A 56,753-nucleotide genomic window follows, 5' to 3' on the forward strand; every position below is an offset into this window, starting at 1 on the left:
GGTGCTGATCGATCTTCCCAACAGCCGCTTTTATTTCTTCTTCATCGAGCTGTGGCCGCAGGAGGTCTACTACTTCACCGGCCTGCTGATCGTCGCCGCGGTGGCGCTATTCCTGATGAACTCGATCGGCGGCCGCATCTGGTGCGGTTATCTCTGTCCGCAGACAGTCTGGACGGATCTGTTCTATGCGGTCGAGCGTCTGATCGAGGGCGACCGGCGCGAGCGGATGAAGAAGGACAAATCGTCCGACCCGATGAAGCTGGAGCGCATCTCCGAGATCGTGCTCAAGCATTCGATCTGGCTTTTGATCGGGTGGTGGACCGGTGGCGCCTGGGTGCTCTATTTCAACGATGCACCGACGCTGGTCAGGGAACTCGTCACCTTCCAGGCGCCGATGATCGCCTATATCTGGATCGGCATTCTCACCGCGACGACTTACGTGCTCGCCGGCTTCATGCGCGAGCAGGTCTGCACCTATATGTGTCCGTGGCCGCGGATCCAGGCCGCGCTCACCGACGAATGGGCGCTCAACGTGACCTATCGTTACGATCGCGGCGAGAAGCGTACCTCGGTGAAGAAGGCAGCCGAGCTGCGCGCGCTCGGCGAGCATGTCGGCGACTGCGTCGACTGCTATCAATGCGTCGCCGTGTGCCCGACCGGCATCGACATCCGCAATGGGCCGCAGCTCGAATGCATCCAGTGCGGGCTCTGCATCGACGCTTGCGACAACGTGATGACGAAAATCGGCCGGCCGAAGCGGCTGATCGGCTATGACAACGACGTCAACATCCAGCGCCGCCAGGAAGGCAAGGCGCCGGTCTACCGGATTGTCCGGGCTCGCACCGTCGCCTACAGCGCGATCATCGCGGCGGTCGGCGGCATCATGATCTATACGCTGGCGACCCGCAGCCTGCTCGACATCAACGTGCTGCACGACCGCAACCCGGTCGCTGTCAGGCTCAGCGACGGATCGATCCGCAACGCCTACACGGTGCGGCTGCTCAACAAGAGCGGCTACGACCGGGTCATCGCGATCGACGCGAACGGTCCCGTCAATGCGACGATCCATGTCATCGGGATCGATTCAGTGACGCAGGACCGGCCGATGATCGTGGTTCCGCGCGACTCCACCAGCGAGCTGCGGGTGCTCGTGACCGCGCCGGTGGAGGGCAATCCGGAAAAGTCGATCCCGGTTCGCTTTCACGTCACCGATATCGGCCTCGGCGAAGTCGCCAGCGCCACCGACAATTTCGTCGCGCCCTAGGATCAGGAGTTCGCCATGGCAACCAAGCCGCTGACCGGAACCAAGGTGTTTCTGATGCTGGTCGCCTTCTTCGGCGTCGTGATCGGCGTTAACGCGACCATGATGAAGCTCGCGATCGCGACGCTGCCAGGGACGGACGTCGACAGCCCCTATGCCGCGGGCCTTACCTATGACCGCGAAATTTCGGCGGCGCAGGGCCAGGCTGCGCGAAAATGGAAGGTCAACGCGCATGTCGAGCGCCGCGCCGATGGCGGCGCCGTGCTTCAGGTCGAGGCGCGCGATGCGAGCGGACAGCCGATCGCCGGACTGAAATTCGGCGGCCGCCTGGAGCGGCCGACCGACAAGCGCGCCGATCTCGCCATCGAGCTCTCGGAGGCCGGCATCGGCCTCTATCGCGGCAATGCCGCATCGGTCGCGCCGGGCCAGTGGGATCTGGTGATCGAGGGCGAGGCGCGGGGAACGCGCGTGTTCATGTCGCGCAACCGCGTGATCCTGAACTGAAGGATTTTGCCATGCACGTCTCGCGGGATTTTTCGCACTACGTCCGGACTGCGGGCGAGGGCGTCCAGCACATCGATCTCGCGGTCGAGGGTGTCCACTGTGCCGGCTGCATGGCCAAGATCGAGCGCGGGCTATCCGCGATTCCCGACGTCACGCTGGCGCGCGTGAACCTCACCGACCGGCGCGTTGCACTGGAATGGAAGGCGGGCACGCTCGATCCGGGCCGCTTCATCGATCGCCTCGAGGAGCTCGGTTATAAGGCCTATCCTTACGAAACCGAGAGCGCGGAGGCGAGCGAGGTCGCCGAATCGCGCTTCCTGCTGCGCTGCCTCGGCGTCGCCGCGTTCGCCACCATGAACGTGATGATGCTGTCGATCCCGGTGTGGTCCGGCAATGTCTCGGACATGCTGCCGGAGCAGCGCGATTTCTTCCACTGGCTGTCGGCGCTGATCGCACTGCCGGCGGCGGCCTATGCCGGCCAGCCGTTCTTCCGCTCGGCCTGGCGCGCGCTGTCGGCCAGGACCACGAACATGGACGTTCCGATCTCGATCGGCGTGACGCTGGCGCTCGGCATGTCCGTGGTCGAGACTATCAACCGCTCCGAGCACGCCTATTTCGACGCGGCGATCATGCTGCTCACTTTCCTCCTGGTCGGTCGCTTCCTCGACCAGAACATGCGCCGGCGGACCCGCGCGGTCGCGGGCAATCTCGCCGCGCTCAAGGCGGAGACCGCGGCCAAGTTCGTCGGGCCTGACGAGATATCTCAAGTGCCGGTGGCCGCGATCTATCCCGGCGACATCGTGCTGCTGCGCCCCGGCGAGCGCTGCGCGGTCGACGGCACCGTGATCGAGGGCCGTTCCGAGATCGACCAGAGCCTGATCACCGGCGAGACGCTCTATGTCACCGCCGAACAGGGCACGCCGGTCTATGCGGGATCGATGAACATCTCAGGGACCTTGCGGGTGCGGGTCTCCGCGGCCTCGGAGGCGACGCTGCTTGCCGAGATCACGCGGCTCCTCGACAATGCGCTGCAGGCGCGCTCGCGCTACATGCGGCTCGCCGACCGCGCCTCGCGTCTCTACGCGCCGGTGGTGCATGCCACCGCGCTCGTCACCATCCTCGGCTGGGTCATCGCGGGCGCCGGCTGGCATGATGCGATCGTGACCGGCGTCGCGGTGCTGATCATTACCTGTCCCTGCGCGCTCGGGCTCGCCATTCCAACGGTGCAGACGGTGGCTTCGGGCGCGATGTTCAAGGCGGGTGTGCTGCTGAATTCCGGCGATGCCATCGAGCGTCTCGCGGAAGCCGATCACGTCATTTTCGACAAGACCGGCACGCTGACGCTGCCCGATCTCGAAGTGATGAATGCGGCCGATATCCCCGCTGATATCCTCGAGCTTGCCGGGCGGCTCGCGCTGTCGAGCCATCATCCGGTCGCGGCCGCGGTCGCGCAGGCCTCCGACGCCAGATCGCCGATCGTCGGCGCGGTCGAGGAGGCCGGCCAGGGCGTGCGCGCTGTGGTCGATGGCATCGAGATTCGCCTCGGCCGTCCGTCCTTCTGCGGCGCCGAGACGCTGGTCTCCGACGTGACAAATCTCGATCCCGAAGCCTCCGTCGTGGCGTTCAGCAAGGGCAGCGAAAAATTCATCCTCTCCGTGCGCCAGGGCCTCCGTCCCGATGCGCAGGCTGTGATCGCGGCGCTGAAGGCGCGCAATATCGGCATCGAGATTCTCTCCGGCGACCGTGAACCGGCGGTGATCGCGGCGGCCCATGCGCTGGGCATCTCGGAATGGCGGGCCGGTGTGACCCCGGCCGACAAGATCGCGCGGATCGAGGTCTTGAAGCAGCGGGGCATGAAGGTCCTGATGGTCGGCGACGGCATGAACGATGCGCCGTCGCTGGCGGCAGCGCACGTCTCGATGTCGCCGATCTCGGCCGCGCATTTGAGCCAGGCGACCGCCGATCTCGTCTTCCTCGGCCGACCGCTGGCCCCGGTCGTCGCCGCCATCGACGCGTCGCGCAAGGCGCTGCACCTGATGCGGCAGAATCTCTGGCTTGCGATCGGCTACAATGTCCTCGCGGTGCCGGTCGCGATCAGCGGCGTCGTGACACCCCTGATTGCGGCTGCCGCGATGAGCGGATCGTCGATCCTGGTAATGCTGAATTCGCTGCGCGCCCGCAGCGCCTCGCGGGAGATCACGTGATGGAAATCCTGGTCATCCTGGTGCCGCTGGCGCTGATGCTCGGTCTCGCCGGTCTGGTCGCCTTCCTCTGGTCGCTCCGGAGCGGCCAGTACGACGATCTCGACGGCGCCGCATGGCGCGCCATCGCCGACGACGAGCCGCCGCAGGAGGTGCCGGTCAAGCGCTAGCGCTTCAAGGCGAGCGTCAGCAGGGCAGCCACAGCAAGGGCAGCGCCGACACCCGCGACGCACGCCTGCCAGCCGAACCCGTCGAACAGCCGGCCGAGCACGGCCGTCCCGACTAGGCCGCCGCAGAAGTAGCAGGCAAGATAGGTCCCGCTGGCGATGCCGCGGCTGTCGGTCGCCGCCTGTCCTACGAATCCTGTCGCAGCCGCTTGCGCGAAGAAGGTGCCGACGCCAACCAGAACCATGCCGGTGACGACTTCGCCCAGATGCGGCGCCAGCAGCAGCGGCAGGCCCAGCCCGGCGACGGCCAGCGAACCCCAGATCGTCGGCCGCGCTCCCAGCCGCGTGGCCACCTTGCCGGCCAGCAAGGTCGTGACGACCGACGGCAGGAAGACGAAATAGACAAGGCCCAGGTCCATCATGCCGAGCGAGAGCGGCGGCTGGACCAGCACAAAATTCACGAAGGTGAAGGTGCCGATGAAGGCGAACAGGATGCAAAATCCGATGCCGAAGGCCGCGCGCAACTGCGGATTGCGCCAGTGCGCGATCGTGGCGGAGAGGGGCGATCCCGCAGGCATCATCGCATGCATCGGCCGCACGCGCCCGATGGTGAAACAGACCAGCACTGCGCCGGCCAGATTGAGGGCTGCGAAGAAATAAAAATTCCAGGCGAGGCCCAAGCCGTCGGCGACCGCCGCCGAGATCAGCCGGCCGACCAGGTTGCTGGCGACATTGCCGGTGATGTAGGCGGCAAAGGCGCCGCCGGCATCCGTCGAGCTGCATTGCTCGCCGAGATAGGCGAGGGTGAGCGCGAAGGCCGACGCCATGCACAGGCCCTGCGCGATCCGCAAAGCGGTGAAAACCGCGAGATTTGGCGCGGTCGCCAGCAGGCTGGTGGGGACTGCCAGCAGCGCGAGGCTGAGCAGGATGCCGGTCTGCCGGTTGATGCGCGGGCTGAAGAAGCCGACGACGAGGCTGGCTATCGCCATGCCGAAGGTGCTGGCATTGACGGCAAAGCCCATCGCCGCAGGTGTGACGCCGTAATGGCGCGTCAGCGAAGGCAGGATCGCCTGCGTCGCGAACAGATCGACGACGGTGAGGAAGGCGGTGAGGCCGATGACTAGGGAGCGAAGCGCGAGACCTGGCGAATGCGCGTCCATCGTCATCGCGGTCGGTTTGATCGGCGCGGAAAGATCGGTCATGGCAGGCCTCCCTTGTGATGAATGTGGCGCCCGCATGCGGGGCAGCATGGGGATCACGGGCGCCACATTCCGTCACGCGTGCGCTGGGGTCGCGCACCCGTTACATGTTGTGGTCATGCGGGTCCTTGCGGACGTCGCCGACATAGAGGATGACCGTTTCCTTGCCGAGGTTCTTCCACCAGTGCGAGGTGCCGGACACCTCGGGGCGGATGTCGCCGGCCTTGTGCACGATCGGATCGACGCAGTTGGAGGCGTGTTCGACGATCTCGCCTTGCTGCACGAAGATCAGGGCAGGGCGATCGTCATGGCTGTGCCAGGGAACGATGCCGCCGGGCTCGATGGTCAGCTTGCGGAAGCGCAGCTCGCGGCCCTCGATGTGTGCCGGCTGCTTGCCGAGGTCGATGGCGCCGAGCGTGACGTCCGTGACGCCGACCGGCTTGTAGTCGACCATCTGCTGCGCGTTCGGCTTGATCTTGTCGGCCGGGCATTCACCGGCGGAGACCGGCTGCGCCGAGAGTGTCAATACGCCGAGGATGGCAAGGCCGGGCCAGACCGCGCGCGACAATGTATGATGCTTGAACATCGGGACGTCTCCTGTGTTGGCCGCAACCGCGATGGTCGCCGGCTATGTCGGGACTTTCGTCGAGAGAGTGCTCGTTCTGAAATGCTCTTTCGCTCTCGCTGCGATAGACCGGCGCTATCGGGCCCGATACGCGCTCGCTATCGAACCGATTGGGGATCGGCATTTCCGCTTCCCGAGCGCTTGGCGTTCGATGGCGGGGCGCCCGATTGGCGGGCGTTCACGTCAATCCGGAGGAGCATCTCATGACGAAATTATCCAAGACCTTGATTGCCACGGCTGCGTTCGCGGTCATCGCCACATCGGCCTTCTCGGAGGCCGCATGGGATTTCAAAGCCGGCATGGCCTACATGTATGGCGGACCCGGCAAGATGTCGGCGATGGCTATGGCCCCGGCGGAGAAGAACCACGAGGCCATGATGAAGAGCGCCAAGAAGGTCCCCGACAACACCGTCTTCTTCATGAACAACGGATCGCTGTATTCCACCTCGGGGCGGCTGGATCCGACCGGCAATTTCTACGTCAACTGATCGCGCGCGCATGACGGCCGCCTCTTGCGGGCGGCCGGATCGGGCACCTAATATTCGTCCCCTGAACGCTGGAGCGCAAGATGACCTCTCTCTCGCCGGCCGATGCCGAGCTGCTCAAACTCGCCTTCCAGCGCTGCCGTGACATGGATGGCACGCTGAACGAGCAACTCCGCGCCTATGCCGACGCCAGCCGCGACGTGTTCCCGGCCTATGGCGAGGCAGTCGATCGTCTGGTGACCAGATTGAATGGAGGCGGCGGCGGCGAGACCGCGCCGCGTCCGGGCGACGCAATGCCGTCGTTCATGTTGCCTGACGAGAGCGGGCGTCTCGTCGCGCTGTCCTCACTGCTCGAGAGCGGCCCAGTCGCCGTGATGTTTTTCCGCGGCCATTGGTGCCCCTATTGCCGGCTCAATGTCCGCGCGGTGGTCCAGGCGCTTGATAGCATCGAGTCCATGGGTGCGCGGATTGTCGCGATCATGCCGGAGACGCAGGAATACACCCAGCAGCTCAAGGCGGAAGCTGGCGCCCCATTTCCGATCCTGACCGACCTCGACAACGGCTATGCGTTGTCGCTCAATCTCGCGATCTGGCTCGGTGCCGAGATCCAGCACCTGTTGTCCTATCAGGACATGGCGAAATTCCACGGCAATGATGGCTGGATGCTGCCGATCCCGGCCGTGTTTGTCGTTGGTCGCGACGGTCTCGTGAAAGCCCGCTTCGTCGATCCGGATTTCCGCAAGCGCATGGAGATCGATGATCTGCTTGAAGCGTTGGAAGGCGCGAGCAGGGAGGCCTAAAAGAGTGAGGAGCGAGCGTGGCTGCTACCCCGCAATCTCCCGCCAATCCGCACCGCGCAACATGCGCATAACGGCATTGGCCACCGCCGTGCGCTGCCGGCCGGCCACCCCGTAGAGGCTAACGGTGCGACGGGCGTCCAGCCCGGCGACCGCAGCGCGCGTCAGCGTCTCCGGAACGGGCGAGGTGTGCGGCAGCATGGCGACGCCGATGTCGGCCTCGACCAGCTCGATCAAATCGCGCTCGTTCGAGATTTCGTGACCCTGCTCGACCGCGATGCCGTGCTCGCGCAGGCTCGCCGAGATACGGGCGGAATGCTCGCAAAATGTCCGGCTCAGCAGCTGCTCCGCGCGCAGATCGTCCAGTGCGATGCTGCTGCGGCCGGCCAGGCGGTGCCCGTCGCTGACCACGAGCTCGAAGCTCTCGGTGAATAGCGGCCAGACATCGAGCCGCTCCCAGGCCTCGTCGATGTCCGCGGCAATCCCTAACTCGGCCTCGCCCTTCTTCAGGAACTCGGCCACTTCACGACTCGAGCCGCGCAGGAAGCGGAATTCGAGCCGGTTGAACTGCCGCTTGATCTGGTTGAGATGCGGAATGAGGAGCGACAGGTCGATCGAATGCGTCAGCGCGACGCGGAGCGCGCCGATCTCGCCGCTCCGGAACGAGGAGGCCAGCGATCGGGCGCCGGTGGCCGCTTCGAAACACTGCTTCAGCAGAGGATGCATGCGCTGCCCGAGCTCGGTCAATTGCGCTGCGGGCCGTTCGCGGCGAAACAGATCGCCGCCGAGCTCGGCCTCGAGCTGCTTGATCGCGCGTGTCAGCGAAGGCTGCGTCACGTTGCATTCTTCGGCGGCGCGCGTGAAGTTCAAGAGCTGCGCCACCGCGAGGAAATAGCGGACCTGGTGCATTTCCATGGATCGGCTCTCCAGCAAGACCTGGCGGAAGCTAGCCGATCGGGGCGGAGAATGACATCCCGGCCGCAATAGCGCACGGGCATGGTTTCGGAAGCCAACGGGCATTTCCGTCAAACCAGGCGATCCCTCAGAGTCGGCTCAACATCAGTCATCGTGTCGGAGCATTTTGCCAATGAATATGTCCGTGAAGCCGCAGACGTCCGCCGCCCGGGCGCTCGCGGGCAAGGTTGCCCTCGTCACGGGCTCAACCAGTGGCATCGGCCTCGGTATCGCGCGGGCACTTGCCGCGGCCGGCGCCGACATCGTGCTGAACGGCCTTGGTATGGCGGCCGAGCTCGACCGGACGCGCGAGCAGATCGCGGCGGAGTTCGGCGTCAAGGCAAGCTTTTCGCCGGCCGACATGACGAGGCCGAATTCGATCGCCGAGATGATCGCGGCGACGGTCGCGCAGGCCGGCCGGCTGGACATCCTGATCAACAATGCCGGCATCCAGCACGTCGCGCCGCTGGAGCAGTTTCCGGTCGAGAAATGGGACCAGATCCTCGCGATCAATCTGTCGTCGGCCTTCCACACCACGCGGCTCGCGCTGCCCGCAATGCGACAGAACGGGTTCGGCCGGATCATCAACATCGCCTCCGCGCATGGTCTCGTCGGCTCGCCGTTCAAGGCGGCCTACGTCGCGGCCAAGCACGGCATCGTCGGGCTCACCAAGGTGACCGCGCTGGAGACCGCAGAAGAGGGCATTACCTGCAACGCGATCTGTCCCGGCTATGTCTATACGCCGCTGGTCGAGGCGCAGATCGATGGACAGGCCAAGGCGCACGGGATCTCGCGCGACCAGGTGATCCGCGACGTGCTGCTGGCGCAACAGCCCAACAAGCGCTTTGCTACGGTCGAGGAGCTCGGCGCGCTCGCGGTATTCCTCTCGACCGACGCGGCGGCTTCGATCACCGGCGTCGCGCTGCCGGTCGACGGCGGCTGGACCGCGCATTAACATGAGCCGGCGTAACAAGTGGCGGCCGGCAGCGAATCTCGGAGCAGTGCAGGCTGATCAGGAGCGAACCATGAACGGCACGCAGAGTAACATCCAGCGCAAGGACCTGCCCGGGCAGGTCGTCCTCGTGCTTCAAGGCGGCGGTGCGTTAGGCTCCTACCAGGCGGGCGTCTATCAGGCGCTGCACGAGGCCGGTATCGAGCCGGACTGGATCATCGGCACCTCGATCGGTGCCATCAATGCCAGCCTCATTGCGGGTAATGCGCCGGAGCACCGGCTCGCGCAGTTGAGGGAGTTCTGGAAGCGGATGGAGCAGAAGCCGGTCTGGGACTGGCACACCTCATTGCCCGGCTTCAACGAGAAGCTTGCCTATTGGTCGGCCGTGACCCACGGCATTCCAGGGTTCTTCCGGCCCAATCCGCTGGCGCATGCCGGCGATTCCTATCCGCTCGGCGCCGATCACGCCGGATTCTATTCCACTGCGCCGCTGGAGGAGACGCTGCGCGAGCTGGTCGATTTCGATCTGGCCAATCGCTGTGCGCCGCGGCTGACGGTCGGTGCGGCGCATGTCGGCACCAGCCAGATGCGCTATTTCGACAGCCGCGACGGTGAGCTGACGGTGAAGCATGTCATGGCTTCGGGCGCATTGCCGCCGGCATTCCCGGCGGTGCGGATCGATGGCGAACTCTATTGGGACGGAGGCATCCTCTCGAATACGCCGACGGAAGCGGTGTTCGACGACAATCCGCGCAAGAATTCGCTGATCTTCTCCGTGCATCTGTGGAATCCCGTCGGCGCCGAGCCGACCACGATGGCGGAGGTGCTGAACCGGCACAAGGATGTGATGTATTCGAGTCGGATCGCGAGCCAGATCGAACGCCAGCAGCAGGCCCATCGCCTGCGCCATGTCATCAACCAGCTTGCGGAACGCCTGCCTGAGAGCGAGCGCGGCGATGCCGCGGTGAGGGAGCTGATGAGCTACGGCTGTCCGACCCGTATGCATGTCGTGCGGCTGCTGGCGCCGCAACTAGATCGCGAGACCCACACCAAGGATATCGACTTCAGCCCGTCGGGGATCACCCGGCGCTGGCATGCCGGCTATGCCCACACGAGGGCGGTGCTCGCGCGAAAACCGTGGATCGGCGAATTCGATCCACTTGCCGGCGTGGTGCTGCACGAGCATATGGACGAGATGCCGATGGCGGCGGAGTAGAACCGCAAGAGATCGTCCGCCATCATCGAAATGCCACAGGCCTTGCGGATCGTCGCTCTTTGTCCGCAGCTGAAAGGGCATGCAAGTGGTGTCGGGAAGCGATCTGGAACTGGCGCTCGATCACGTCCGCGCGGATATGGCGGGACCGATTGCCGGCGTGTTCGGTCCTGACACGGTGACCTGGCGGATCGACCGGGAAGCCGTGATCTTTCTCGGTGCCGGTCGTGCGTTGTTGCTGCAGCTGGCGCATCCCTGGGTCGCCGCCGCCATCGCCGAGCATTCGAAAACCTTGGCCGATCCGATCGGACGATTTCACCGCACCTTCGACATCGTCTTTGCCATGGTGTTCGGCTCGCTTGACCGCGCGCTGTCATCATCGCGGCAACTGCACCGGCGCCACAGCATGATCGTCGGCGAGATGCCGGAGACCGTCGGTCCGTTCGCGGCAGGCTCGCGCTACTGTGCCAACGACATCCCGTCGCTGCGCTGGGTTCATGCCACGCTGGTCGAGACCGCGCTGATGGCGCATGATCTGGTTTTGCCACCGCTCTCGGTAGATGAGCGCGAGCGCTACTGGGCCGAGAGCCGGTTGTTCGGTGCCTTGTTCGGGTTGACGGCGCACGACCTACCCGCGGACTGGTCGGGCTTTGCGGCCTACACCGTGGCGATGGCGCAGTCGGACACGCTGACCGTCAGCCCGGCCGCGCGCGAAATCGCCACACAAATCTTCAGCGGCTCCCGTCCGTGGTTGCGGCCACCGCGATGGTATCGCTCGCTCACGGCAAGCCTGCTGCCGGAACGCCTGCGTGTGGGATTCGGGTTCGATCTTGATGAGCGCGACACCAGATCCGCCGAGAATGCGCTCCGCTGGACCAGGCGCGTCTATCCGAAATTGCCGGATCGCTTGCGCTATGTCGGTCCCTATCAAGAAGCGCAAGCGCGGCTGCGCGGCGAGCCGCAGCCCGACTGGATGACGCGGTGCCTCAACCGTGCCTGGATCGGCCGCCCGCAGATGGATGTGCGCGGGAGGGGGTGAAGTCCTCCGCCGTTGCCACAAACCACCGTCATTGCGAGGAGCTCTTGCGACGAAGCAATCCAGGCTGCTACCACGGAAACAGTCTGGATTGCTTCGCTACGCTCGCAATGACGAGGAAACGCAGGCCTCACACCGACGCCAGCTTCCGGTACAGCGCGTTGTAGCTGCCGGCCGGGATGCTCCAGGAGAACGAGCGTCCCATCGCACTGCGACGCATGGTGTCGAGCTGGTCTTGCGCCATGAAGGCGGAGAACGCACGGCGGACGCCGCCCAGGAAGGATTCGTGCGAGGGTTTTGAGAACAGGAAGCCGGTTTCGCCGTCCGTAATGGTCTCGGCGAGGCCGCCGGTCTGGTGGCCGATCGGCAGCGAGCCGAAGCGCTGGGCGTACATCTGGCTAAGCCCGCAGGGCTCGAAGCGTGACGGCATCAATGTGAAGTCGCTACCGGCGAAGATGCGGCGCGCCTGGGCCTCGTTGAAGCCGATCACGACCCCGATCGCGTCGGGGCGCCGGCGATGCGCGTCGATCAGCGCCTGCTCGAGCGCCGGCTCGCCGGAGCCGGTGACCACGATCTGCCCGCCGGCATCGACGATCTCATCGGCCGCCGCCAGCACGAGGTCGATGCCCTTCTGGTGCACCAGCCGGGCGACGATGCCGAACATCGGACCGCGCGACACCGCAAGCCCGAACTGCTTGCGCACATAATCCGCATTGGCCTTCTTGCCGACCCAGTCGCCGGCGCCGAACTGCTGGGCAAGCTGGGCGCAGGAACGCGGGTCCCAGCTCTCGTCGATGCCGTTGAGGATGCCGGTGAGCTCGGCCGCGTCGGAACGGACTCGAAGCAGGCCTTCGAGACCGCAGCCGAATTCATCCGTGGTGATCTCTCGCGCATAGGTGCCGCTGACTGTCGTGAGATGCGAGGCGTAGACCAGCCCGGCCTTGAGGAAGGAGAGCTGGTCGTAGAACTCGACGCCGTCGATGTGGAAGGAGCTCTCCGGTACACCAATTCGTCGCAGCGAGTCCTTCGGGAAGAGGCCCTGATAGGCGAGGTTGTGGATGGTCAGGATCGACGGCAGCTTGGAGCCGCGCCACGCGAGGTAGGCCGGCACGAGCGAGGCCTGCCAGTCATTGGCATGGATCAGGTCGGCTGCCCAATCCTTGTCCAGCGTGCCCATCGCGAGCTCAGCGGCGGCCGAGGCAAAGCGCGCGAAACGGATGTCGTTGTCGGGCCAGTCGCGCCCGGACTCGTCGCCATAGGGGTTGCCGGGCCGGTCGTAGAGTTGCGAGCACAACAGCACATAGACCGGCAGGCCGTCCTTGGTCGCGGCCCGGCCGAGCGAGCAGGCCGGCATCTCCGCGAACGCCGGACAGCGGCCAACGATCTGAATATGCGTGAGTTGTTCGATGATATCGCGATAGCCGGGCAGCATGACCCGGATGTCGGCGAAAGGACGGAGGGCTCGGGGGAGTGCAGCGGAAACGGCTCCGAGTCCGCCGACGCGGACAAAGTCGTCCATCTCTGTCGTAACGAACAAGACCCTCAAGAACTGCTGCCCTCTGCCGGAGCCCGATTGCTGCTATGCAAGAACGGGTCCAGTTGCCCCGGAATTCCCAAAGCCGCCCGCCAGACGCGTCCGTTCGGTAAAGACTTTCCTACTCAGCCGCCGCCCTTTAGGGTCGGCGCACGAACAACAGAGAACTTCGATAAGTTCCTAACTGACCCGAGGACGCAAGCAGGCATGCAGCTATCAGATAAGCATGATGGGACGACGACAAAGGCCTTCGCCGGCCTCCGGGTCCTGGATTTTTCGACCACCATTGCCGGTCCCCATTGTGCGCGGATGCTCGCCGACATGGGCGCCGAGGTCATCAAGATCGAGACCGACGGCGGCGAGACGATGCGAACCCGGCCACCGCTGCGCAAGGGCTGCAGCACCGTGTTCGGCCAGCTCAACGTCGGGAAGAAGAGCGTCGTGCTCGACCTCAAGTCCGAAGAGGGCAAGGAGGCGGTCCGCCGGCTGGCCGCGACGGCCGACATCCTGGTCGAGAACTTTCGCCCCGGCGTGATGCACCGGCTGCGGCTCGACTATGACAGAATGCGCGCCGTCAACCCGAAGCTGATCTACTGCTCGATCTCCGGCTACGGCCAGAGCGGCCCGTCGGCCGAGCTGCCGGCCTACGCGCCGGTGATCCATGCGGCATCCGGCTATGATATGGCGCATCTCGCCTACCAGCCCGGCCGCAGCCGCCCGGATTATTGCGGCATCTACCATGCCGACGTCGTCACCGGCACCTACGGCTTCGGCGCGATTGCGTCGGCGCTCTACCAGCGCACCCTGACTGGGCTCGGCCAGCACATCGACGTCTCCATGCTGGAATCGATGCTGACGCTGACATTGATCGAGTTGCAGAACTCGCAGTTCACCGTGAAGCCGCCGCCGCGCCCGATGTTCGGGCCGACCGAGACGGCGAGCGGTTATGTCATGATCACAGTTGCCAGCGAGAAGACGTTTCAGGGACTGATGGGCGTGATCGGCCGCCCCGAATGGATCCTCGATCCGCGCTTCTCCACCTACGCCGCGCGTCGCGACCATTGGGCCGACTTGATGGACGGTGTCGAGGCCTGGTCGCGGCAGCTCTCGACCGATGTCTGTCTTGTCGCGCTAGGTGCGGCCGGCGTGCCGGCCTCGGCCTACCGCACTGTGTCCGAAGCACTGGCCGATCCGCAGCTCGCGCATCGTCAGGCGCTCTCGTCTGTGGAGGACGAAGGCGGTTCGTTCCAGGTCCTCAATCTGCCGTTCCGAATGACCGGTGCCGACACGACACCGGGCAAGACGATGGCCGTGCTTGGCGAGCACACCGACCGACTGCGCGCGGAGATCGGGCTCACCGACGGTGGACCAATTCCGTTAGCCAAAACAGCCGCGCAAACCTGACGGCGAGGTTGACGGACAGCTTCGTGCAGCGAGCAATGCGGCGTTGCGCGTGGCCGGCTTGCCATCATCCGTCGGCCTCAACTAGACAGGTCCGAGTTTGTCTCGTCCTGCCGCCCATGCCATGGTGGCGACGACAAGAAAAGTATCCGGGAGGACGCCAATGAAAAGTTTCAAGGTCGCCGATTTCAAGGCGCCGCTGCAGGAGTTCGACGAGGCGACGCCGCAGCCGTCGGGCACGCAGGTGTTGATCAAGGTGAAGGCCGCCGGCGTCTGCCACAGCGACCTTCACATCTGGGAAGGCGGCTACGATCTCGGCCACGGTCGCAAGCCGCTGTCGCTGAAGGATCGCGGCATCAATTTGCCGCTGACCATGGGACACGAGACAGTCGGCGAGGTCCTCGCCTTCGGCCCGGACGTGAAGTCGTCGGATCAGGGCGACGTGAAGATCGGCGATGTCGGGCTGGTCTATCCCTGGATCGGTTGCGGCAAATGCGCGACCTGTCTCGCCGGCGACGAGAACATGTGCCTGACGCCGCGATCGCTCGGCGTCTATTGCGACGGTGGTTATTCCGACCACATGCTGGTGCCGCATCCGCGCTATTTGCTCAATCTGAGAGGCCTCGATCCCGCGTCGGCCGCACCCTACGCCTGCTCGGGCGTCACGACCTATAGCGCGCTGAAGAAGCTCGAGCAGCACTTCGACACGCCGATCGTGATGTTCGGTGCCGGCGGACTTGGCCTGATGGCGCTGTCGCTGCTGAAGGCAATGGGCGGCAAGGGCGCGATCATGGTCGACATCGACGCGAAGAAACGCGAAGCCGCGGAGCAAGCCGGCGCGCTCGCGACCGTCGATCCCAAGGCGCCCGACGCGCTGGAGCAGCTTGCCAAGAAAGCCGGTGGCCCCATCCGCGCGGTGCTCGATCTGGTCGGCAACGCCGCCACCACGCAACTCGGCTTCGACTGCCTGACCAAGGGCGGCAAGCTCGTCATCGTCGGCCTGTTCGGCGGCGGGGCGACCTGGGCGCTGCCGCTGATCCCGATCAAGGCGGTGACGATCCAGGGCAGCTATGTCGGCAATTTGCGCGAGACGCAGGAGCTGCTCGATCTCGTGCGAGCGAAGAACATAGCGCCGATCCCGGTGACGCGGCAGCCGCTCGCCAAGGCCAACGACGCGCTGGTGCAGTTGCAGCAGGGCGCGGTGGTCGGCCGCACGGTGCTGACGCCGTAACTTCCGCTCCATCCTCCGTCATTGCGAGGAGCGAAGCGACGAAGCAATCCAGAATGTCTCCGCAGATGCAGTTCTGGATTGCTTCGCTTCGCTCGCAATGACGACTTGGCTCGCTCTTTCCCGAGGCTTCCCCCATGTCCGCAAATAACGCCTTCCACATTGCCGTGCTCGCCGGTGACGGCATCGGTCCCGAAGTCATGGCGCCGGCCATCGAAGTCCTGCGCAAGATCGAGACGAAATCCGGCCTGAGCTTCCGCTTCACCGAGGCGCCGGCGGGCGCCAATCATTATCTCGCCACCGGCAAGTCGATGCCCGATACCACCATCAAGCTGTGCGAGGATGCGGACGCGATCCTGCTCGGCGCCTGCGGCCTGCCGTCGGTGCGCTATCCTGACAACACCGAGATCGCGCCGCAGATCGAGCTGCGCTTCATCTTCGATCTCTATGCCGGTGTGCGCCCGGCGCGGCTCATTCCGGGCGTGCCGAGCCCGATCGTCGGCGCCGACCAGCGCGGCATCGATCTCGTCGTGATCAGGGAGTCCACCGAAGGCCTGTTCGCCTCGATGGGCAAGGGCGTCGTCACCCATGAGGAGGCGCGCGAGACCATGGTGATCACGCGCAAGACGTCCGAGCGCCTGTTCGAGTTCTCGTTTCGCCTCGCCGAGCGGCGCAAGGCGCGCGGCAAGCCCGGCGCGCTGGCCTGCGTCGACAAGGCGAACGTGTTCAAGGCCTTTGCGTTCTTCCGCGGCATCTTCGACGAGATCGCCAAGCGTCATCCGGAGGTGAAGACCGACAGGCTCTATGTCGATGCCTGCTCGGCGATGCTGGTGAAGCGTCCCTGGGATTTCGACGTGATGGTGATGGAGAACATGTTCGGCGACATCGTCTCCGACATCACCGCGAGCCTGATCGGCGGCCTCGGCATGGCGCCGTCGGCCGACATCGGCGACAAGTACGCCGTATTCCAGCCGTGCCACGGCACCGCGCCCGACATCATGGGGCAGGGCAAGGCCAATCCCACCGGGATGATCTTGTCGGCTGCAATGATGCTGGACTGGCTCGCCGACAAGCACGGTGTCGAGGGCGCGGCCGAGGCCGGCGAGCAAATCGAGCGCGCTGTGGACAAGGTCTACGCCGGCGGCCTCAAGCCGATGGAGTTCGGCGGCAGCAACGGCACCGCCGACATTACGAAGGCGGTGCTCGCGGCGCTGTAGTCAAGGAAGAGGGGCCTCGCGGCCCCTCGCAATTCACCAGCGACGCCAGTGGCGGTGGCCGCCCCAGCCCCACGGACGCGGACCGTAGAAGCGTCGCGGACCGCCGTAAAAGCCGTAGGCCCCATAATAGTTCGGACGCCAGAAGCAGCGACCCCACGGGTTACACACCCAGCGCACCTGATCGACGGTGGCTGCCGGGCCGCTCGCGATACGGTCGGCCTGCGGAATGCCGTTCGGCATCGCTGCGAGCGCCTGTCCCGATATGAGCGCTGCGCCGCCCAGGGCAGCCAGACCAACAACAGCTAATTTGAGTTTCATCGCAATCTCCCTCGTTTGATGGCGAGAGAACCTCCAGCAAATCAGCTGGTTGCTATGGTGTTGCAGGGGCGTGGGAATTTAATCTTCCTGAATGCATGTTCACGTTGGCTGCCGTCGTTGCTGCGCTTCGTGGCAATAACGGAATCACCGTCCCTGGAACTGCGGCTTGCGCTTCTCCATGAAGGCCTGACGGCCCTCGCGAAAATCCGCGCTGTCCATGCAGGCCGTGCCGGCCGCCCTGATCGCGTCCATGTCGCGCCCGCTTTCGTCCTTCAGCACCTGAGCAATGGTGAGCTTGGCGGCCTTGATCGCGAGCGGCGCATTTTGCGAGATTGTCTCGGCGATGCCCATGGTCTCGCCCCAGAGCTGATCCTCTGGAACCACGCGCTCGACCAACCCGATGCGCAGTGCTTCCGACGCATCGATGCGCATGCCCGTATACATCAGGAGTCGGGCCCAGGACGGTCCGACCAGCGACACCAGGTGCTTCAGGCCGTCGTAGCCATAGGCAATGCCGAGCTTCGCCGCGGGAATGCCGAACTGGCTGTCATGGGAGGCGATGCGGATGTCGGCAAGCATCGCCACCTGCATGCCGCCGCCAAGACAAAAGCCCTGGATGCAGGCAATGGTCGGCTTGGGATAATCGGCAAGCAGCGCGCGCTGGGCGGCGCTGCGCTTGCCATATTCCTCGGAAGCGGCGGCGTTATGGCGCTTCTTCTCGAACTGGCTGATGTCGGCGCCCGATACGAAGGCCTTGCCGCCGCCGCCGCGCAGGATCACGACGCGCACGACAGCGTCGTCGCGCAAGGCTGTCAGTGCCTCGCCAAATCCCTCCCACATCTCCAGCGACATCGCGTTGCGCTTGTCGGGATTGTTGAAGGTGATCACGCCGACGCCACCGGCTGTGTGCTTGAGGATCTTGCCATCGGCGTAGGGAATTTCGGTCGTGCTGGACATGTCGGACATCGCGCTCATTTTCGTTGGCGAGGCGCAATGTTCGTCCGGGGCGAGGCCAGGGTCAACCGCGGCAACGGACGTGGCTTTGCAGCCGCCTGTGCCGCGATTGCATGGCGCGATCTATCTCGTCATGTGCGCGGTCAGCGGGTGGCTGCCGGCGTTGCTGAAGAAGGCCGCCTCTTCGGCGGTCGCCTCCAGCAGCTGCTCGTCCTGGTGATAGACGTCGTTGCGGAACTGGACGGTCTGGTCCTTGGTCATCCACGCCGTGAGATAGATCCAGGCCACCGGTACCTTCTTCACCATGGCGACGTCGAGATGCTGGCCGCTGGCGATTTCCGCGTCGATCGCGGCGCGGCTCCATTTCGGCTGGTCCTTCAAGAGCCAGGCGGCGAGATCGCGCACATTGTCGACGCGCGAGCAGCCATGGGAATCGAAGCGGTAATCATCGCTGAACAGATTGCGCTGGTTGGTGTCGTGCATGTAGACCGAATAGGAATTCGGCATGTCGATCTTGACCGCGCCGAGCGCGTTGAACGTGCCGTTGTGCTGGCGCACGGTGAAGTTCGGCGTATGCGTGCCCGACCAGTCGACCGAATTCGGGTCGATCGGATTGTCGTGCGCGTCGAGCACTTCCATGTGCATGCGCGACAGATAGGTGGGATCCTTGCGCATATGCGCGGAGATCTCGGTCTTGGCGATCGAGGAGGGCACCGTCCAGGTCGGATTGAGGACGACGCTGCTGATCTGGGCCGTCAGCGTCGGCGAGGGCTTTTCGGTCTTGCCGACGATCACGCGATAACGCCTTACCACGACGTCGTTCTCGACCGCTTCGGCGAAGGCGGCGGGGATGTTGACGACGACATAGCGCTGGCCGAAGCCGAAATTCATGTTCTCGAGCCGCTGCAGCGAAGCCTCCAGCTGCCGGATGCGATTCTGCACCGGCACGTTCATCGCCGCAATCGTGCGCGGCGTCATCGTTCCGGTCGGCGCGAGGCCGTGGCGGGCCTGGAAGCGTTTCACGGCGTCGGCGAGATCCTGGTCGAAGGCGCCGCTCGCCTTGTCGGCGGCAAGATCGCCGGAGACGATCAGCCGCTTCCGCAGGATATCGTCGTTGGCGCCTTGGGCGCCGGGCGCGAATTTGGCGTCTGCCGGGATCGCCGGCCAGCCGCCGCGCACGGCAAGATCGGAATAGCTCAGCGCCGCATCCTTGATGCGCTGGGCGGAGCCCTCGTCATAGGTCGGCTCGTGCGTCAGCGCGAGCGCCGCGGCCGAGCGGCTCTCTGCCGTCGAAGCGGACGCTGGCGCGGCAGTTTTCGGTGCGGCTGCGTGGGCCGGATTGGCGGTGGCCGGCACCGTGCCAGCCGCAGTCGCAGGCTTGGGCCCGGCCTGTCCAATCGTCTCGGTCTGAGCAAGCGCAGAGGCGCTCGCAAGCATGCCGACGGCAATGATCATCGCATGGCGTTTCGACATGTGTCCCATCTTCCCATGAGAGCGAGGCCCGGGCGGGCGCTCGCATCGGCAATTCCCCGGTTCGTCGTGCTGATTCGAGAAATCGGCGGGAGGCTAGCGCCTCCCGGTTGCGGCTCCCTTAAGCACGGCGCATCACGAGCCCGGCACGTCGGACGGCGGTCTCTGGATTGGGTCGCGACAGGGCAGGAATGGGTTCGCGAAACCGCGGGCGACGGCGGGAAAAATGGTCAACAAAAAGGGGCGGTCATGCCGCCCCGAGAAGTCCGCGCAAGCGCGGGCCGGATATATCTCGTCCGGGTCTCGTTCAATCCAGCCGCGCCCCGTGACGCGGCGGATTGAACATCGAGCGGAAGGCGCGAACGCCGATCGGCTCAGGCTTCGTTCGCTGCGATCGATTCCATCAGCGAGACGAGCTGACGCTGCACCGTCTGGTCCTTGATCTTGCTGTAGGCGCGCAGCAGGCGGAGGCTGAAGGCCGAGTCCAGGAAGAGCAGGCTCTCGACTTCGCGCGCCTTGTTGTCGCCGTCATAGAAGAAGGTCACGGGCACATCGAGGGCGGTGGCGATCTGCTGAAGCCGGGCCGCGCCGACGCGATTGACGCCCTTCTCGTACTTCTGGACCTGCTGGAAACTGACGCCGAGCTTCTCGCCGAGCTCGGCCTGCGAGACCTTCATCTCGACGCGTCGCAGACGGATTCGCTTGCCCAGCTCAATGTCCGGCTTGCCGGCACTGCGCTGCTTCATTCTCTTCGCCGCTGTCTTCATCTTTTTTCTCATCGGTCTTCGGTTGAAAACCCCCCGAAGAGCTGGGTCAGGGGTTCGCCCATATACTCGTCCTTGAATTCATGCGGGTGCACGAACTCTTCCTTAAACCACGGGAAACGCGCCGGATTGAAGGCTTCGATCAGCCAGTCAATCATGTGCCGCACGCGCGGAATCCGGCCGCTACCAGGATGGTAGGACAACCAGATATCCAGCGATCTGTTCAGCTCGACTTCCAGTGGAATCAACTTCCCGCCAAGCGCCACGGCGTAGCTCGGGAATACGCCGATTCCGGCGCCATTCGCGACCGCCCAGTAATTGGCGCTCGAGACGTTGGTCTTCATGACCAGAAGGTCACGCTCCGGAACGCCGGGGAAGAAGCTCTCGAAAGTTTGCTTGGCATCGAGCTGGTCGGCGAACTGCAGCACCAGGCGGTGCTTGATCAACTCCATCGCCGAACGCGGCGCGCCATGTTTCGAAATGTATTTCTCGGAGGCCCAGAACATCAGATGCATGCGGCCGAGCCGCACCAGCTTGACGTCGAGCGCCGCAGGCCGCGACAAGTGAATGGCGACGTCGGCCTCGTGGCGAGAGACGTCGGCCGAACGCATCGCGCAATGCAGGTCGACCAGGATCTTCGGATACGCCTGCTGGAATTCGACCAGTCGCGGGGCGAGCCAGAATGTGCCAAGTCCCTCGGTAATGGCGACGCGGACCTCGCCGGCCAGGGCGTTCGTCGTCGAATCGCTGGTGCGCAGCACGTCGAACGCGGCCGCCTCCATTTGCTCGACGGCGGAGACCACCAGCGCGCCTTCGTCGGTCAGGCGGGTGCCGTGGACGTCGCGGGTGAACAGGGTGGTGCCGGTCTGGCGTTCGAAATCATCGATCCGACGGCGGACGGCGTTGATCGACAGTGACAGGCGCTCAGCCGCCGAGCGGAAACTTCCGCATCGGACGACTTCCAGGAAAATGCGCGCCGCATCCCAGTCCGACAGGCCGCTGATGTTTGTCTTTGGGCGTTCCTCCAGAGGAACGCCCCTTTCCGCCAAGGAGTGCATACAAGTCCCTTCGGGTCGCTAAACTGGCAGAATCTGGCGCAAACCACAACCACGGCGGGTTGGGGAACGACGAGTTTTGAACGTCATCCTTACTACGCCGCAGGTGGTATTCGGGTGCTGCCAGGGCGGGAACAAGGGCTGGGAATCGGGCAAACCATTCGCCCGTATGAGGGGTGTGGCGTGAGTTCCGTTGTGGGCCGTGACATGGCTGCGGGATCGTCGGCGCTGTCCGCAATGAATGTCCTTGCGCAAGAGCCGGTGCCGCCTTCCGCGATGGATCAATTGCAGCACGCCAGGCGTTTTAAGATCGAGCGTTTTGCGACTGAGCGAGTCGACGCTGGCCGGCGCGAAGCAGTACTCGCCGGAACCGCGGTTTCATGGCAGCAACACACTGAAATCATATTCGGGGGCGCAGCGGCCTCGTGTTATCCTCGACGCTCCATGGGGGCCAAAGAGGTCGTCACAACCACTCACAGGCCGAATTAGCGGGAAGAACGCCGGTGTCGCATTCACACGAACAGTTGCAGTCGGTGCTGGAAACGCTCGAAGAGTGCCGCAGGGTGCTCAACGAGAGCAACAGCCGCGAGTCGGCCGAGCTGCTGTCCATTGTCATCCTGGACGTGCGGATGAAACTCAAAGGAATTGACAGTGCCGACCTCAAGGCACTGTGCGACGAAATGCTGCGGACCGCGACCAACGAACCGCAGCCCCCCTCCAAGCAGACGCAGGACCAGCCCCGGCGTCCGCTGCTCCGCGTGGTGAAGTAGCCGCGCCGCCAAGTCTCGCTTTTTGGCGAGATTTGTGCGTGTCCCGATGCCGCATCTGTGATCACAGACGGCATCGGGAGGAGCCCTGGTTTTGTGCGCCTCTGTTGCGCATTCGCTGGCATCGGCTACACCAGAGCCGGTTCGGCTCCGGGCCGCGCGCACTCCCCGCGCGCCGCGCCGGCGCCTGAGATGGCTTCGACTGCATCATGCAAAATGTTTCGATCCCGGCGGCGCTGATTGCCGGCCTCGTCAGCTTCCTCTCCCCTTGCGTCCTGCCGCTGGTCCCGCCCTACCTGATCTATCTGACGGGCGCGACGATCGAGCATGTCGAAAGCAACGAGCCCGCATCAGTCTCCAAACGCGCGATTATGATGTCGGCGCTCCTGTTCGTGCTCGGCTTCTCCACTGTGTTCGTGGCGCTCGGCGCCAGCGCCTCGCTGATCGGCGGGCTGATCCGCGCTTGGTCGGCCGAACTCTCGATCCTCGCCGGCATCGTCATCATCGTCATGGGCCTGCATTTCCTCGGCCTGACGCGCATCGGCCTCTTGATGCGCGAGGGACGATTGACCGCGCCCAAGCCCGTCGGCCTCTGGGGTGCTTATGTGATGGGGCTCGCCTTTGCCTTTGGCTGGACGCCCTGCATCGGCCCGATCCTCGCGGCGATCCTCTCGGTCGCGGCCGCCGAAGCGACAGTCACGAAGGGCGCCGGCCTGCTCGCGGTCTATTCGGCTGGCCTCGGCATTCCCTTCCTGATCGCCGCCCTGATGATCGAGCAGTTTTCCACCCTGTTCGCGCGCATGAAGGGCCATCTCGTCAATGTCGAGCGCGCCATGGGCGTCCTGATGGTGATCACCGGCGTCGGCTTCCTCACCGGCGCGGTGTCGAATGTGAGCATCTGGCTGCTTGAGACGTTCCCGGCGTTGCAGACGATCGGTTAGGCCTCCGCCGCAAAGCGCCCCAGCGCCTCGCGGTCGATCTCGATGCCGAGGCCCGGCCCCTCGGGCACCCGCACGACGCCCCTCGCATGCTCGATCGGCTCCTTCAAAACCGCCTGCCGGATCGGATGCTCGGTGCGGTCGAACTCGAGCATCGGTTCGAGCGGAGCCAGCGAGGTCGGCGTGTGCGACGGCAGCACGGCGAGGAGCTGAAGCGAGGCGGCGATCGCAATCCCGGTGCCCCAGACGTGCGGATTGTAGCGGATGCCGAACGCCTCGCTCATGTCCGCGATCTTCTTGCATTCGCTCAAGCCACCCGCCGCGCAGGTGTCGGGCTGGGCGATGTCGAGCGCATGCGAGACGAACAGCTCGCGGAAGCCGAAGCGCGTGAATTCGCACTCGCCGCCGGCGACCGGAATCGTGAGCGCGGATTTCACCGCGCGATAGCCCGCGATGTCCTCCGGCGGCACCGGCTCCTCGAACCATCCGATGTCATGGCGCTCGATCAGGCGGCCGAGCCGGATCGCCGCGACCGCGTCATAGGCGTGGTTCGCATCGACCATCAGCGCGACATCGGGGCCGATCGCCTCGCGCACCGCGCGGGTGACCGCGGCATCCTCCGCGATGCCGAAACCGACCTTCAGCTTCACGGCGCGGAATCCTTCGGCGGCATAACCCGCCGCTTCCTCCGCCAGATAGTTCAGCGGATCGCCTGACTTGCGCCGGTAGAGACCGGTCGCGTAGGCCGCAACCTGCTTGCGCGCGCCGCCGCCGAGAAGCTGATGCACGGGTACGCCGAAATGCTTGCCCTTGATGTCCCATAGCGCGATGTCGATGCCGCTCATCCCCTGGATCACGACGCCCTTCTGGCCGTGATCCCGCAGGCGCGCATAGACCATCTGCCACAGCACGTCGGTGCGCAACGGATCCTCGCCGATCAGCCACGGAGCGATACTCTGCACCACCGCCGCCGTGATGCGCGCCGGGCCGTAGCATTCACCCCATCCGACAAGACCATTGTCGGTCTCGATCTCGACCAGCATTGCGGTGCGTGTGTCGTACCAGGCGCGCGAATAGGCAAAGGGCTGCGACAGCTTTGCTTCGAGAATGTGCGTGCGAACCCTAGTGATCTTCATTGCCGGCCTCCGTTCATCGCGCCTCGTCCAGCGCGCAAATCACCGTGCAGACCACGCCCCGGGGCAGGAAGTCGACGGTGGCCTCGCCGCCGAGCTGGTCGCGCGCACTGCGCTCGATCAGGCGCGAGCCGAAGCCGCGCTGCACCGGCGCCGTCACCGGCGGTCCGCCGCTCTCGGTCCAGATCAGGCGCAGCCGCGGCTTCGGCGCCTCGGCAAGGACCTCCCACTCCAGCGCCACCCGTCCGGTCTCGTTGGACAGCGCGCCGTACTTTGCGGCGTTGGTGGCGATCTCGTGCACGACCATCGACAGCACCACGGCGAGCCGCGGCGACAGCGGCACCGCGGGTCCGGCCATGCGGATGCGCTCCGGATTATTCAGCAGGAACGGCTGGAGCGCGCGGGTGATCACGTCCCGCAGCTCGGAGCCCGCCCATTTCTCCTGGCTCAGCAAATTATGCGCCTCGGCCAGCGCGCCGAGCCGGCCCTCGAATTTTGCCCGCTCGTCCCGGCTGGCGCTGCGGAAGGTCTGCACCGCGATCGCCTGCATCAACGCGAGCGTGTTCTTGACGCGATGGTTGAGCTCGTCGATCAGGAGATCGTGCAGCATCTCGCCGCGCGCGATCGTGGTTGCCATCCTGACCGCGAAGGTCAGGCCGGTCAGCAGCAGGATGCCGCCGATAAAACTGGTGATCGCGATGTTGCGCCAGAGCGGAGCGATCAGCGAGCTCTCGGCGACGCCGGCCACGATGGTCCAGCCGGTCAGCCGTGACCTCGTATAGACGGTGGACAACGCAACACCGTCGAGCGAAACCGTCGAGAGTGCGGCTTCCGGCGTGCGCAACATACTTTCGTACACCGTGCCGGTAGCCCGCTTGCCGAAGATCTCCGTAGGGTTCGGCGTGCGCGCGAACACGATGGCCTTGGTGTCGAGCAGGGAGACCGTCCAATCCCGGTCGGGCCGTTGCTTTTCGACCAGGTCCTGAAAGATGCTGACCGGCGGGCTGAAGCAGAGGTCGTAGATCACTTCGCCGTCGCGGAGCACCGGAACCTCGACCGTAAGCACCTGCCGGCCGTTGATCGCGCCGGTGAACAGGTCGGAATATTGCGGCGATCTGGTCGCAAACACCTTTTCGATGATCTCCAGGTGGCCGCGTGGCGGCAGGCTTGCGGTGTCCTCCGTCGCGGAGGAGAACAGCAGTCGGCCCTTGCGATCGGAGATCAGCACCAGGCCGCCCTTGCCATACTGATCGACGAAGCCGAGGGCGATGCGGCGAAAATTCTGGAAGTCGTCGTCGCGCAGCGAATTCGTCAGCGCAAGCACTTGCAGGCCGCCGGTCATCCGCTGCACCTCGGAGTCCAGCACGAGGCGCATGCTGCGCACGTTCTCCAGCACGCGGCGGGTCGCGTCGTTGCGGTCCTGCTTGTAATTGTAGACGGCAATACCGACCGCGAAGACGATCAGCGGCAACATCGTTCCCGTGACCAGAAGAGCGAGCCGGACCGGCAAAGTGAGCTTTGACAAACGCAGGCGTCCCGGTTCCAGCGCAAGGGAGCGCCGGATTTATGATTTTGGGAGACCATAGGGGCGGGATTTGCGGCGCGCCATAATTTTTCGCGTCCGGACGAGCCGCCCAGGGACAAGATTTTTGCAGCGCAGTCCGCGGCAGCGCCTCAGCTCATGCTGATTGCGGTCAGCAGCAGGCACATGGCGTAGACGGCAGCCAGGCTGAGCCCGGCGATCCGGGCCTCTCGATAAGATTTCATAACGTCAACTCCCAGAGAGGGAGGCCGCCTTCGAGGCGGCCCCCCTTACACCTGGATCAATCAATTTCCTGAACGACCGTGCGCGAGCCGGGATCGACGAGCATCACGCGATCGCCGGAGTAGACGTAGCGATACTTGGTCAGCGACGGACCCCAGTCTGCGGGAACGGCCTCGAGCTCGACATCGCTCGGCACGGCCGCGCCGACAACGATCTTTTCCTTCGTCGTCACCGGGCGAATGCGGTGCTCGGTGACGTAGGATTTGATCTTGGTTCGGTACTGCGGCTCGATCTGAACCGCCGCCGCGTGGCCCGTCCCGGTCGTCGTCACGACAGTCGATTGCGCGAAAGCGCCGGTCGACATCAGGACCGCCGCGGCGGAAAGCAGGAACAATCTCTTCATCTCGTTCTCCTCGTTTGAATATGCGCCGCAACAACCCCTCATCACCGACTGCGTTCCCGGCTCAGGGAACAAATTGCCGCTTTTTCCCGTTTATAGATGACCGGGCTGAACGGCTCGGGCTCTGGAGGAGGACGACAAATGAAGTTGAAAATCGTAACTGCAGCACTGATGCTTGCCGCAATATCCCTGCCGGCGTTCGCGGCCGACGAGTTCTACGTCGTGCAGGACGTCAAGACCAAGAAGTGCACGATCGTCGACAAGAAGCCGACCGACACGTCCATGACAGTCGTCAGCCCGTCAGGCACGATCTACAAGTCGCGCACCGAGGCTGAAACCGGCATGAAGACCGTCAAGGTCTGCACGTCGAACTGAGGAGGATGACAAATGCCAGTTCTGATTCTCTGGGCCGTGCCGGCCGTGCTGGTAATCGGCGGCGGCATCTATCTGATTGGCCATTTGCATTAAAGCACCGTGGAGGCGAGCGGATCTGTGCGTGCAGCGCACAGGTCCGCAAGCCGTCTGCGACGAGAGGAAGAGGCCGTCCCCTCGGCCTGCCACGTATCGGCAGGAGCGCAAGTTGCAGTGCAGCAGTTCACGAAAGGGGTGGCCCTGCGACGAAGAGGACCTCCCGCGCACGCGAAATGACTTTCGTCCCGCCGACGTTTTCCATACGCTTCCTCTCGCAAGCCGCATACCGGCTGCGCTCACGGCCCGGCGACAGGGCCGGAGCATCAAAAGGGAGGGGAGACGATGAAGCGAAGGTCATTTCTCGCGGGGCTCGGCGCGACCACTGCGGCGGCTGCGATTGGCATGCCGTCGATCATCCGGGCGCAGTCGCCGATCACGCTGAACGGCGCGGTCCAGTTCAACGACGACCACGCCTTCAACCGGGCCCTGCTCCGGTTCGAAGAGCTGGTGAAAAAGTACTACGGCAAGCCCGTCAACTTCACGCTGCACAGGAATTCCTCGCTCGGCCTCGAAAAGCAGTATTTCGAGTACATGTCGCAGGGCAAAGCCGTCGATTACGGCATCGTCTCGCCGGCTCACATGTCGACCTTCGCCAAGGCGGCCCCGTTCATCGACGCGCCCTTCGTGTTCAAGGGCATCGAGCACATGAACAAGGTCGTCGAAGCCAATATCCTGGCGCCGATCGCCGACGAAGTCGCGGCCAAGGCCGAGGTCGTTCTGATCGGCTATTCCGGCGGTGGCATCCGCAACATTTTCGCCAACAAGCCGCTCAGGACTCTCGCCGACCTCAAGAGCCTCAAGGTGCGCGTACAGGGCGCGCCGATCTGGTCGAAGACCTTCGCGGCCGTGGGCATGAGCCCGGCGGTGATCGCCTATAACGAGATCTACAATGCGATCCAGAACGGCGTGATATCGGCCGGCGAGAACGAGGCGGCCGGCGTCGAGGCGATGAAGTTCTACGAAGTGGCCCCGCATCTCAACCTGACCCAGCACGCCGTGTCGATCCGGCCGATCTGCTTCTCCGTGAAGACGCTGAAGACCCTGCCGAAGGAGTTGCAGGACGCGATCATGAAGGCGGGCAAGGAGGCCGGCGACTATGGCCGACAACTGGAATCGAGCGAGGAGGTCGTCAAGCTCGACACGCTGGAGAAGGCCGGCAAGCTCAAGCGCGTTCCCTTCGAGGAGCGGGACGCCATGAAGAAGCTCGCCGACCCCGTGATGGCCACCTACGCCAAGGAAATCGGCGCGGAAGGCATTTTCGAGAAGATCAACGTCGTCTGAGAACTGTCGCCGCCCACGCGACAGGACGTCGGGGCAAGCCGGACGGCTTGCCCCATTGCGTGATTGTGATCCCCCGGAGTCGTAATGACCGAAATATCGATGCCACCGAAGCCGTCGCTATGGCGCCGAGCAACGGCGGCCTATGCAAAACTGCTGGAAATCCTGCTCGCCGCCTCTGTCGGCCTTCTGGTCATTCCCGTCACGTTGCAGATCATCTCGCGCTACACGCCCTTGATTCCGTCCTACATCTGGACCGAGGAAATGGCACGGTTCATGTTCATCTGGACGATCATGATCGGCGCCATGATCGGCATCAGAGAGTCGCAGCATTTTGAAGTCGACGTCTGGCCTGACCTGTCACGCCGAAGCGAAGCCCTGGTGCGGATTCTCGCGCGGCTCGGCGTACTGGCGTTGGCGGTGGTGTTCGTATCCGCCGGCATCGAGTTCACCCGCTTTGCCTGGAACAGGACGTCGGAGCTGGCCGATCTGCCGCTTTGGCTGATCCACGTCGCCTGGCCGGTTGCCGGCGTGACCTGGATCGTGTTCGCCGGTGAACAGATTGTCGACGAGATGCGGATTCTGGTTGGGGCAAATCAATGAGCGGCAATGTTCTTTCTGCCGGACAGGCCGCGATGGTCCTGTTCGGGACTTTCGTTGGCCTGCTCATCATACGCGTGCCGGTCGCCTTCGCGCTTGGCCTTGCCTGCGTGCCGATCCTGCTGATCGAGCCGCATCTGTCGCTGATGACGCTCGCGCAGGAAACCTTCAACGCCTACAATTCTTTCATCCTGCTGGCGGTGCCGTTCTTCCTGCTCACCGCCAATTTGATGAGCATCGGCGGCATCACCGACCGGCTGGTGGCGCTGTCGCGCTCGATGGTCGGACACTGGCCAGGGTCGCTGGCGCAGATCAACGTCGTGCTGTCGGTGTTCTTTGCCGGCATCTCCGGCTCCTCCACCGCGGACGCGGCGAGCCAGTCCAAGATCTTCATCGATGCCCAGACCAAGGAGGGTTACGACCTCTCGTTCTCCATCGCGATCACCGCGGTCTCGGCCGTGCTCGCGGTCATCATCCCGCCCTCGATCCTGATGATCGTGTGGGGTGGACTGATCTCGACCTCGATCGCCGCGATGTATCTCGCGGGCATCGTGCCGGGATTGCTGATCGCCGGCGCGCAGATGGCGACAGTGCATATCTATGCCGTGCGACGAGGTTACCCGACCTATCCGAAGGACACCTGGAGGGAGATGTGCTGCGCCATCTGGCGCTCGATACCGGCGCTGCTGACGCCGTTCATCATCGTCGGCGGCATCCTGCTGGGGTGGTTCACCGCAACCGAGTCCGCCTGCGTCGCGGTGCTTTATTCCGTGGCGCTATCGACATTCTTTTACCGTGAAACCGGCGCGCGCGAACTCTACAGGGCTTTGCTCGACACCGGCCGTCTCGCGGGCGTCGCGCTGTTCTGCGTGGGCACCGCCAGCGCGTTCGGCTGGCTGCTGGCTTATTACAGGATCCCGCAGGAGCTGCTGGCCAACGTCTCGACCTGGGGCATGGGCGCGATCGGGGCCGGCTTCTTCATCGCGTTCTGCTTTCTGGTGGTGGGCTGCTTCCTCGACGCCATTCCGGCGATCATCATCGTCGGCACCGTTCTCGAACCGCTGGCGAAATCGGTGGATCTTCATCCGGTGCAGTTTGCGATCATCTCGATCGTCTCGCTCGCCTTCGGATTGGTGACGCCGCCTTATGGCTTGTGCTTGATGATCGCCTGTTCGATCGCAGGGGTGCGGCTGCGCTATGCGCTGAAGGACACGGTGATCATGCTGATCCCCATGCTGCTCGTGCTGGCGGCGCTCATCATTTGGCCCAGCGTTTCCTTGTTCCTGCCGCGCTTGATCGTGCCGGAGATGTTGAAATGAGCGAAGCTTGATCCCGCGGATCTGATGCCGCGGGATCGGTGCATTTTTCTCAGAGATTGCTCTCGGTGATCGCAGCGTAGACCATGCTGCGCAGCTCGCGACGGAGCGGGTAGGCGCTCGACGGCAGCACCTGCGTCATGAAGATGGTGATCAGCTCTTCGGCCGGGTCGATCCAGAACGACGTCGTGGCCGCGCCGCCCCAATTGTATTCACCGGGGCTGCCGGCGACCAGCGTCTCGGCCGGGCGCATGGTCACGGCGAAGCCGAAGCCGAAGCCGATGCCGTTGTAGGCGGCTTCTGCAAACAGCGAGCGCGACACTTCCGGCAGGAAACGCCCGCCTGGAATGTGGTTGGTCGTCATCAGCGCCAGCGTCTTCGGCCCGATCAGCCTGACGCCGCCGAGCTCGCCGCCATTGAGCAGCGCACGGCAGAAGGTGAGATAGTCGGCCGTCGTCGAGCACAGCCCGCCGCCACCCGAGATCAAGGACGGCGGCGACAGGAACGAGCTCTTGGTTGGATCATCCTGCAGGGTCAGGCCCTCGCGGCGCTGGCCGGCATGGAAGGTCATGCCGCCACCCGGGTCGGCCGAGTAACAGGCAGCGAACCGGTGGGCCTTGGAAGCCGGCACGTGGAAATCAGTGTCGGTCATGCCGAGTGGATCGAGAATGCGTTGTTTCAGGAACTGCTCGAAGTGTATGCCGGAGATCTTGCCAACGAGGTAGCCGAGCACGTCGGTCGAAACCGAGTAATTCCAGGCCTCGCCCGGTGAGAACTCCAGCGGGATTTTTGCAAGGCTCTCGATCATGGTCTGGAGCGTGCCGGATTTCTCGACCTCGCCGAGCTTTTCAGCGCGGTAGGCGGCATCGACGTTCGAGCGCTGCTGGAAGCCGTAGGTGAGGCCGGAGGTGTGGCGCAGGAGGTCGACGATCAGCATCGGCCGCGACGGCGGACGGGTCAGGAAGGAAGGCGCGGTGCCGGCGACGAACACGCCGAGATCCTTCCATTCCGGAATGTACTTGGCGACCGGCTCATCGATCGCGACGAGGCCTTGCTCTACCAGCATCATGAAGGCGACGCTGGTGAGCGGCTTGGTCATGGAATAGATGCGGTAGATGGTGTCGTCCTTGACGGGCAGCTTGCGTTCGACGTCGGCAAAACCCTGCACCGAGCTGTGGGCGATCTTGCCACGGCGATAGACCAGGAGATGCGTGCCCGGGAAGCGACCGGCATCGATGTACCTGCTCTTCAGATGCGCATCGACACGGTCGAGCGCGGCCTTGGACATGCCCACGGATTCGGGCGAGGCGGGGGTGGGGGCGAGCATCAGTTCCTCCGAGCAGTTTTGTCCGGCGTTGATAGCCGAAAAGGCGGTCTCATTCCAAGCCGGTCGCGCTTAACGCCGGCCGGCTGTTTGGTGTAAGCTTCACTTTGGAACGCCTCCAAGCAGCCCAAAAGATCCCCAACGGGCCAATGAGAAAACGCAGGCAAACGCACCATGACCCAGTTCAACGAGACCGAACTCACCGAAGCCGTCGTCCGGAGCTTTGACCAGACGCCTGACCCGCGCGCGAAATTCCTGCTCCAGGAATTGGTGAAGTCGCTGCACGATTACGTGAGCAAGACCGGCCTCACCTTCGCGGAATGGGAATACGCCATCGATTTCCTGACCCGCACCGGCCAGAAATGCACGGACACCCGGCAGGAATTCATCCTCCTGTCCGACGTGCTCGGCGTCTCCATGCTGGTCGACGCGGTCAACCATCGCGAGCGCGAGGGCGCCACCCAGACCACCGTGCTCGGGCCGTTCTATGTCGGCGAGCACAAGGTGACGGCGCACGGCACCGACATCTCTCCGAACAATCAAACCGGCGAACGGATGTTCGTGCAGAGCCGTGTCACCGATCTCAAGGGCAAGCCGCTCGCGAATGTCCCCGTCGACGTCTGGCACGCTGACGATGACGGCTTCTACGACTCGCAGAAGCCAAACTATGACGAGGTCGGCGCCTCGGCGCGGGCGCGCTTCATCACCGATAGCGATGGCCGCTTCTTCTTCCGCACCATCCTGCCGTGCAGCTATCCGATCCCGACCGACGGCCCGGTCGGCGAGATGATCGTGCAGACCAACCGCCACCCGATGCGCCCGGCGCATGTGCACTTCCTGGTCAATGCCAAGGGGTACGAGCCGCTGATCACCCATGTTTTCATGGACGGCGACAAATACCTGGATTCCGACGTGGTGTTCGGCGTGAAGGACGACCTGGTCGCCAAGGTCGAGCCGCGCAACGATGCGGCGATGCCCGACGGCACTAAGGCGAACGGGCAGTGGCACCTGATGAGCTACGAATTCCACCTCAAGCCGGGCGGCGGCATGGCGCCGAAACCGCTGGGGACGAAGGCGGAGGAGCACGCCTGACAGTCAGGCGCGAGCAGCGCGCGCCGCCCTCTCATCTCCCGATAAAGGCCGCCAGTTCGTCGGGCGTCCCCATCGGAAAGGCTTCTTTCATGAAGTCGAGGAAGGCGGAGACGCGCGCGCTCAACAGCCGGCGTGAGAGATAGAGCGTCCACAACGCGATCTCTGGTCCGTCGATGTCGCCCCAATGCACCAGCGTGCCGGCAGCCAGGTCGTGACCGACCAGTGATACCGGAAGGCGTGCGGCGCCGACGCCCGCCCGGACCGCATCGCGGACCATGACGAGCGATGACAGGCGAAGGACCGGATCAATCGCGATGCGCGATTGTCCACTTGGCACCGTGACTTCCCAGCTGGTCAGCTGGTCGCCCGGTCCGCGCATGACAGCCGGCACAGAGACACCGTCCCGCGGTCGTTTCAGGTCCGGGCTCGCCACCACCACCAGCCGATCGCGCAGAAAGATTCGTCCGACAAGGCTGTCATCCGGATCGGGATTGACCCGAATGACGAGGTCATACCCTTCCTCCACCATGTCGACGGAGCGATCTTCCGTCGTGACCTCGAGACGGACCTCCGGGTATCTGAGCGCGAACCCGGCCGCGAGGTTTCCCATCGCAGTCTGCGAGAACAGCATAGGCGCGCTGATCCGCAAGCGCCCCCGCGGCCTGTCCCCACCCGACGCGATCGCTGTCGCCGTCTCGTCGAGCTCGGTGAGCAAGGCTCCCGTCCGCTCGTAAAGGGCGCGTCCTTCCTGCGTGAGTTTCAGGGTGCGCGCTCCCCGTTCGAACAGGCGCAGGTCGAGCGCGGCTTCCAGCTCCGCGACCCGCCGGGACAGGGTGGCTTTCGGGCGGCCGGCGGCCCGTGCGGCCCGTCCGAACCCGCCGTGTCGGGCAACGAGATTGAAATCGGCGAGTGCGAGCAGGTCCATTGTTCCACCAGTGAGACAGTCTGTCCAGATATAGCGGCTATCTGTTCTTTTGTGGATCACTAATTTCCCGGATGTCTTCTGACCCAACCCGGAGTGATCCCCATGACCATCCTCGTTACCGGTGCAACCGGCACCATCGGCCGCCATGTCGTCGAACAGCTCGTCAAGCGCGGTGCCGATGTCCGTGCTCTCGCCCGCGAACCTGCCAAGGCAAACCTCCCGGCAGGCGTCACAGTCGTGCAGGGCGACCTGCTCGACGTCGACTCGATCCGTAGCGCATTCAAGGGCGTCTCGACCCTGTTCCTGCTCAACGCAGTGGTGCCGGATGAATTCACGCAGGCACTGATCGCGCTCAACGTGGCCCGCGAGGCGGGCGTCGAGCGGGTCGTCTACCTCTCGGTGATCCACAGCGATCGCTACGTGAACGTCCCGCACTTTGCCGGCAAGTTCGGCGTTGAGCGGATGATCGAGCAGATGGGCTTCAACGCCACCATCCTGCGCCCGGCGTACTTCATGAACAACGACGTCACGATCAAGGACGTGGTGACCGGATACGGCATCTACCCGATGCCGATCGGGAGCAAGGGGCTCGCCATGATCGATGCACGCGACATCGGGGAGATCGCGGCCATCGAGCTGATCCGTCGTGAGCGCGCCGCAACCCCGCTTCCGCTCACGCGCATCAATCTCGTCGGTCCAGATGCGCTGACCGGCGCGAAAGCCGCCGCCGTCTGGTCGGAGGTGCTGGGCCGCACGATCGCCTATCCCGGTGACGATACCGCCGGCTTCGAGAAGAACCTCAGGCAGTTCATGCCGAGCTGGATGGCTTTCGACATGCGGTTGATGAGCGAGCGTTTCCTCACCGAGGGAATGGTCCCCGAGTCCGGCGACGTCGAGCGGTTGACCGCGCTGTTGGGCCGTCCGCTGCGCTCCTATCGCGACTTCGTCTCCGAGATCACGGCCACTGCCTGACGGCATGGGCACGTCCCCATCACGACAACAAGGACTCCTATCATGACCTCTTCAATCGCCACTGTTCCGGTGAATCCGGAAGGCGCAACGAAGATATTGGTGCTTGGAGCGACCGGTGCCACCGGTCGCCTGATCGTCAACCAGGCGGTGGCGCGAGGCTACGACGTCACCGTGCTGGTGCGGTCCGCCGACAAGGCAAGTGACATCAGAGGGGCGAAGCTCATCGTCGGAGATGCCCGCGATGAAGCAGCCCTGCGCGAAGCCCTCAAAGGCCGTGACGCCGTGGTCAGCGCGCTGGGTACACCGGTAAGCCCGTTCCGCGAGGTGACGCTTCTCTCGACCGCGACGCGCGCGCTCGTGAGCGCGATGAAGGCCGAGCAGGTCTCTCGGCTGGTTTGCATCACGGGGATGGGCGCCGGCGACAGTGCCGGGCACGGCGGCTTTATCGCCGACAATGTGATCTTTCCGCTTCTCCTGAAGAAGGTGTACGCCGACAAGAACCGACAGGAAGCGATCGTCAGCGATAGCGGGCTGGACTGGGTCCTGGTTCGCCCCTCGATCCTGAACAACAAGCCCGGCCGCGGCTCGGTCCGGGCCCTGACGGATCTTTCGGGCTTCCATGGCGGCAGCATTGCGCGCGAAGACGTTGCGACATTCGTGCTGGATCAAGTGCGCGCCGATACCTGGCTGCATCGGTCTCCGCTGATCACGTGGTGATACTTTGCATGGCGACACCCCTGATCAGCGCGCGTGCAACATCGCAAGCAGGACCACGACGACGCAGGCGAGCGCCGCCGTGGTCAATTTCCAGAACATCAGCGGGCTGCGCTCCAAGAGCGGCGTGATCCGCGTGTCGAGATAGGCCGGATTGGGTGTGCGAAGCTCGAAGACGAATTCGGACAGATCCTCGTGCCGCTTGTAGGGGTCCGGATAGAGCGCACGTCTGAGCGCGCCGTCGACCCAGGCAGGCACGTTGCTGTCGTCGTCGGCCGGGCGGTATTTGAGCCTCCGCACGTCCGCCTTGCGCCGGATCCTGGCGATTTGGGTGCCATAGGGAAGCTTTCCCGTCAGCATCTGGTAACAGATCACGGCGAGTGAAAACATATCGGAGCGCGGCGAGCCGCCCTGCCCAAGAAAATATTCCGGCGCCGTGTACTGGACCGTTCCCAGAATTTCGTCTGCCTCGTCCTGTGGCGCGGCCTCCGCGACGCCTGCCACCTTCACCGATCCGAAGTCGATGATCTTCGCGGTGCCGGTCTTGTCGATCAGGATGTTGTCGGGCCTGAGGTCCTGATGCAGCATTTCCATGCGGTGGAAGGCGCGCAATCCTGCGGCGATTTGCTCGACCAGTCCGCGGACGGTTTCGAGATCGGGGCGTGGATTGTCCGTCATCCATTGCCGCAAGGTCTGACCTTCGACGAATTCAGTCGCGACGTAGAGGTAGCTGCGCCGTTTCGACTGCGACAACGGCTTCAGCACGTGCGGGCTATCGATCCGGCGCGCGATCCATTCCTCCATCAGGAAGCGCTTGAGGTATGCGGCATTGTCGCGCAGATCGATCGACGGGAGCTTCAGCGCGACCGGCTCCTCGGTCACCGCGTCGACGGCAAGGTAGATATGGCTGCGGCTGCTGGCGTGGATTTCGCGGACGATCCTGTAGCCGTCGAAGATCGCCCGCGGCTCCGGCAGCGGGGGAAGCGGCAGCTGGGAGGTCTGGTTGAAGATGCCGGCCGGCTCGCGCTGCGGCACCGCATCGACGCGGAGGATCTGGACCGTGATGTTGTCGTCGCTGCCGCGCCGATAGGCTTCCTCGACGATCGCCTTCGCCGCTCCGTCGAGCTCGGCTGCATGGTCGCTGAGCGCGCTGGTGACGAAACGCGCGTCGACGAATTCATAGGCGCCGTCGGTCGCCAGCAGGAACGTGTCGCCAGTCTCGATCTCGAAACTCTGATAGTCGATCTCGAGCTGCGGATTGATGCCGAGCGCACGGCCGAGATAGGTCTGTTCCGAGGACACGATGATCCGGTGATCGTCGGTCAGCTGCTCGAGCGCCTTGCCCGCTACGCGGTAGACGCGACAGTCGCCGACGTGGAAGATGTGCGCGGTGGTCGCCTTGATGACCATGGCGCTCAGCGTGCAGACATAACCCTTGTCGCGGTCATAGGCATATTGGCTCTTGCGCGTCTGCGCGTGGAGCCAGGAATTGGTCGCGTCCAGCACGCGGCGGGCGGAGGTCTTCACCGTCCAGGATTCCGACGTGCAGTAATAGTCCATCAGGAAGCTCTTGACCGCCGACTCGCTGGCGATCTGGCTCACCGTGCTGCTGGAGATGCCGTCGGCGAGGACGGCCGCAATACCCTTCAGGCTGAGCATCGGCTCGTCCGGAACGAGGACGCCGTGAAAATCCTGATTGATGGGCTTGCGACCCTTGTCGGAATGCTGGCCGACCGAGATCTGAAGTCCGCGGGTCATCGTCATCACCGGCAAAGGGGAGCCTCACCCTGATCGGGCGAGGCTCTCCTGTCGAGACGTATCAGGCCGCGACGCGGGGCGAGGTGGCCTTGCCGGCCTGGCGCTTCGGCTTGGTCATGACGTGCGTGGTGTAGAGGGTCATGCCGGTGAAGGCGAGGCCACCGACGAGGTTGCCGAGCACGGTCGGGATCTCGTTCCAGATCAGATAGTCCATGATCGAGAACTTCGCGTGCAGCATCAGGCCGGAGGGGAACAGGAACATGTTCACGACGGAATGCTCGAATACCATGTAGAAGAACACCAGGATCGGCATCCACATCGCGATGACCTTGCCGGGGACGGAGGTCGAGATCATGGCGCCGACCACGCCGGTCGAGACCATCCAGTTGCAGAGCATCCCGCGCAGGAACAGCGTCGCCATGCCGGCCGCGCCATGCGCGGCGTAGCCCAGCGTTCGGCCTTCGCCGATGTTACCGATGGCGGCGCCGACCTTGTCGGGATCCTGCGTGAAGCCGAAGGTCGTGACGAAGGCCATCATGAAGGCCACGGTGAAGGCGCCAGCGAAATTGCCAACGAAGACGAGGCCCCAGTTACGCAGCACGCCGCCGAAGGTGACGCCAGGGCGCTTGTCGATCAGGGCGAGCGGGGAGAGCACGAACACGCCGGTCAGGAGGTCGAAGCCCAGCAGATACAGCATGACGAAGCCGACCGGGAACAGCAGCGCGCCGACCAGCGGCTGCCCCGTGTTCACGTTGATCGTGACGGCGAACCATGCCGCGAGCGCCAGGATGGCGCCGGCCATGTAGGCCCGGATGATAGTATCCCGGGTGGACATGAAGACTTTGGACTCGCCCGCATCCACCATCTTGGTGACGAATTCCGAAGGCGCGAGATACGACATCGATGGTTCCTTTTGCTTCGTAAGAGAGATCGAGACGCCCTGAGTGCGCCGCTGAAAGTTATTGGCCGTGCGGGGTGTCTGCCGCGCGTGGGCCGGGGAGGTTTGGAAGCCTTGGGATTGCGTCACGACGACCGAGTCGAGGAGGGCCGCGAAGCAGTTGAGCTCCCGGGATGCAGCCGCCAGCGCCTGCATCAATGCGGCAAGCCGCAGTCTTCGTTGACGTAAATGGAGAAGCAAGTTGCGTGCCGTGTACAAGGCTCCTAAAAAGAAAGTAATATCAATTAGATAGATCTTGGACTGCATCGGCTTTTGCGCTTGATGCGGCCTTTTGCTTGAGCTGTTGCACAACTGTTGTGCGCCGCACAATTATTGGGCAAGCCGCAAATTTCGCGAGCGGAACGGGCCTGCGACAGACTGGCGCGTCCCCAATAACACACTGATATCGGGTTGCTTTCTGCGTTGTGACGCTTGGCACGAAGCTTGAATAGTTCCAGGCCGACGCCATTGAAGCCGTCCCGCGAGACTTCTCATCCGAATTGCCGACGCCACCAGACGGGGGTCTCCCCGTCGCGCGTTCGCATGCGCTGCTTCAGGCGTCGCCGGACGGACGGGCTGCTCGTGTGCACTGACGCAATCATTCTGCAACGACGCAAAGGACGATACCGCCTATGACCAAGCGCACCCGCCGGCCGTCGGACACTGGCCTCAGCCGCCGTCAATTGTTGAAGGCCGCCGGCTCGACCGCCGCCCTCTTGGCCGCTGTAAAACTGAATTTCCCCGCCGGCGCCTTCGCGCAGGACGCAGGCCCCGAGGTCAAGGGCGCCAAGCTCGGCTTCATCGCGCTGAGCGATGCCGGCCCCTTGTTCGTCGCCAAGGACAAGGGCCTGTTCGCCAAATACGGCATGCCGGACACCGACGTGCAGAAGCAGGCCTCCTGGGGCACCACGCGGGACAATCTCGTGCTCGGCTCAGAAGGCAACGGCATCGACGGTGCGCACATCCTGACCCCGATGCCGTACCTGATCTCGGCGGGCAAGGTGACGCAGAACAACCAGCCGACGCCGATGTACATCCTGGCGCGGCTCAATCTCGATAGCCAGTGCATCTCCGTCGCCAACGAATATGCCGACCTGAAGCTCGGCGTCGACGCCACGCCCTTCAAGGCGGCGCTCGAGAAGAAGAAGGCCTCGGGCAAGGCCGTGAAGGCCGCGATGACCTTCCCCGGCGGCACCCATGACCTCTGGATCCGCTACTGGCTTGCTGCCGGCGGCATCGATCCGGACAAGGACATCGAGACCATCGTGGTGCCGCCGGCGCAGATGGTGGCCAACATGAAGGTCGGCACGATGGACTGCTTCTGCGTCGGCGAGCCCTGGAACCTGCAGCTGATCCACCAGAACATCGGCTACACCGCGATCACGACCGGCGAGCTCTGGAACAAGCACCCGGAAAAATCCTTCGGCATGCGCGCCGCCTTCGTCGACAAATATCCGAAGGCCGCGAAGGCGCTGCTGATGGCGGTGATGGAAGCGCAGCAGTGGTCGGACAAGGCCGAGAACAAGGCCGAGCTCGCCGCCATCATGGGCAAGCGGCAGTGGATGAACTGCCCGGTCGAAGACGTGCTCGACCGCACCGCCGGCAAGTTCGACTACGGCCTTCCCGGCAAGGTGGTCGAGAATTCGCCGCACATCATGAAGTACTGGCGCGACTTCGCCTCTTATCCTTTCCAGAGCCACGACCTCTGGTTCCTCACCGAGGACATTCGCTGGGGCAAGTACGAGGCGAATTTCGACACCAAGGCGCTGATCGCCAAGGTCAACCGCGAAGATATGTGGCGCGACGCGGCCAAGACGCTCGGCATCGCAAGCGCGGAGATCCCGACCTCCACCTCGCGCGGCAAGGAGACCTTCTTCGACGGCAAGGTGTTCGATCCGGAAAATCCGGCTGCCTATCTGAAGTCGCTCGCGATCAAGCGCGTCGAAGTCTGATGGAGCCAGCGGCCGCCTCCGGGCGGCCGCATCGCCTTTTGCAGCCGGAGAGATATTGCCATGAACATGCCCGCCACGAAGATCGAGGTTGAGACCGCGAAGCCCGCGAGCGCTGCCGCGCCGGTCGTCGCGATGACACCGAAGCGGCCACCGCGTTCGGAGACTTACGCGCGGATGGCGCGGGAGACCGCCGTGCGCGTGATCCCGCCGCTGGTCGTGATCGCGCTCTTGCTTCTGGTGTGGGAGTTGGTCTGCCGCCGCGCCGGCTCGGCACTGCCGCCGCCGTCGAAGGTGTTCAAGGACACGAAGGAGCTGATCCTCGATCCGTTCTTCGATCATGGCGGCATCGACAAGGGGCTGTTCTGGCACCTGTCCGCCAGCCTCCAGCGCGTTGCCTTCGGCTATTCGCTCTCGGCGATTGCCGGCATCGCGCTCGGCGTGCTGGTCGGGCAGTCGGTCTGGGCGATGCGTGGGCTCGATCCGCTGTTCCAGGTCTTGCGCACGATTCCGCCGCTCGCCTGGCTGCCGCTGTCGCTCGCCGCGTTCCGCGACGGCCAGCCCTCGGCGATCTTCGTCATCTTCATCACCTCGATCTGGCCGATCATCATCAACACCGCGGTGGGCATCCGCAACATCCCGCAGGATTATCGCAACGTCGCCGCGGTGGTGCAGCTCAACCCGCTCGAATTCTTCGCCAAGATCATGATTCCGGCCGCCGCGCCCTACATCTTCACGGGGCTTCGCATCGGCATCGGTCTGTCCTGGCTCGCCATCGTAGCGGCCGAGATGCTGATCGGCGGCGTCGGCATCGGCTTCTTCATCTGGGACGCCTGGAATTCCTCGCATATCAGCGAGATCATCCTGGCACTGTTCTATGTCGGCATCATCGGCTTCGTGCTCGACCGCCTGATCGCGGGCGCCGGCAAGATCGTCACCCGCGGCACCGCGCTGAACTAAGGGACAAGCACATGACCGCTTATTTGAAGCTCGATCACATCGACAAGATTTTTACCCGCGGCGCAGCCTCCACGGAGGTGCTGAAGGATATCAATCTCACTATCGAGAAGGGCGAATACGTCTCGATCATCGGCCATTCCGGTTGCGGCAAGTCGACCCTGCTCAACATCATCGCAGGCCTGACCAACGCCACCACCGGCGGCGTGCTGCTCGAGAACCGCGAGGTGAACTCGCCGGGACCCGACCGTGCGGTGGTGTTCCAGAACCACAGCCTGTTGCCGTGGCTGACCGTGTATGAGAACGTCAGGCTCGGCGTCGACAAGGTCTTCGCCAAGACCAAGAAGCGCGCCGAACGCGACGCCTGGGTCATGCACAATCTCAACCTCGTGCAGATGGCTCATGCCAAGGACAAGCGTCCCTCGGAGATCTCCGGCGGCATGAAGCAGCGCGTCGGCATTGCCCGCGCGCTTGCCATGGAGCCGAAAGTGTTGCTGCTCGACGAGCCTTTCGGCGCGCTCGACGCACTGACCCGCGCGCATTTGCAGGATTCGGTGATGGCGCTGCATCAGAAGCTCGGCAACACCATCTTGATGATCACCCACGACGTCGACGAGGCGGTGCTGCTGTCCGATCGCATCGTCATGATGACGAACGGGCCGAGCGCGCGCATCGGCGAGGTGCTGGAGGTGCCGCTGGCGCGCCCGCGCAAGCGGCTCGAGCTCGCGACCAACGCCACTTACCTGAAGTGCCGGCAGCGCGTGCTCGAATTCCTCTATGAGCGTCATCGTTTCGTCGAAGCCGCGTAAACGCGCAGGTGCTCACGCAACGCCTATTTTTGAATCATCAAGCTCAATCCTTGTGCGCCGCACAGGGATTGAGCGAATCGCAAAATTTGCGTGCGAAATAGTCTTGCAAAAATTCGGAGCACTTCGAACAAGCTTCTGAATTTCCTGCGTTTCCGGAATGCGCGCAGTTGGCACGGAAATTGAAACACCAACTGCGACGCCAACGACGACGTCCCTCAACATCATCAATCAGCATCGTAACTCGCCACCGGGGTGAAGCCTCGGAGCGCGCCTCCGTGGCCGGAGGCAGAGCCTGCAACGACGCAGCGGTGAGCCTGGAAGGGATTTTGCAATGACCAAGAGTCCGACTGGTAATCAGACTTGGATCTCAGACTGGCGCCCCGAAGATGAGGCGTTCTGGAATGCGACTGGCAAGACCATCGCGCGCCGCAACCTGATCTGGTCGATCGTGGCCGAACATATCGGCTTCTCGGTCTGGCTGATCTGGAGCATCGTCACCACCAAGCTGCCGCAGGCGGGCTTCCACTACACCACCGACCAGCTGTTCCAGCTCGTCGCGGTGCCCGGGCTGATCGGCGCGTTGATGCGCTTTCCCTACACCTTCGCGGTGACCACCTTCGGCGGTCGCAACTGGACCATCTTCAGCGCGGCGATCCTGTTCATTCCGACGCTATCGCTCGCCTATTTCGTCGGCCAGCCCGACACGCCGTTCTGGCTGATGCTGCTGATTGCCTCGACCGCCGGTCTCGGCGGCGGCAATTTTGCCTCCAGCATGACCAACATCTCGTTCTTCTTCCCCGACCGGATGAAGGGGTGGGCGCTCGGACTGAATGCGGCCGGTGGCAATATCGGCGTCTCGAGCGTGCAGCTGTTGACCCCGATCCTGATGACGCTCGCCGTCATCAACCTGTTCCAGGCAACGCCCGTCGACGGCGTCTTCCTTCAAAACGCCGGCCTGATGTGGGTGCTGCCGATCGCGATCGCGGTGTTCGGCGCAGTGTTCTTCATGAACAACCTGACCACGGCCAAGTCGTCGATCAAGAACCAGCTCGCCGTGGTCAAGCGCAAGCACACCTGGATCATGGCGTATCTCTATATCGGCACGTTCGGCTCCTTCATCGGCTACTCGGCTGCATTTCCGCTGCTGATCAAGACCCAGTTCCCGCAAGTCACGATTGCGATCGCATTCCTGGGACCGCTGGTCGGTTCGCTGTCGCGGCCGCTCGGCGGCTGGCTTGCCGACAGGATCGGCGGCTCGGTCATCACGTTCTGGAATTTCATCGTGATGGCAGGCGCGACGATCGGCGTGCTCTACTTCGTCGGGCACAAGGATTTCATCGGCTTCCTGTCGATGTTCCTGGTCCTGTTCGTGACGACGGGCATCGGCAACGGTTCGACCTACCGCATGATCCCCTCGATCTTCCGCGAGCAGAATCTGTTCAGGGTGCGCGGCAAGGGCGATGCGGAGCGCGCGCTCGCCTTGAAGACGGCGAGCATCGAGAGCGGTGCTGCGGTTGGCTTCATCGGCGCGGTCGGCGCCGTCGGGGGCTATCTGATCCCGACCGGCTTCGGCAAGTCGATCGCGCTGACCGGCGGGCCGCAGCTCGCGCTCGCGATCTATCTCGGCTTCTACGCCTCCTGCCTCGCGCTGACCTGGTGGTTCTATCTGCGTCGCAGCCCGCAGGGTGAAGGCGCGTCAAGCCTCGCCGGAGCACGTGTCTAATACTTGGTACGAATCTCGCTTCTCCCCGTACGCGGGGAGAAGCATTGCCCGACAGTTTGACAATGAACCTGGTTCGCAATGGCGCGCACCAAGGCAAACCCAACAGGCAGGAGAACATCATGACGCCAGAACAGATCACCCTCGTGCAACAGAGCTTTGCCAAGGTCGCGCCGATTTCCGCGCAAGCCGCGGTGCTGTTCTACGATCGCCTGTTCGAGGTCGCGCCGTCGGTGCGCGCGATGTTTCCCGAGGACATGACCGAGCAGCGCAAGAAGCTGATGGGCATGCTCGCCGCCGTCGTTGGCGGTCTGTCGAACCTGGACTCGATTCTTCCCGCGGCCTCGGCGCTTGCGAAGCGTCACGTCGGCTATGGCGCCAAGGCCGAGCACTACCCCGTGGTCGGCGCGACCTTGCTGTGGACCCTGGAGAAGGGCCTCGGCGAGGCCTGGACGCCCGAACTCGCTACCGCCTGGACCGACGCCTACGGCGTGTTGTCCGGCTACATGATGTCCGAGGCTTACGGCGCACAGCCGCAGGCCGCCGAATAGGAGATGCGTTGTGAGTGAACCGCTGGTCATCGTCGGTAACGGTATGGCGGCCGCGCGTCTGGTCGACGAGCTCGCCAAGACCTCGCTCGGCCGCTACGCGGTCGCCGTGATCGGCGAAGAGCCGCGGCTCGCTTACAACCGCGTTCTGCTCTCCTCCGTGCTGGCCGGCGAAACCGGCTCGCACGAGATCGAGCTTCGTCCCGCCGACTGGTGGCGCCATCGCGGCGTCACGGTGCGCTACGGCTATCGCGTCAGCGAGATCGACACCGGCCGACGCGAGCTCAAGATCGAAGGCGAAGAGAGCATGGAATATTCCAAGCTCGTGCTCGCCGTCGGCTCGACGCCGCTGCGGCTCAACGTGCCGGGCGCCGACCTTTCCGGCGTGCACACCTTCCGCGACACCCGCGACGTCGATCTGCTGCTGACGCTCGCTGCCGCAAGGAAGCGCGTCGTCGTGGTCGGCGGCGGTCTGCTCGGACTCGAAGCGGCTTACGGCCTCGCCAAGGCCGGTGCGCCCGTGACGCTGCTGCATCTGATGGACCGGCTGATGGAGCGCCAGCTCGATGCGCCCGCTGCCGACCTGCTCAAGACGTTGGTCGAGCGCAAGGGCATTTGCATCCTGCTCAATGCATCCACAGCGCGCATCCACGGCGAGGGCCATGTCGAAGCGGTCGAGCTTGCCGACGGCAGCCGCATCGAGGCCGATGCGGTGATCTTCGCCGCCGGCATCAGGCCCAACATTGCGCTGGCAAAGGACGCCGGCATCGCAGTCAACCGCGGCATCGTCGTCAACGACGAAATGCAGACGGCGTCACCCGATATCTACGCGCTCGGCGAGTGCGCCGAGCATCGCGGCACCTGCTACGGGCTCGTCGAGCCTGCCTACGAGCAGGCGCGCGTGCTGGCGCGGCATCTCTCCGGTCGTCCCGCGGCCTATCAGGGCAGCGTGGTCTCGACCAATCTGAAGGTGTCGGGGGTCAGCGTATTCTCCGCCGGCGACTTCATGGGCGGGGAGGGCAGCGAGAGCCTCGTGCTGTCAGACCGCAGGCGCGGCACTTACAAGAAGCTCGTCATCGCCGAGGGCCGGCTCACCGGCGCCCTGCTGATCGGCGATACCGTCGATGCGCTCTGGTATCTCGAACTGATCCGCAACCGCGAAAAGGTGGCGGCGATCCGCGCCGACATGATGTTCGGCCGCGTGCTCGCGCGTCCCTCCAAAGCGGCTTGATAGAGGCGGCTTGAAATGACGGCGATCGATCCCACGCTCCGTGCCACCAAGACGACCTGTCCGTATTGCGGCGTCGGCTGCGGCGTGCTGGCGACGCCGGACGGCAAGGGCGGCGCGGCGATCGCGGGCGATCCCGATCATCCTGCCAATTTCGGCCGGCTGTGCTCCAAGGGCTCGGCGCTCGGCGAGACGGTCGGGCTGGAAAGCCGGCTGCTCTATCCGATGATCCGCTGCAAGGGCGTGCTCGAACGCGTCGCCTGGAGCGATGCGCTCGATCACGTCGCCCACCGCATGCAGCACATCGTCGCGCGCGATGGCGCCGACGCGGTCGCATTCTATCTCTCTGGCCAACTGCTGACCGAGGACTATTACGTCGCCAACAAGCTGATGAAGGGTTTTGTCGGCACGGCCAACGTCGACACCAATTCGCGGCTGTGCATGTCGTCCTCGGTCGCCGGTCACCGCCGCGCCTTCGGCGCCGACACCGTGCCCGGCTGCTACGAGGATCTCGACCAGGCCGATCTGCTGGTGTTCGTCGGCTCGAATGCCGCCTGGTGCCACCCGGTCCTGTTCCAGCGCATGTTGAAGAACCGTGGGGAGCGCGGCGCCCGCATGATCGTGATCGATCCGCGCCGCACCGACACCGCGACCGATGTCGATCTGTTCCTGGGCCTCAAGCCCGGCACCGACACGGCGCTGTTCTGCGGCCTGTTCGTTCACCTCGCCGACAATGGTGCACTGGATCAGGATTACATCGCGCAAAACACGTCGGGCTTTGACGACGCGCTGGCGCGCGCACGCAGCATTGCCGGCAGCGTCACCGCGACCGCACTGGCCACCGGCCTTTCCGAGCAGGACGTTGCCACCTTTTTCAAGATGTTCCGTGACACGCCCCGCGTCGTCACGCTGTACTCGCAAGGCGTCAATCAGTCGGCGCAGGGCACCGACAAGGTCAACGCGATCCTGAACTGCCATCTTGCGACGGGGCGCATCGGCAAGCCGGGTGCCTCGCCGTTCTCGCTCACCGGCCAGCCCAACGCGATGGGCGGCCGCGAGGTCGGCGGCCTCGCCAACCAGCTCGCCGCACACATGAACTTCACGCCGCCGGACATCGACCGTGTCAGGCGGTTCTGGAAGGCGCCGCGCATCGCCACCCATGAAGGGTTGAAGGCGGTGCAGCTGTTCGAAGCCATCAACCGCGGCGAGGTCAAGGCCCTGTGGGTGATGGGCACCAACCCCGCAGTGTCGCTGCCCGACGCGGACTTCGTGCGCGAGGCGCTGAAGAAGCTCGAGCTGTTCGTGGTCTCCGAGAACGTGCTCTCCAACGACACGGTCGATGCCGGCCCGCACGTGCTGCTGCCCGCGCTCGCCTGGGGCGAGAAGTCGGGCACCGTGACCAATTCCGAGCGCCGCATCTCGCGCCAGCGTTCGTTCCTGCCGGCGCCCGGCGAGGCGCGGCCGGACTGGTGGATCCTGAGCGAAACCGCAAAACGCCTCGGCTTTGGCGACAGTTTCAGTTACAAATCCGCAGCCGACATCTTTCGCGAGCACGCCGCGCTCTCGGCGTTCGAGAACGATGGCAGCCGCGACTTCGATATCGGCGCGCTGACCTCGCTGTCCGACGAGGGCTTCGACGCCTTGAAGCCCGTGCAGTGGCCGGCGCGTGAAGGCGGGGCGCCCGGCGAGCGCTTCTTCGCGGCCGGCGGCTTCTTCACCAACGACGGCAAGGGCCGCTTCGTCGCGCCGGAAGTGCCGGCGCTGCGTGGCGAGACCGGGCCTTCGCGGCCGCTGCGGCTCAATACCGGGCGCATCCGCGACCAGTGGCATACCATGACGCGCACGGGCCTCAGCCAGCGGCTCGGCGCGCATCTGCCCGAGCCGTTCGTCGAGATTCATCCCGATGACGCCGGCAGATACAACATCGTCCATGACGGCTATGCCCGGATCACCACCGACTACGGCCAGTGCACCCTCAAGGTCGTCGTCAGCGACCGCCAGCAGCGCGGCACGCTGTTCGCGCCGATCCACTGGAGTGCGATGAACGCCTCGCACGGTCGCGTCGGGGCGTTGGTCGCACCGTTCACCGATCCGTTCTCGGGGCAGCCGGAGTCCAAGGCGACACCAGCCGCGATCGGGCCTTATGAATACGTCTTCCGGGGCTTTGCGTTGTCGCGCAAGCAGCTGGACCTGCCGCCAAACCTGATGTGGACCCGCGTCACTGTTGCCGGCGGCTTCGGCTATCTCTTCGCCGACAATGCGGACCTGTCGCGCTGGCCGGCCTGGCTCGGTGGCGTTGCCGGCGAGGACGTCGCCGACTATCGCGACTTTGGCGGCGGCGTTTATCGCGCGGCGTCGTTTGCCGGCGACCGCATCGAAACCTGCCTGTTCGTCGGCCCCGCGCATGATGCCGGCGATTGGGAGGTGGTGAAGAGCCTGTTCGTCGCCGACCATGTCACCGACGAGCAGCGGCGCATGCTGTTGTCCGGTAAGTCGAGCGAGGGCGCGGCTTCGACCGGTCCGGTCGTCTGCGCCTGCTTTGGTGTCGGCCGCGGCACCATCTGCGACACCATCGTCGCAGGCGCGCGCACGGCCGCCGAGATCGGCGTAAAGCTCAAGGCCGGCACCAATTGCGGCTCCTGCATTCCCGAGCTGAAGCGCCTGATTGCGACGACCGAAATTGCGCCGGCGAAGCAGACCAAGCGCGCAGGCGCGGCGGGGTAGAGGCGAATTTCTCGGTCGTCGCCGCATACTCCGCCGTCATCGCCCGGCTTGACCGGGCGATCCAGTACGCCGAGACGCCTGTGATCAAGCGGTAAGGCCACGGCGTACTGGATTCCCCGCTTTCGCGGGGAATGACAGCGGGCGGGGCGCTACGCCTCAGCCCAATCGACGCACGCCCCATTGTGCCCTATGGTGCCGCGCTCTCGCCCTCAACGCGCAAAACAACAATGATGTACCTGGAAACGCCGCCGCGCCTGATTGAGACCAGGCTCTTCTCCGCCATGCCCGACAAATTCCGCCGCAAGGGCGAGCGGACGGATTGGGCCGATGCCAATCGGCCGGGCGTGCCGACGGACTCCTTCATCGAGGGCCCGTCGTTCGACAAAGATGGCAATCTCTACATCGTCGACATTCCCTTCGGCCGGATCTTCCGCATCGCGCCCGACGGCGAGTGGTCGCTGGCGATCGAGTATGAGGGCTGGCCGAACGGGCTGAAGATCGCGGCCGACGGTCGCATCCTGGTCGCCGATTACAGACACGGCATCATGGAGTTTGACGCCGAGGCAGGGCGCATTGCGCCGGTGCTGACCTCGCGCAACTCGGAGTCCTTCCGCGGCTGCAACGATTTGCATCTCGCTTCCAACGGCGACATCTATTTCACCGACCAGGGTCAGACCGGCCTGCATGACCCCAGCGGCCGTGTCTTTCGCCTGACGCCAGGCGGCCGGCTGGATTGCCTTGTTAACACCGGTATCAGCCCAAATGGTCTGGTGCTCGACCCAACCGAGACCGTGCTGTTCGTCGCGATGACGCGCGACAACGCGGTGTGGCGGTTGCCGTTCATGAAGGATAGCAGCGTGTCGAAGGTCGGCCGCTTCTGCTCGCTGTTCGGTACCAGTGGCCCCGATGGCTTGACCATGGATGCCAAGGGCCGCCTGTTCGTCGGTCACGCCTCGCTCGGCCATGTCTTCGTGTTCGCGCCCAACGGCGAATTGATTGCGCGGGTCAAGTCGTGCGCGGGGCCGAATTGCACCAATGTCGCGATCGGTGGCGCGAACAAAGATCTGCTCTATATCACGGAGTCCGCCACCGGTAGCGTGTTGGTCGCCGACATCGGCGTATTGAACTCTTGAGCTCGATGGCGGTTGGCTGAGCGAACGAGCGGTATCGGAGCAATTATGAACACGAAACCCTTCGGCAAAACCGGTGCCAGCGTCTCTGTCATCGGGCAGGGCACCTGGTATCTCGACCATGGCGATCGTAAGCGCGCGATCGCGGCGCTACAGCGCGGGCTCGATCTCGGCACGACCCACATCGACACCGCCGAGATGTATGGCGATGCCGAGCTCGTCATTGCGGACGCGATCGCGGGCCGCCGCGACGAGGTGTTCCTGGTGTCGAAGGTGCTGCCGAGTAACGCCTCCCGCCGCGGAACCATCACCGCCTGTGAGCGCTCGCTGAAGCGGCTGAAGACCGATCGGCTCGATTGCTATCTGCTGCATTGGCGCGGTTCGTATCCGCTGGAGGACACCGTGGCCGCATTCGAGGAGCTGGTGAAGGCCGGCAAGATCAAATCCTGGGGCGTTTCCAATTTCGACGCCGATGATCTCGACGAGATGCTCGAAGCCGCCGGCGAAGACCGCATCGCCTGCAATCAGGTGCTCTATCATCTCAAGGAACGCGCGATCGAGCACGCCGTGATCCCGTGGTGCGAACAGCATGGTGTCGCCGTGGTCGCCTATTCGCCGTTCGGCCACGACGATTTCCCTGCAAGCAGCAGCAAGGGCGGCGCGGTGCTGGCGCGCATCGCGGAGGCGCGTCGCGCGACGCCGCGCCAGGTCGCGCTGAGCTTCCTCACCCGTGCGACTACGGTGTTCGCGATTCCGAAGGCGTCGTCCGCGGAACATGCCGGCGAAAATGCCGCGGCTGGCGATCTCGTGCTGACGAAAGAGGAGATTGCGGCGCTCGATGCGGCGTTTCCGCGCGGTCCGAAGCCGCGCGGACTGCCTATGCTGTAGTGCACAAACGCCTATTCTTAATGGAGTCTTGACGCGCGCGGACGTGAGCGCATATCGGCATCCTGTTTTCGGAAGTTGTGAAAGCGGCGCAATTATCGTTTTTTACGATCATTCCCGATTCGCATTTTCTAGGTTCCAGCCGTGACCCCGCCGCCCGCCGCAGCCGCAAGGCTCGACAGTATTCCCATGCCTATGCCGGAAAAGAAGCCGCAGGCGCGCCGCGCGCCCGCGCGCGTCGATCATCCCTTCAAAGGCATCGCGCTGGTGCTGCTGTCGACGATCTTTCTCGGTTGCTCCGATGTCACCGCGAAATATTTGTCGTCGAGCCTGCCGTCGATCGAGATCACCTGGATCCGCTTCGTGACGTTCGCGCTGATGTTCACGCCGGTGATGCTGCCGGGCTCGCCGCTGCATGCCATGCGCACCGAGCGCCTCGGCCTGCAGCTGATGCGCGGCGCGGCATTGCTCGGCTCTTCGCTGTTCTTCATCACCGGCCTGAGCTTCCTGCCGATCGCGGAAGCGTCCGCCACCGGGTTCGTCTCGCCACTGTTCGTCACCGCGCTCTCGATCGTGTTCCTGAGCGAGAAGGTGGGTATGCGCCGCTGGATCGCCACCGCGATCGGCCTGACCGGCGTGATGATCATCCTGCGCCCGGGCTCCAGCGCGTTTCACGCCGCCGCGTTCTTCCCGATCGTCTCGGCGTTCTGCTGGGCTGCGGCGCTGATCCTGACGCGCATGATGAGCGGGCGCGAAGCCGTCCTTACCACGATGGCCTATTCGGCGCTGACGGGCGTTGCGATCCTCTCTCTGATGGTCCCGTTCGTCTGGGTCACGCCGACCTGGACCGCGATCGGACTCGGCATCGTGATCGGCGTCGCCTCCACCGTTGGCCAGTGGATCATCGTGCTGGCTTATCGCTACGGCGATGCCTCGGTGCTGGCGCCGTTCTCGTACACGCAGTTGCTGTGGGTGAGCATTCTGGGCTTCTTCCTGTTCGGCGAAGTGCCTGATGTCTGGACCGTCACCGGTGCAGCCTTCATCGTCGCCAGCGGGCTCTACATCGCCCATCGCGAGCGCATCCGTCGCGCCCAGCTCCTGATCATGGAAGAGCGTTCCCCGAACCCCTGACGCAAGTTCACGCGTCCGCTTCGTGCTATCAACGGCTCCAACAAGACGGGAGGAGCCGGATGCGCGCTGCGATTTTCAGGAACGGTGAGATTGTCGTCGACCGGATGGCCGAGCCAAAGCCGGGCCCCGGTCAGGTGCTGGTCAAGACGCTCGCCTGCGGCATCTGCGGCTCCGACCTGCACGCGCGCCAGCACGCCCATCGCATGGTGGAGATGGCGCGAAAGAGCGGCCGCAAGCCGATGGATCTCGCCCGCGACGTCGTGTTCGGCCATGAGTTCTGCTGCGAGATCGTCGATTACGGCCCGGGCACTGCGCGCAAGCTCAAGCCTGGCACGCGCGTCTGCTCGCTGCCGGCCCTGGTGACGCCGCAGGGCATCGAAGGCATCGGCTATTCCAACGACAATATTGGCGGCTACGCCGAGGCGATGCTGCTGAGCGAAGCGCTGCTGCTCGAGGTGCCCAACGGTCTCGCGCCGGAGCACGCCGCGCTCACCGAGCCGCTCGCGGTCGGCGTTCACGCCGTCGCCAAGGCCAACATCCGTGGCGGCGAGGTTCCGCTCGTGATCGGCTGCGGACCGGTCGGGCTCGCGGTGATTGCGGCGCTGAAGCTCAAGGGCCTGCATCCGATCGTCGCCGCTGACTATTCGCCGGCGCGGCGCGCGCTTGCGGCAAAACTCGGCGCCGATATCGTCGTGGATCCAAGGGTGTCGCAGCCCTATGCGACCTGGGCCGAGCATGCGCAAATGTCGGAGGCGGAGAAGGCGGCGCGGCCGCCTTTGCAGGCGATGCTGCCCGCGCTGAAGCCCGCGATCATCTTCGAATGCGTCGGCGTGCCTGGGCTGTTGCAGCAGGTGTTCGAAGGCGCGCCGCGCGATGCCAGGATCGTCGTGGTCGGTGTGTGCATGGAGACCGACAGGAGCGAGCCCATGCTCGGCATCATGAAGGAACTCAACGTTCAGTATGTGCTCGGCTACACGCCCGACGAATTCGCAGCCTCACTGCGCCTGATCGCCGAAGGGCAGGTGGATGCGGCGGCGATGGTGACGGCGGAAGTCGGCATCGATGGCGTCGCAAAGGCTTTCGCCGACCTCGCCAATCCTGAGGCGCACACCAAGATCATCGTGCAGCCGTGGCGGTGATGCCTTACACCGGCAGCGCGATCGAATATTTCACTTGGCTGAGCGCAAAGCTGGACTCGATCGAGGCGATGCCGTCGAGCCGGGTCAGCTTGGTCTTCAGGAAAGTCTCGTAGGAAGCGAGGTCGGCCGCGACCACGCGCAAGAGATAGTCGCGGTTGCCGGTCATCAGATAGCACTCCAGCACCTCGTCCCATTTCGAGATCGCCCGCGCGAAGCGGTTGAGATCCTCCTCCTTCTGCCGCGCCAGTTTGATCGAGATGAAGACGCTGACATGCAGCCCCAGCGCCTTCTGGTCCACGGTCGCGATGTAGCGCGAGATGACGCCGCGCTCCTCCAGCAGCTTGACGCGGCGATGGCAGGGCGACACCGACAGCCCGACCTTGTCGGCCAGTTCCTGCATGGTCAGCCGGCTGTCGTTCTGGAGGTAGCTGAGGATTTTTCGGTCGATGGCGTCGAGGGCGGGCATTGGGATGAACCTGTCGTTTTTATCGATTGATTGGTAATCTATCCCGATATTAGCCGGTATCGCGCGAAAAATTGAGAAGTTTGGCGCGTCCCGCAGGGGTATCATCGGGCACCTGTTTTCCGGGAGCATTGCCATGCCCGTTGATACCGCCCGCCTCGACACGTTGACCGCGCTCGCCCGCAAGGCGCTGTGGCTGTCGTCATGGACCATCCATCAGGCCAACCACATCCGCCCGAATGCGGACGGCCTGAAGGTCGGGGGACATCAGGCCTCGTCGGCCTCGCTCGCCACCATCATGTCGGCGCTGTATTTCCACGTGCTGAAACCCGAAGATCGCGTCGCGGTGAAGCCGCATGCGAGCCCGGTGTTCCACGCCATCCAGTATCTGTTCGGCCGGCAGAGCCGCGAGAAGCTGGAGAATTTTCGTGGCTTCAAGGGCGCGCAGTCCTATCCCTCGCGCACCAAGGACGTCGACGACGTCGATTTCTCCACCGGATCGGTCGGCCTCGGCGTTGCGCAGACGCTGTTCGCCTCGCTGGTGCAGGACTACGTCAAGGCACATGGCTGGATGAAGGATCGCCGCGAAGGGCGGATGATTGCGCTCGTCGGCGACGCCGAGATGGACGAGGGCAACATTTTCGAGGCGCTCGCGGAGGGCTGGAAGCACGGCCTGCGCAACACCTGGTGGGTGGTCGACTACAACAGGCAGTCGCTCGACGCCGTCGTCCGCGAAGGTCTCTGGGAAAAGTTCGAGACCGTATTCCGCAATTTCGGCTGGGACGTGATGATCGTGAAATACGGCCGGCTGATGCGCGAGGCCTTTGCCGAGCCCGGCGGCGAGGCGCTGAAGCGCTGGATCGACAATTGCCCGAACGCGCTCTACGCCGCGTTGTGTTTCCAGGGCGGCGCGGCGTTCCGCAAACATCTTCACGACGAGATCGGCGATCAGGGCCCGATCACCAAGCTGATCGACAAGCGCAGCGACGACGAATTGCTGGCGCTGATGTCGAACCTCGGCGGCCATGACATGGCGAGCATGCTGGACGCCTTCGAATCCATCGATCACGATCGCCCGGTCTGCTTCATCGCCTACACCATCAAGGGCGTCGGCCTACCGTTCCAGGGCCACAAGGACAATCACGCCGGCCTGATGACGGTCGCGCAGATGGAGAAATATCGCGACAGCCAGAACATCCGGCCCGGACACGAATGGGACAAATACGAGGGTCTCGCGCAAAGTGCCGCCGAGCTCGACGCCTTTCTCGCGCGCGTGCCGTTCAACCAGGACGGCCGCCGGCTCACCGCGCCTGTGATCGAGGTGCCGTCGCAGCTCGCCTTCAAGCCGGCGCCGCAGATGTCGACCCAGCAGGGGTTTGGGCTGGTGTTGAACGAGATCGCGCGCGGCGACAGCGAGCTTGCCAGGCGCATCGTCACGACGTCGCCTGACGTCACCGTCTCGACAAATCTTGGTCCGTGGGTGAACCGACGTGGCCTGTTCGCGCGCGGCGAGAAGGCGGACTTATTCCGCAGCGAGAAAATTCCCTCCACCTTCAACTGGGACTTCTCGCCCAAAGGTCAGCATCTCGAGCTCGGCATCGCCGAGATGAACCTGTTCATCATGCTCTCGGCGCTCGGCCTGTCGCACCAGATCAACGGCGAGCGGCTGCTGCCGGTCGGCACGCTCTATGATCCCTTCATCGAGCGCGGTCTCGATGCGCTGAACTATGCCTGCTACCAGGATGCCCGCTTCATGGTGGCGGCGACGCCGTCGGGCATCACGCTGGCACCCGAAGGCGGCGCGCACCAGTCGATCGCAACGCCTTTGATCGGCATGGCGCAGGACGGGCTTGCCTCGTTCGAGCCGGCCTTCGTCGACGAGCTCGCCGTGATCATGGGTTGGGGTTTCAACCACATGCAGCGCGATCCGGGCGAGGGCGGCTCGGTCTATTTGCGGCTGTCGACGCGCAGCATCGAGCAGGCGCAGCGGATCATGACACCCGAGCTTGCAGAGGGCATCACCGACGGCGCCTATTGGCTGCGCAAGCCGGGCCCCAATGCCGAAGCCGTCATCGCCTATACCGGCGCAGTTGCGCCGGAAGCGATCGAGGCGACCGGCTTCATCGGCGAGAGCCGGCGCGACATCGGCCTGCTCGCGATCACGTCCGCGGATCGTCTGCATGCGGGGTGGACCGCCGCACGGAAATTGCGCCGTGATCGGCGCGGCGTTCAGCATCTCAGCCACATCGAAAAGCTGCTCGGGCCGCTGCCGCGCGACTGCGGCATCGTGACCGTGATCGATGGCCATCCGGCGGCGCTGGGCTGGCTCGGCAGCGTCCGCGGCCATCGCGTCGAGGCGCTCGGCGTCGAGCAGTTCGGCCAGACCGGCACCATCGCCGACCTCTACCGCCACCACGGCATCGGCGCCAATGCCATCATCGATGCGGCCGAAAGCCTCACCACGGGCGCGCCGGTGCTGCATCGGAAGATGGCGGTTTAATTCGTCATCCCGGCCTAGTGCGCAATTGCGCACTAGGTCGGGATGACATCGTGAGTGAGGCGAGACCTTGCCACCCTTCCGCCATCGGCTCATATAACCTCCGTCCGCCGCAATGCTGGCCCCGCATATGGCGGGTTCAATTGCCGGCGCTTTCGTGCAAAGATGCCTGCCGAAACGCCCCCTCCAAGCCCCCAAGAAGAGGTTCACTATGGTCAATCGCATGCAGTTCTACATCGACGGCGCCTGGGTCGATCCCGCCGTCAAGAAGTCCACCGCCGTGGTCAATCCGGCGACGGAAGAGGCGATGTACGAGGTTGCGCTGGGCTCCAAGGCCGACGTTGACAAAGCCGTCGCCGCCGCCAAGCGCGCGTTCGTGACGTTCTCCCAGACCAGCCGTGACGAGCGCGTCGCGCTGCTGACGAAAGTCATCGAGATTTATAAGGGCCGCCTCAAGGAGATCGGTGCCGCCGTCTCCGACGAGATGGGCGCGCCGCTGCCGATGGCCGAAAAGCTCCAGGCCGGCGCCGGCCTCGGCCACCTCATGACCACGCTCGACGTGCTCAAGAACTATCATTTCGAGGAACCGGTCGGCACCGCCATGGTGCTGCGCGAGCCGGTCGGCGTGGTCGGCATGATCACGCCCTGGAACTGGCCGCTCAACCAGATCGCCTGCAAGGTCGCGCCCGCGCTCGCCGCCGGCTGCACCATGATCCTGAAGCCATCGGAGTTCACCCCGACCTCGGCCTTGATCTTTGCGGAAATCCTCCATGAAGCCGGCGTGCCGAAGGGCGTGTTCAACCTCGTCAACGGTCTCGGCCCCGAGGTCGGCGCCGCCATGAGCGAGCACCCCGATATCGACATGATCTCGTTCACCGGCTCGACCCGCGCCGGCATCGACGTGGCCAAGCGTGCGGCACCGACCGTGAAGCGCGTCAGCCAGGAGCTCGGTGGCAAGTCGCCGAACGTCATCCTCGAAGGCGCCGACCTCACCAAGGCGGTGACCGGCGGCGTGATGCACATGTTCAACAACTCCGGCCAGTCCTGCAACGCGCCCTCGCGCATGATCGTGCCGGCCTCGAAGATGAAGGAAGTCGCCGCGATCGCGAAGGCCGTCGCCGACAAGACCAAGGCGGGCGATCCGCGCGCCGAAGGCACCACCATCGGCCCGGTCGTCAACCGCGGCCAGTGGGACAAGATCCAGGGGCTGATCAAGAAGGGTATCGACGAGGGCGCAACGCTCGTGTCCGGCGGCCCGGGCCTGCCCGAGGGCGTCAACAAGGGCTTCTATGTCCGCCCGACCATCTTCGCCGACGTCACCCCTGACATGACGATCGCCCGCGAAGAAATCTTCGGACCGGTGCTCACCATCATCGGCGCCAAGGACGAAGCCGAGGCCGTGCATATCGCCAACGACACGCCGTATGGCCTTGCCGGCTACGTCTCGGGCGCTTCGGTCGAGGACGCCAAGCGCGTCGGCCGACAGATCCGCGCCGGTAACGTCAACCTCCAGGGCGTGCCCAATGACCGCTCCGCGCCGTTCGGCGGCTACAAGCAGTCGGGCAACGGCCGCGAGTGGGGCAAGTACGGCCTCGAGGACTTCCTCGAAGTGAAGGCCGTCGCGGGCTTCAACGCGGCGTAATCTCTAGCGCCTGGGTGAACAAAACGCCGGAGCGGGCAACCGCTCCGGCGTTTTTCGTTCCATCATTGCGAGCGAAGCGAAGCATTCCAGAATCTTTCCGAGGGTGCAGTCTGGATTGCTTCGTCGCAAGAGCTCCTCGCAATGACGAAGAGAGAGTTGGGAAGCCTATCCCCCCACCGCGCCCTGCGTGTTCACATACAACGCGT

General features: G+C 64.3%; 52 protein-coding genes (2 of these 52 cut by a window edge). 34 read left to right on the plus strand and 18 right to left on the minus strand.

All coding sequences use genetic code 11. The features are described 5' to 3' along the window. The 4 genes in view from ccoG to ccoS are tightly spaced (at most 15 nt apart) and all read left to right on the plus strand, a layout consistent with a single transcriptional unit that may run on beyond the window. A protein-coding gene (ccoG, locus tag IVB45_RS10445) for a cytochrome c oxidase accessory protein CcoG (RefSeq protein ID WP_247360058.1) crosses the window boundary here: on the plus strand, positions 1–1,264 show its 3' portion. It extends 203 nt beyond the left edge of the window; only the last 1,264 of its 1,467 coding nucleotides appear in the window; its start codon lies beyond the left edge, outside the window; it ends in the stop codon at positions 1,262–1,264. A gap of 15 nt (positions 1,265–1,279) precedes the next feature. Next, complete coding sequence (locus IVB45_RS10450) at positions 1,280–1,765, plus strand: FixH family protein (RefSeq protein WP_247360057.1); 486 nt, start codon at positions 1,280–1,282, stop codon at positions 1,763–1,765. An 11-nt stretch (positions 1,766–1,776) separates the two neighbouring features. Next, on the plus strand, positions 1,777–3,969 hold the full coding sequence (locus IVB45_RS10455; RefSeq protein ID WP_247360056.1) for a cation-translocating P-type ATPase: 2,193 nt from the start codon (positions 1,777–1,779) through the stop codon (positions 3,967–3,969). Beyond that, positions 3,969–4,136 carry a cbb3-type cytochrome oxidase assembly protein CcoS gene (gene ccoS, locus IVB45_RS10460; protein ID WP_027568806.1) on the plus strand — a complete coding sequence of 56 codons (168 nt, stop codon included), beginning with the start codon at positions 3,969–3,971 and terminating at the stop codon, positions 4,134–4,136. The genes IVB45_RS10455 and ccoS overlap by 1 nt, the downstream gene beginning before the upstream one ends. On the opposite strand, the gene IVB45_RS10465 is transcribed toward ccoS, so the two are convergent. Next, complete coding sequence (locus IVB45_RS10465) at positions 4,133–5,335, minus strand: MFS transporter (protein WP_247360055.1); 1,203 nt, start codon at positions 5,333–5,335, stop codon at positions 4,133–4,135. The two genes, ccoS and IVB45_RS10465, sit on opposite strands and share 4 nt — an antisense overlap. Before the next feature lie 100 nt (positions 5,336–5,435). Then, a complete protein-coding gene (locus tag IVB45_RS10470) occupies positions 5,436–5,918 on the minus strand; it encodes a cupin domain-containing protein (protein ID WP_007594004.1) in 483 nt (160 codons plus the stop codon). Between the two features lie 242 nt (positions 5,919–6,160). Between IVB45_RS10470 and IVB45_RS10475 the strand changes: the two genes are divergently transcribed. Both IVB45_RS10475 and IVB45_RS10480 read left to right on the plus strand, forming a co-directional pair. Next, positions 6,161–6,445, plus strand: a complete 285-nt coding sequence (locus tag IVB45_RS10475; RefSeq protein WP_027568809.1) for a hypothetical protein — start codon at positions 6,161–6,163, stop codon at positions 6,443–6,445. Positions 6,446–6,525: 80 nt separating this feature from the next. Beyond that, complete coding sequence (locus IVB45_RS10480; protein WP_247360054.1) at positions 6,526–7,242, plus strand: peroxiredoxin-like family protein; 717 nt, start codon at positions 6,526–6,528, stop codon at positions 7,240–7,242. 24 nt (positions 7,243–7,266) lie between these two features. On the opposite strand, the gene IVB45_RS10485 is transcribed toward IVB45_RS10480, so the two are convergent. Then, positions 7,267–8,154 carry a LysR family transcriptional regulator gene (locus tag IVB45_RS10485; protein ID WP_247360053.1) on the minus strand — a complete coding sequence of 296 codons (888 nt, stop codon included), beginning with the start codon at positions 8,152–8,154 and terminating at the stop codon, positions 7,267–7,269. Positions 8,155–8,326: 172 nt separating this feature from the next. Here IVB45_RS10485 and IVB45_RS10490 point away from each other — a divergent pair, with 172 nt between their 5' ends. The 3 genes from IVB45_RS10490 (at position 8,327) to IVB45_RS10500 (ending at position 11,397) form a co-directional block, all read left to right on the plus strand. Then, positions 8,327–9,148, plus strand: coding sequence for a 3-hydroxybutyrate dehydrogenase (locus IVB45_RS10490; RefSeq protein ID WP_247360052.1), 822 nt, complete (start codon positions 8,327–8,329; stop codon positions 9,146–9,148). 70 nt (positions 9,149–9,218) lie between these two features. Continuing rightward, positions 9,219–10,361, plus strand: a complete 1,143-nt coding sequence (locus tag IVB45_RS10495; protein ID WP_247360051.1) for a patatin-like phospholipase family protein — start codon at positions 9,219–9,221, stop codon at positions 10,359–10,361. Positions 10,362–10,446: 85 nt separating this feature from the next. Next, the gene (locus IVB45_RS10500) at positions 10,447–11,397 is read left to right on the plus strand and encodes an oxygenase MpaB family protein (protein WP_247360174.1); all 951 of its coding nucleotides are present in this window, start codon (positions 10,447–10,449) and stop codon (positions 11,395–11,397) included. A 127-nt stretch (positions 11,398–11,524) separates the two neighbouring features. Here IVB45_RS10500 and glgA read toward each other — a convergent pair whose 3' ends face one another. After that, positions 11,525–12,940, minus strand: a complete 1,416-nt coding sequence (gene glgA / locus IVB45_RS10505; RefSeq protein WP_247501314.1) for a glycogen synthase GlgA — start codon at positions 12,938–12,940, stop codon at positions 11,525–11,527. A gap of 195 nt (positions 12,941–13,135) precedes the next feature. Between glgA and IVB45_RS10510 the strand changes: the two genes are divergently transcribed. The 3 genes from IVB45_RS10510 to IVB45_RS10520 all read left to right on the plus strand — a co-directional run bounded on the left by IVB45_RS10510 (position 13,136) and on the right by IVB45_RS10520 (position 16,774). Further along, a complete protein-coding gene (locus tag IVB45_RS10510; RefSeq protein WP_247360049.1) occupies positions 13,136–14,332 on the plus strand; it encodes a CoA transferase in 1,197 nt (398 codons plus the stop codon). 160 nt (positions 14,333–14,492) lie between these two features. Beyond that, positions 14,493–15,560 (plus strand): alcohol dehydrogenase, encoded by a 1,068-nt coding sequence (locus IVB45_RS10515; protein ID WP_027568815.1) that lies wholly within the window; start codon positions 14,493–14,495, stop codon positions 15,558–15,560. A gap of 134 nt (positions 15,561–15,694) precedes the next feature. After that, on the plus strand, positions 15,695–16,774 hold the full coding sequence (locus IVB45_RS10520; protein WP_247360048.1) for an isocitrate/isopropylmalate dehydrogenase family protein: 1,080 nt from the start codon (positions 15,695–15,697) through the stop codon (positions 16,772–16,774). A 33-nt stretch (positions 16,775–16,807) separates the two neighbouring features. Here the strand turns inward: IVB45_RS10520 and IVB45_RS10525 are convergent, their stop codons facing one another. The 5 genes from IVB45_RS10525 to IVB45_RS10545 form a co-directional block, all read right to left on the minus strand. After that, positions 16,808–17,092 (minus strand): hypothetical protein, encoded by a 285-nt coding sequence (locus tag IVB45_RS10525; RefSeq protein WP_247360047.1) that lies wholly within the window; start codon positions 17,090–17,092, stop codon positions 16,808–16,810. A 144-nt stretch (positions 17,093–17,236) separates the two neighbouring features. Beyond that, complete coding sequence (locus IVB45_RS10530; RefSeq protein WP_027568818.1) at positions 17,237–18,058, minus strand: enoyl-CoA hydratase; 822 nt, start codon at positions 18,056–18,058, stop codon at positions 17,237–17,239. 111 nt (positions 18,059–18,169) lie between these two features. Then, the gene (locus tag IVB45_RS10535; protein ID WP_027568819.1) at positions 18,170–19,519 is read right to left on the minus strand and encodes a L,D-transpeptidase family protein; all 1,350 of its coding nucleotides are present in this window, start codon (positions 19,517–19,519) and stop codon (positions 18,170–18,172) included. Positions 19,520–19,890: 371 nt separating this feature from the next. Next, entirely contained in the window at positions 19,891–20,262 is a 372-nt protein-coding gene (locus IVB45_RS10540) for a helix-turn-helix transcriptional regulator (RefSeq protein WP_026233304.1), read from the minus strand. Positions 20,263–20,291: 29 nt separating this feature from the next. Beyond that, positions 20,292–21,338, minus strand: coding sequence for a LysR family transcriptional regulator (locus tag IVB45_RS10545; protein ID WP_027568820.1), 1,047 nt, complete (start codon positions 21,336–21,338; stop codon positions 20,292–20,294). Between the two features lie 500 nt (positions 21,339–21,838). Here IVB45_RS10545 and IVB45_RS10550 point away from each other — a divergent pair, with 500 nt between their 5' ends. Both IVB45_RS10550 and IVB45_RS10555 read left to right on the plus strand, forming a co-directional pair. Then, positions 21,839–22,105: a hypothetical protein gene (locus tag IVB45_RS10550; protein WP_027568821.1), complete on the plus strand. Its 267-nt coding sequence runs from the start codon at positions 21,839–21,841 to the stop codon at positions 22,103–22,105. A gap of 206 nt (positions 22,106–22,311) precedes the next feature. Then, positions 22,312–23,043, plus strand: a complete 732-nt coding sequence (locus IVB45_RS10555; protein WP_081747935.1) for a cytochrome c biogenesis protein CcdA — start codon at positions 22,312–22,314, stop codon at positions 23,041–23,043. Here the strand turns inward: IVB45_RS10555 and IVB45_RS10560 are convergent. From IVB45_RS10560 to IVB45_RS10570, 3 genes are all read right to left on the minus strand, one after another. Further along, positions 23,040–24,176, minus strand: coding sequence for a mandelate racemase/muconate lactonizing enzyme family protein (locus IVB45_RS10560; RefSeq protein ID WP_247360046.1), 1,137 nt, complete (start codon positions 24,174–24,176; stop codon positions 23,040–23,042). The two genes, IVB45_RS10555 and IVB45_RS10560, sit on opposite strands and share 4 nt — an antisense overlap. A 13-nt stretch (positions 24,177–24,189) precedes the next feature. Further along, entirely contained in the window at positions 24,190–25,647 is a 1,458-nt protein-coding gene (locus IVB45_RS10565; RefSeq protein ID WP_247360173.1) for a sensor histidine kinase, read from the minus strand. A gap of 349 nt (positions 25,648–25,996) precedes the next feature. Then, a complete protein-coding gene (locus tag IVB45_RS10570; protein ID WP_247360045.1) occupies positions 25,997–26,341 on the minus strand; it encodes a DUF1236 domain-containing protein in 345 nt (114 codons plus the stop codon). Between the two features lie 138 nt (positions 26,342–26,479). On the opposite strand from IVB45_RS10570, the gene IVB45_RS10575 reads away from it, so the two are divergent. From IVB45_RS10575 to IVB45_RS10590, 4 genes are all read left to right on the plus strand, one after another. Beyond that, entirely contained in the window at positions 26,480–26,713 is a 234-nt protein-coding gene (locus tag IVB45_RS10575; RefSeq protein ID WP_247360044.1) for a hypothetical protein, read from the plus strand. 378 nt (positions 26,714–27,091) lie between these two features. After that, positions 27,092–28,090: a TRAP transporter substrate-binding protein gene (locus tag IVB45_RS10580; protein WP_247360043.1), complete on the plus strand. Its 999-nt coding sequence runs from the start codon at positions 27,092–27,094 to the stop codon at positions 28,088–28,090. A gap of 84 nt (positions 28,091–28,174) precedes the next feature. Next, on the plus strand, positions 28,175–28,690 hold the full coding sequence (locus tag IVB45_RS10585; protein ID WP_247360042.1) for a TRAP transporter small permease: 516 nt from the start codon (positions 28,175–28,177) through the stop codon (positions 28,688–28,690). After that, positions 28,687–30,006, plus strand: a complete 1,320-nt coding sequence (locus IVB45_RS10590) for a TRAP transporter large permease (protein ID WP_106942696.1) — start codon at positions 28,687–28,689, stop codon at positions 30,004–30,006. The genes IVB45_RS10585 and IVB45_RS10590 overlap by 4 nt, the downstream gene beginning before the upstream one ends. Positions 30,007–30,055: 49 nt before the next feature. Here the strand turns inward: IVB45_RS10590 and IVB45_RS10595 are convergent, their stop codons facing one another. Beyond that, positions 30,056–31,330 carry a serine hydrolase domain-containing protein gene (locus IVB45_RS10595; RefSeq protein ID WP_247360041.1) on the minus strand — a complete coding sequence of 425 codons (1,275 nt, stop codon included), beginning with the start codon at positions 31,328–31,330 and terminating at the stop codon, positions 30,056–30,058. Positions 31,331–31,501: 171 nt separating this feature from the next. Here IVB45_RS10595 and IVB45_RS10600 point away from each other — a divergent pair, with 171 nt between their 5' ends. Further along, entirely contained in the window at positions 31,502–32,419 is a 918-nt protein-coding gene (locus tag IVB45_RS10600) for an intradiol ring-cleavage dioxygenase (RefSeq protein ID WP_247360040.1), read from the plus strand. 31 nt (positions 32,420–32,450) lie between these two features. Here IVB45_RS10600 and IVB45_RS10605 read toward each other — a convergent pair whose 3' ends face one another. Beyond that, positions 32,451–33,344 (minus strand): LysR family transcriptional regulator, encoded by an 894-nt coding sequence (locus IVB45_RS10605; RefSeq protein WP_247360039.1) that lies wholly within the window; start codon positions 33,342–33,344, stop codon positions 32,451–32,453. A gap of 102 nt (positions 33,345–33,446) precedes the next feature. On the opposite strand from IVB45_RS10605, the gene IVB45_RS10610 reads away from it, so the two are divergent. Together IVB45_RS10610 and IVB45_RS10615 are read left to right on the plus strand one after the other, a co-directional pair. After that, on the plus strand, positions 33,447–34,316 hold the full coding sequence (locus IVB45_RS10610) for an NmrA/HSCARG family protein (protein WP_027568833.1): 870 nt from the start codon (positions 33,447–33,449) through the stop codon (positions 34,314–34,316). 42 nt (positions 34,317–34,358) lie between these two features. Continuing rightward, entirely contained in the window at positions 34,359–35,033 is a 675-nt protein-coding gene (locus tag IVB45_RS10615; RefSeq protein WP_247360038.1) for an SDR family oxidoreductase, read from the plus strand. A gap of 24 nt (positions 35,034–35,057) precedes the next feature. On the opposite strand, the gene IVB45_RS10620 is transcribed toward IVB45_RS10615, so the two are convergent. Beyond that, entirely contained in the window at positions 35,058–36,794 is a 1,737-nt protein-coding gene (locus IVB45_RS10620; protein WP_247360172.1) for a bifunctional protein-serine/threonine kinase/phosphatase, read from the minus strand. 55 nt (positions 36,795–36,849) lie between these two features. Next, positions 36,850–37,689 (minus strand): formate/nitrite transporter family protein, encoded by an 840-nt coding sequence (locus IVB45_RS10625; protein WP_247288508.1) that lies wholly within the window; start codon positions 37,687–37,689, stop codon positions 36,850–36,852. 668 nt (positions 37,690–38,357) lie between these two features. Between IVB45_RS10625 and IVB45_RS10630 the strand changes: the two genes are divergently transcribed. The 11 genes from IVB45_RS10630 to IVB45_RS10680 all read left to right on the plus strand — a co-directional run bounded on the left by IVB45_RS10630 (position 38,358) and on the right by IVB45_RS10680 (position 51,945). Further along, positions 38,358–39,677: a CmpA/NrtA family ABC transporter substrate-binding protein gene (locus IVB45_RS10630; RefSeq protein WP_247360037.1), complete on the plus strand. Its 1,320-nt coding sequence runs from the start codon at positions 38,358–38,360 to the stop codon at positions 39,675–39,677. Positions 39,678–39,737: 60 nt separating this feature from the next. Further along, positions 39,738–40,634 (plus strand): nitrate ABC transporter permease, encoded by an 897-nt coding sequence (gene ntrB, locus IVB45_RS10635; RefSeq protein WP_007593954.1) that lies wholly within the window; start codon positions 39,738–39,740, stop codon positions 40,632–40,634. An 11-nt stretch (positions 40,635–40,645) separates the two neighbouring features. Next, positions 40,646–41,440: an ABC transporter ATP-binding protein gene (locus tag IVB45_RS10640; protein ID WP_027568839.1), complete on the plus strand. Its 795-nt coding sequence runs from the start codon at positions 40,646–40,648 to the stop codon at positions 41,438–41,440. Between the two features lie 331 nt (positions 41,441–41,771). After that, a complete protein-coding gene (locus tag IVB45_RS10645) occupies positions 41,772–43,163 on the plus strand; it encodes an MFS transporter (protein ID WP_247360036.1) in 1,392 nt (463 codons plus the stop codon). A 119-nt stretch (positions 43,164–43,282) separates the two neighbouring features. Then, entirely contained in the window at positions 43,283–43,711 is a 429-nt protein-coding gene (locus IVB45_RS10650; RefSeq protein ID WP_247360035.1) for a globin family protein, read from the plus strand. Positions 43,712–43,721: 10 nt separating this feature from the next. After that, complete coding sequence (locus IVB45_RS10655; protein ID WP_256469509.1) at positions 43,722–44,939, plus strand: FAD-dependent oxidoreductase; 1,218 nt, start codon at positions 43,722–43,724, stop codon at positions 44,937–44,939. A 15-nt stretch (positions 44,940–44,954) separates the two neighbouring features. After that, positions 44,955–47,660: a nitrate reductase gene (locus IVB45_RS10660; RefSeq protein WP_247360034.1), complete on the plus strand. Its 2,706-nt coding sequence runs from the start codon at positions 44,955–44,957 to the stop codon at positions 47,658–47,660. A 230-nt stretch (positions 47,661–47,890) separates the two neighbouring features. Then, positions 47,891–48,793, plus strand: a complete 903-nt coding sequence (locus tag IVB45_RS10665) for an SMP-30/gluconolactonase/LRE family protein (RefSeq protein ID WP_247360170.1) — start codon at positions 47,891–47,893, stop codon at positions 48,791–48,793. A 45-nt stretch (positions 48,794–48,838) separates the two neighbouring features. Continuing rightward, complete coding sequence (locus tag IVB45_RS10670) at positions 48,839–49,678, plus strand: aldo/keto reductase (RefSeq protein ID WP_247360033.1); 840 nt, start codon at positions 48,839–48,841, stop codon at positions 49,676–49,678. Positions 49,679–49,864: 186 nt separating this feature from the next. Continuing rightward, a complete protein-coding gene (locus IVB45_RS10675) occupies positions 49,865–50,806 on the plus strand; it encodes a DMT family transporter (RefSeq protein ID WP_219682786.1) in 942 nt (313 codons plus the stop codon). A 59-nt stretch (positions 50,807–50,865) separates the two neighbouring features. After that, a complete protein-coding gene (locus tag IVB45_RS10680) occupies positions 50,866–51,945 on the plus strand; it encodes a zinc-binding dehydrogenase (protein WP_247360032.1) in 1,080 nt (359 codons plus the stop codon). Positions 51,946–51,949: 4 nt separating this feature from the next. On the opposite strand, the gene IVB45_RS10685 is transcribed toward IVB45_RS10680, so the two are convergent. Continuing rightward, positions 51,950–52,411 (minus strand): Lrp/AsnC family transcriptional regulator, encoded by a 462-nt coding sequence (locus tag IVB45_RS10685; protein WP_007593935.1) that lies wholly within the window; start codon positions 52,409–52,411, stop codon positions 51,950–51,952. 133 nt (positions 52,412–52,544) lie between these two features. Here IVB45_RS10685 and IVB45_RS10690 point away from each other — a divergent pair, with 133 nt between their 5' ends. Both IVB45_RS10690 and IVB45_RS10695 read left to right on the plus strand, forming a co-directional pair. Further along, positions 52,545–54,908, plus strand: coding sequence for a transketolase (locus IVB45_RS10690; protein WP_247360031.1), 2,364 nt, complete (start codon positions 52,545–52,547; stop codon positions 54,906–54,908). 208 nt (positions 54,909–55,116) lie between these two features. Continuing rightward, complete coding sequence (locus IVB45_RS10695; protein WP_247360030.1) at positions 55,117–56,547, plus strand: aldehyde dehydrogenase family protein; 1,431 nt, start codon at positions 55,117–55,119, stop codon at positions 56,545–56,547. 165 nt (positions 56,548–56,712) lie between these two features. Here IVB45_RS10695 and IVB45_RS10700 read toward each other — a convergent pair whose 3' ends face one another. Beyond that, a protein-coding gene (locus IVB45_RS10700) for an SMP-30/gluconolactonase/LRE family protein (protein WP_247360029.1) crosses the window boundary here: on the minus strand, positions 56,713–56,753 show its end. Its footprint extends 928 nt past the window's final position; the window shows 41 of its 969 coding nt (coding positions 929–969); its start codon lies off the right edge, out of view; it ends in the stop codon at positions 56,713–56,715.

The organism is Bradyrhizobium sp. 4 (assembly GCF_023100905.1).
Taxonomy (GTDB): domain Bacteria; phylum Pseudomonadota; class Alphaproteobacteria; order Rhizobiales; family Xanthobacteraceae; genus Bradyrhizobium.

Excerpts from the sequence above, each read along its gene's own strand:
- IVB45_RS10625 (WP_247288508.1), bottom strand. The coding sequence starts at position 37,689 with ATGTCGTATCTCGCGCCTTCGGAATTCGTCACCAAGATGGTGGATGCG.
- IVB45_RS10465 (WP_247360055.1), bottom strand. The coding sequence starts at position 5,335 with ATGACCGATCTTTCCGCGCCGATCAAACCGACCGCGATGACGATGGAC.
- IVB45_RS10495 (WP_247360051.1), top strand. The coding sequence starts at position 9,219 with ATGAACGGCACGCAGAGTAACATCCAGCGCAAGGACCTGCCCGGGCAG.
- IVB45_RS10600 (WP_247360040.1), top strand. The coding sequence starts at position 31,502 with ATGACCCAGTTCAACGAGACCGAACTCACCGAAGCCGTCGTCCGGAGC.
- IVB45_RS10475 (WP_027568809.1), top strand. The coding sequence starts at position 6,161 with ATGACGAAATTATCCAAGACCTTGATTGCCACGGCTGCGTTCGCGGTC.
- IVB45_RS10485 (WP_247360053.1), bottom strand. The coding sequence starts at position 8,154 with ATGGAAATGCACCAGGTCCGCTATTTCCTCGCGGTGGCGCAGCTCTTG.
- IVB45_RS10640 (WP_027568839.1), top strand. The coding sequence starts at position 40,646 with ATGACCGCTTATTTGAAGCTCGATCACATCGACAAGATTTTTACCCGC.
- IVB45_RS10580 (WP_247360043.1), top strand. The coding sequence starts at position 27,092 with ATGAAGCGAAGGTCATTTCTCGCGGGGCTCGGCGCGACCACTGCGGCG.
- IVB45_RS10575 (WP_247360044.1), top strand. The coding sequence starts at position 26,480 with ATGAAGTTGAAAATCGTAACTGCAGCACTGATGCTTGCCGCAATATCC.
- IVB45_RS10680 (WP_247360032.1), top strand. The coding sequence starts at position 50,866 with ATGCGCGCTGCGATTTTCAGGAACGGTGAGATTGTCGTCGACCGGATG.
- IVB45_RS10570 (WP_247360045.1), bottom strand. The coding sequence starts at position 26,341 with ATGAAGAGATTGTTCCTGCTTTCCGCCGCGGCGGTCCTGATGTCGACC.
- IVB45_RS10480 (WP_247360054.1), top strand. The coding sequence starts at position 6,526 with ATGACCTCTCTCTCGCCGGCCGATGCCGAGCTGCTCAAACTCGCCTTC.
- IVB45_RS10675 (WP_219682786.1), top strand. The coding sequence starts at position 49,865 with ATGCCTATGCCGGAAAAGAAGCCGCAGGCGCGCCGCGCGCCCGCGCGC.
- IVB45_RS10565 (WP_247360173.1), bottom strand. The coding sequence starts at position 25,647 with ATGTTGCCGCTGATCGTCTTCGCGGTCGGTATTGCCGTCTACAATTAC.
- IVB45_RS10685 (WP_007593935.1), bottom strand. The coding sequence starts at position 52,411 with ATGCCCGCCCTCGACGCCATCGACCGAAAAATCCTCAGCTACCTCCAG.
- IVB45_RS10530 (WP_027568818.1), bottom strand. The coding sequence starts at position 18,058 with ATGTCCGACATGTCCAGCACGACCGAAATTCCCTACGCCGATGGCAAG.
- IVB45_RS10515 (WP_027568815.1), top strand. The coding sequence starts at position 14,493 with ATGAAAAGTTTCAAGGTCGCCGATTTCAAGGCGCCGCTGCAGGAGTTC.
- IVB45_RS10560 (WP_247360046.1), bottom strand. The coding sequence starts at position 24,176 with ATGAAGATCACTAGGGTTCGCACGCACATTCTCGAAGCAAAGCTGTCG.
- ntrB (WP_007593954.1), top strand. The coding sequence starts at position 39,738 with ATGAACATGCCCGCCACGAAGATCGAGGTTGAGACCGCGAAGCCCGCG.
- IVB45_RS10615 (WP_247360038.1), top strand. The coding sequence starts at position 34,359 with ATGACCTCTTCAATCGCCACTGTTCCGGTGAATCCGGAAGGCGCAACG.
- IVB45_RS10585 (WP_247360042.1), top strand. The coding sequence starts at position 28,175 with ATGACCGAAATATCGATGCCACCGAAGCCGTCGCTATGGCGCCGAGCA.
- IVB45_RS10645 (WP_247360036.1), top strand. The coding sequence starts at position 41,772 with ATGACCAAGAGTCCGACTGGTAATCAGACTTGGATCTCAGACTGGCGC.
- IVB45_RS10455 (WP_247360056.1), top strand. The coding sequence starts at position 1,777 with ATGCACGTCTCGCGGGATTTTTCGCACTACGTCCGGACTGCGGGCGAG.
- IVB45_RS10665 (WP_247360170.1), top strand. The coding sequence starts at position 47,891 with ATGTACCTGGAAACGCCGCCGCGCCTGATTGAGACCAGGCTCTTCTCC.
- IVB45_RS10690 (WP_247360031.1), top strand. The coding sequence starts at position 52,545 with ATGCCCGTTGATACCGCCCGCCTCGACACGTTGACCGCGCTCGCCCGC.
- IVB45_RS10520 (WP_247360048.1), top strand. The coding sequence starts at position 15,695 with ATGTCCGCAAATAACGCCTTCCACATTGCCGTGCTCGCCGGTGACGGC.
- IVB45_RS10510 (WP_247360049.1), top strand. The coding sequence starts at position 13,136 with ATGCAGCTATCAGATAAGCATGATGGGACGACGACAAAGGCCTTCGCC.
- IVB45_RS10695 (WP_247360030.1), top strand. The coding sequence starts at position 55,117 with ATGGTCAATCGCATGCAGTTCTACATCGACGGCGCCTGGGTCGATCCC.
- IVB45_RS10610 (WP_027568833.1), top strand. The coding sequence starts at position 33,447 with ATGACCATCCTCGTTACCGGTGCAACCGGCACCATCGGCCGCCATGTC.
- IVB45_RS10490 (WP_247360052.1), top strand. The coding sequence starts at position 8,327 with ATGAATATGTCCGTGAAGCCGCAGACGTCCGCCGCCCGGGCGCTCGCG.
- IVB45_RS10450 (WP_247360057.1), top strand. The coding sequence starts at position 1,280 with ATGGCAACCAAGCCGCTGACCGGAACCAAGGTGTTTCTGATGCTGGTC.
- IVB45_RS10620 (WP_247360172.1), bottom strand. The coding sequence starts at position 36,794 with ATGACGATGACCCGCGGACTTCAGATCTCGGTCGGCCAGCATTCCGAC.
- IVB45_RS10630 (WP_247360037.1), top strand. The coding sequence starts at position 38,358 with ATGACCAAGCGCACCCGCCGGCCGTCGGACACTGGCCTCAGCCGCCGT.
- ccoS (WP_027568806.1), top strand. The coding sequence starts at position 3,969 with ATGGAAATCCTGGTCATCCTGGTGCCGCTGGCGCTGATGCTCGGTCTC.
- IVB45_RS10525 (WP_247360047.1), bottom strand. The coding sequence starts at position 17,092 with ATGAAACTCAAATTAGCTGTTGTTGGTCTGGCTGCCCTGGGCGGCGCA.
- IVB45_RS10605 (WP_247360039.1), bottom strand. The coding sequence starts at position 33,344 with ATGGACCTGCTCGCACTCGCCGATTTCAATCTCGTTGCCCGACACGGC.
- IVB45_RS10670 (WP_247360033.1), top strand. The coding sequence starts at position 48,839 with ATGAACACGAAACCCTTCGGCAAAACCGGTGCCAGCGTCTCTGTCATC.
- IVB45_RS10555 (WP_081747935.1), top strand. The coding sequence starts at position 22,312 with ATGCAAAATGTTTCGATCCCGGCGGCGCTGATTGCCGGCCTCGTCAGC.
- IVB45_RS10470 (WP_007594004.1), bottom strand. The coding sequence starts at position 5,918 with ATGTTCAAGCATCATACATTGTCGCGCGCGGTCTGGCCCGGCCTTGCC.
- IVB45_RS10540 (WP_026233304.1), bottom strand. The coding sequence starts at position 20,262 with ATGAAGCAGCGCAGTGCCGGCAAGCCGGACATTGAGCTGGGCAAGCGA.
- IVB45_RS10590 (WP_106942696.1), top strand. The coding sequence starts at position 28,687 with ATGAGCGGCAATGTTCTTTCTGCCGGACAGGCCGCGATGGTCCTGTTC.
- IVB45_RS10650 (WP_247360035.1), top strand. The coding sequence starts at position 43,283 with ATGACGCCAGAACAGATCACCCTCGTGCAACAGAGCTTTGCCAAGGTC.
- IVB45_RS10535 (WP_027568819.1), bottom strand. The coding sequence starts at position 19,519 with ATGTCGAAACGCCATGCGATGATCATTGCCGTCGGCATGCTTGCGAGC.
- IVB45_RS10595 (WP_247360041.1), bottom strand. The coding sequence starts at position 31,330 with ATGCTCGCCCCCACCCCCGCCTCGCCCGAATCCGTGGGCATGTCCAAG.
- IVB45_RS10660 (WP_247360034.1), top strand. The coding sequence starts at position 44,955 with ATGACGGCGATCGATCCCACGCTCCGTGCCACCAAGACGACCTGTCCG.
- IVB45_RS10545 (WP_027568820.1), bottom strand. The coding sequence starts at position 21,338 with ATGCACTCCTTGGCGGAAAGGGGCGTTCCTCTGGAGGAACGCCCAAAG.